Raw genomic sequence first — 55,164 nt, forward strand, 5'->3', positions numbered from 1 at the left:
GAGTGCCCCGATCGCTGTTCCTCGGCCGTCCGATGCCGGGCCCGGGTGAGCCGCTGTGGCTGGACGACGACCGGGCATGGGCCCTGGCCCTGCTGCAGGTCGAGGCCGAGACGTGCACTGGCTGCCGCCAGCCGCTGACCGAGTCCATGGATCCCGCGCTGGAGGAGGCATGGCGGGCCGAGGTCGTCCTCTGCCACGCCTGCGCCACCGCCGGCCGCACCGCCGAGCACTACCGCCAGCACGGCGGCGACGCCCACGGCGCCAACGTCCGCGTCCACCGCAGGAAGGAGGCGACACCGTGGCCGACCGTGCAGTCAACGTCCGGCTGACCCTGGACACCTCCCTCTACCGGCGCGGCGCGCAGCAGGCCGAGCAGGACACCCGCCGCATCGCCCTCGCCGCCCAGCAGACCGCTGCCACCGAGCAGACGGCGTTCAACCGGGCTTCCACCAGCATGGTCGAGGCGGCATCCCGTGCGGGACTGGCCCAGCAGCGCGCGGCCGAGCTGTCCGCGCAGGCCGCTGTCGCCGCCGGCGCGGTCATCTCCGAGACCGCGACTCGCTCGGCCGCCGCCACCCTGCGGATCAGCGAGGCCGCCGCCGACGTCCCGGCCACGTTCCGCGCGGCCGGAGTGTCGGGCTCGGCCGAGTTCGGGCAGCTTTCTGCCGCCGCCGACCTGACGAGCCGCTCGCTGGTCGAGGTCGGAGGCGCCGCGGCCCGTTCGCTGGGGCAGATCGCCACGCAGGCCGGTGCCGCGTCCCTCGCGCTCGCGCAGACCTCGACCGCGATGACCGCGGAGATGGCCGCGGCCGCCACCGGCACCGACCGGGTGTCGCTGGCCTCGCGGCTGGCGATCGCCGAGGTGGTCACGGCCCAGCAGGCTGCGGCCGGCGCCATCGCCTCCACCACGGAGGCGGCCGCGGCCGCGCAGACCGGGCTGCTGGCCCGCGCCCGTGCCGCCTCGCTCGCCTGGGCGACGTCGGTCAACACTGCGGCGGCCAGCAGTACTTCGACCATCACCACAGCCGCAACCGCGGGTGAGAAGGCCCTCGGGGTGCTGAAGACCGGCTCGCTGGCGCTGGTCGCCGCGTTCCTCGCGGCGTCCGTCACTGCCGCGAAGTTCGGGAAGTCGATGTCCGGGGTACAGGCGGTTGCCGACGCCACCTCGGCGCAGATGGGTCAACTCCGCACCGCTGCGCTGGAGGCCGGCCGGGACACCGCGTACTCCGCCAGCCAGGCGGCCGACGCCGAAGGCGAACTCGCCCGCGCGGGCGTCTCTGTCGCCAACATCACCGGCGGCGCGCTCAAGGGCGCGCTGTCCCTCGCGGCGGCCGGGCAGCTTTCCCTCTCGGAGAGCGCGGAGCTCGCCGCCCAGGCGATGAACACCTTCGGCCTGAAGGGCAAGGACGTCTCGCACATCGCCGACGTCCTCGCCGCCGGCGCCAACAAGTCCGCGGCCGACGTGCACGGCCTCGGCGAGTCCCTGCGCATGGGCGGCCTCGTGGCCCAGCAGACCGGACTGTCCCTGGAGGACACCGTAGGCGTCCTGTCCGCGTTCGCCGATCACGCCCTGATCGGCTCGGACGCCGGGACCTCGCTCAAGGTGATGCTGCAACGCCTGACCCCGCAGTCCAAAGAGGCCGAAGCGATGATGCAGAAACTCGGCTTCTCCGCCTACGACACGTCCGGGAACTTCGTCGGCCTGTCCGAACTCGCCGGCCGCCTGCAGCGCTCTTTTGGCAACCTCACCCCCGAGGCCCGCAACAGCGCGATGGGCGTGATCTTCGGCTCGGACGCGGTCCGCGCCGCCACCGTGCTCTACGGGCTCGGCTCCGTCGGCATCGACGAGTACACCCGTGCGGTGAACGACCAGGGCGCCGCCCAGCGTATGGCCTCCATCCAGTTGGACAATCTCTCCGGCGATCTGGTGGCTCTGAAAGGCTCGTTGGAGGTCGCGCTGATCGAGGGCGGTAGCGCGGCGAACAAAGTCCTGCGGGAGATGGCCCAGTTCATCACCGCTGTCGTCAACGGCTACGCGTCGCTGCCGCCGTGGCTGCAGATCACCACCACCGCCACCATGGGGATCGTTGGCGCGATCGGCCTCGCGGCGGCCGGGTTCATGCTCATCCTCCCGAGGATCGCCGCGTTCCAGACCAGCCTGACGGCCCTGGCCGCGACCATGCCCCGCCTGGCCGCGGCCGCGAGTTTCACGACCGGCATCCTCACCGGCCCATGGGGCATCGGCATCGGCCTGGCCGTCACCGCGCTCGGCGTGTTCGGCCTGGCCAACCGCAAGGCGAAGGCGGACGTGCAGGACCTGACCGAGGCAGTCAAGGCCGACAGCGGCGCCGTCTCCGACAACGTCCGGACCCTGGTGGCCCAGAAACTGCAGCAGAGCGGTGCGCTCGACACCGCACGCAAGTACGGGCTGAGCCTGGCCATGGTGACCGACGCCGCACTCGGCAACAAGACCGCCCTGGAACAGGTCAATCGCGCTTTGCAGGACACCGCGACCCACCAGGAAGTCACCACCCGGGCGCAATTCGAATCGGGCCGATCGACCACCGCCCTCAACTCCGACGCGGCCAAGCTGCAGAAGACCCTGAAGGGCACCAGCGGAGACCTGCAGGACGCCGTGCAGGCGTACAAGAACCAGCAGGAGGCAACCGGCGGCGCCGCCGACGCGAACAAGAAACTCGGCGGGACGGTCAAGACCACCACCGAGGACCTGAAAGACCAGGAAACCGCCGTCAAACAGCTCACCGACGCCCTCGACATGCTCAACGGCGCCAACATCGACTCGGCCCAGTCCGCGATCCGCTATCAGGCCAGCCTCGCTGATCTGACCAGCGCGGTGAAGGACAACGGCGTCCACCTCGACATCACCAGCGAGAAGGGACGCAAGGTCAAGCAGGCCGTCTTGGACGCCGCCGACGCGGCGATGAAGCACGCCGAGGCCGTCACCAAGCAGCAGAACAGCATCGACGCGGGGAACGTGGCCCTGGCCCAAGACGTGGACGCTCTCAAGAAGACGATGCAGCAGGCGGGTTTCACCCAGACTCAGATCGAGGCCCTCACCGCGGCCTACGCGCAGATCCCCGAGAGCAAGCGCACCGAGGTCACCGACCCGGGCGCGCTGCAGACCATCGCCGACCTGCGCGATATCAGGCAGAAGGTGGAGGACGTCCCGCCCGGGAAATCGATCAATGTCCGGGCGCCGACGGCCGCCGCGATCCAGGACCTGGAGGCGATCGGCTACAAGGTCGAGAGTTTGCCGGACGGCCGGGTACGGGTCACGGTCCCCACGAACGACGCGTTCGACGGGGCCAACCGGATCCAGCAGGCAATCAACGGGATCGAGGGCCGGACGGTCACCGTGCGCATTCACTACTCGACGTCCGCGCCCGGGCACATGGGCGAGGCTTTCGCCAACGGCGGGATCACCGGGTACGCCGCCGGCGGGATCACGGCGGCAGCGGACGGCCTGGACACCCGCGAAGCCGGGATCTCTACCCGGGCGATCCTGTGGGCCGAGGCCGGCCCCGAGGCGTACATCCCGCTCTCACCGTCCAAGCGGGCCCGGTCGACCCGGCTCCTCAGCACCGTGGCCGAGCAATTCGGCTACCAGCTCATGCCGGTAGCCAGCCGTGACCTGATCCAGATCCGATCACTCGCTGGCCCCGCCCCCGCCCCAGCCCCGGCCGAAGCCGCCCCAACACCGGCCCGCGGCCTAACCATTGAGCACTACTACGAGGCGCCCAGCGGCTCGGCCCGGTCGACGGCCGAAGAGCTCTGGTGGCTGTCCCGGACGAGGGGGTGATCGTGTGCCTCGACCCCCCGTGTCCTGGCAGGGGAGCCAGCCCGGCGACCTGCAGTACGGCACCCTGCTGACGGGCACCGGGCGCCCCTGGTATCTCGCCGGGGACGCGCAGGTAACCGGCTGGGAGTCCATGCCCGGGCTGGACTCCGGCACAACGCACCGGGCCCACCAGCACGGCGCCTACCCGGGGCGCCTGCTGAGCCAGTCCCGGATCATCAGCGCCGACCTAGTGGTGCGAGCGGCGCCGGGCGGCATGGATCCGGTCGCCCGCCAACTGGCCGCCGCCATGCCGATCAGCGACACCGAACAGCCGCTGATCCTCCAAGTCGACGACGTCCCACGGCTGGTGTGGGCGCGGGTGCTGCGTCGGGAGATGCCAATCACCGGCACGTGGCGGCTCGGCGTCGGCCGGTGCAGCGTCCAGTTCGAGGCGACGGACCCGCGCCGCTACCAGATCACCGAGCAGACCGCGGCCACCGGGCTGCCGGCGCCGGAGTCCGGCCTGCAGCAGTGGCCGGCCGACACCGGGATCCGGAACCTGGTCTACAACCCCTCGTTGGAGGTGGACCTCTCCAACACGCAGGCGTACGGGTCGAGTTTGAACAGGGCCCGGATCACGACGGACGCCCAGTCCGGTACCGCGTGCCTGCAGCAGACGGCCACGGCGGACACGACGGCCGGGACGACGTGGAGTATGGAGCCGGTCACCGCGGCCGGGACCACGGTCCAGGTCGCGGGATGGGTCAAGACGACGACGGCGACTGCGATGCGGATCGTGTTGCGAAACGCCGTCGGCACCGTGAGCACGGCCGCCGCCGGGACCACCGCGGCCGGGGCCTGGTCCCGGGTGAGTGCGAGCTACACCCTCCAGCCGGGCGACAGCATCGACCGGGTCGGGGTGTACGCCACCGTCACCAACGGGACGTCGTGGCTGACCGATAGCGTCCAGGCCGAGACCGGCCCGACCCTGCACCCGTACGCGGACGGCACGTCGCTGGGGTGGTGGTGGGATGGCGTTCCGCATGCCTCCACCTCCCGCACGATCGTGCCCGGGGCCGGCCTGTCCTGGGGAAGTCCAGAGGGGCTGATCTGGGGCACCCCGGGCAGCACCGGGGACGCTCTCGCCGTCAACGCCGGGGATGCCGCGACACCGATCGTCATCGACATCACGGGCCCGGCGACCACGCCGTCTGTCACCGTCGGCGGCCGGGTCCTGGAGTACGGCCTCGTGCTCGCCGCCGGCGAGACGCTGACCGTCGACACCTGGGACGGCACGGTCACCCTCGCGAGCGGCCAGTCCCGGGCGAGCACCGCTACCCCGCGATCCGTGCCCGAGCAGTCCGTCCGGCTGTCGCCGGGCACCACCACGACCATCTCCTACCGCTCGCTGGACGGCGCGCCGACCACGAGCACCGCCACCATCCGCTACCGCTCCGCCTACTGGTAACCCTGGAGGGCCCGTTGACCGTACGATCCGCATGGCACCTGCCTACCGGCCAGACCCGTCAGGACACCCGCGTCGCCCCCCTGGACACCCCGACGCCCGTCACGGAAATGACGAGCCGCTCCGGGCTGATTCCCGGCGGCAACCCCTGCGCGCTGACCGGCGCGGGGATGACCGGCACCATCGGCGTTGGCCGCGCGGTGATCCAGGGCACCGCCAGCCAGGGCGCGTACCCGGTCGCCATCACGGCCCCCGAGACGATCACCGTCGCCAACGGGCACAATTCACTGCCGCGCATCGACTCGGTGTTCCTCGTGGCCTACGACAGCCTCTACGACACCAGCGGCCAGACAGCAGCGGCCGTCGTCTACGTCCAGGGAACCGCCGCGGCCACGCCAGTGGCGCCGACCGTCCCGCCCACGGGCACGGCCTACATGAAGCTGTGGGACGTCCTCGTCCCCGCCGGATCGAGCGTGTCCGCGCCGATCAACTGGTCCACGGCGCTCACCGATCAGCGGCAGTACACCGTCGCGGTCGGCGGGATCACGCCGTCCGGGAACGCGGTCGGCGCGTACGTCGGCCAGTACCGCGACAACCCGACGATCGGCACGCTGGAGCGCTGGTCCGGTACGGCGTGGGCGCCGCCGGTTGGGGTCTGGCAGTCGTACACGCCGGTCTGGGCCGGAGCCAACGCGAACCCGGCGATCGGCAACGGCAGCATGATCGGTCGGTACTGCGTGATCGGGAAGCGCGTCGACGTCGCTATCAAGATCGTCGGCGGATCCTCTACCAACTGGGGAAGCGGCACGTGGAGTTGGACCACCCCGCCGAACCTGCCGTTCGCGGCGCACTACTACTCCGGCCTCGGTGCCGCAGTCGGCACGGCCTATGCGGACCGGTCGCCGTCCGCCGGCGCCGGTCCGTCGCTGGTCTGGGTTCAGGACTCGACCAGGGTCCGCGCGTTCACCACCGTGGCGTCCACCTCGTGGTCCGACAGCGTGCCGTGGACGCCAGTCAGCACCAGCATCAACAGCTACAGTCTCGCATTCACCTACGAGACGCCGTGAGTCTGGACTACACGCTGACCTGCTGTGACCTGGTGACGGACCGACTGATCGATCGGCTGGAAATCCGCGACGTCTCCTACGACGACTACATCGGCCGTACCGGCACGCTGACCGGCACCGTCCCGCTGCCGGACGCGGCAACCGCCCAGCGGGCCCGCGCCGCGCTGAAATCGGGCCGGACCATGGTCTACCTCGTGGACTCAGCCGGGACGACAGCGTGGGGCGGCCCCCTGTGGACTGCGACACCGACCCGAAACGAGCGCGGCTACCTCTCGTGCCCGATTCAGGCCGGGACGCTGGAGGGCATCCTCCGCAGCCACCGGAAAGCCTACGACTCGCTGACCTGGGCCGCTACGGATCAGCTGGACATCGCGCGGGGGCTGGTCGACTACGCGCAGGCCCAGGACGGTGGGAACCTCGGGATCGAGATCGACCGGACGCAGCTTTCTGGAGTCGTGCGGGATCGCACGTACTCGAGGTACGACCTGTCCAACCTCGGCGATCTGCTCGACCAACTCGCCGCAGTGGACAGCGGTTTCGAATGGCGGATCCAGCTGTACACCGATACCGGCGGGGTGCGGCACCGGGCCCTTCGGCTCGGGTATCCGATCCTCACGGCGGGCTCGGCCGACGTCCTCCTGTCCAGTCCCGGCGAGATCACCGCGTACTCACTGCCGGAGGACGCGGGCGGTATGGCCACCACGTGGCAGTGCCGCGGCGCGTCCAGCCAGGACGCCACCGGCGCGAGTACGCCGCTCATGTCCGCCCTGCTGACGAGCCCGGACCTGATCGCCGCAGGCTGGCCCCGGTTGGACGGGTCGTCCGACTACAGCACGGTTGAGTTGCAGAGCACCATCGACGGCCACGCTGCGGCCGATCTCGCGCGGGCCCGGCAGCCGGTCACCATCCCGTCCGTCAGCTACCTGCGGCCGGACGCGGCTGGCCTTCCCGCACTCGGCGCCTACGTCCGGCTGCGGATCGTCGACGACTGGTACGTCGAAGGCCTGTCCGCCCGGTACCGCCTCGTCGGCCTGCGCGTCACCCCGGTGCAGCGCGGTCGTGGTGAGACCGTCGAACTCTTCCTGGAGGCAGCCTGATGGCACCACACGTCCCCGAAGACCTGATCACCCGTATCCAGGCCCTGGAGCGTGATCTCCGCGCCCTGCAAGGCAGGGTGAGCACCCGCGCCGCGATCAGCACGATCCTCGACGCGCTCGGCTCGATCGTCCTCGCCCCGGACCCGGCCGGCGGCCTTGCCCGGCCATGGACCACGTACACGGCCCCGGCCGCGGACTCGATGTCGCTCTGGCCATCCACCACCTCCGGCACCTGGGCGACGATTGCCCGCAGCCGCGGCATCGTTCAGCACCCGGCCCTGATGATCCGGGCCAGCCTCGGCACGGACCCGGGCACCACCGGACAGCTGCGGCTCAGTGTGAACGGCACGCCCGTGGCCGTCGGACTGGTCGGCGCCGACCTGATCGCCACCGTGCCGATCGGCGCCCCCGTCGGCAGCGAGGTCGAGTTCACGTTGGAGGCTCAGCGCGGCACCGGCGGCGGCTCCGTCTACGGCGTCGTCCGCTATCTGTATGGCGTTGCCCTGCCCCCACCCCCACCCAAGTAAGGAGACCGCTCGTGTACACCATCGGCACCGTCAGCGCCCCGACCACCGACGACCTCGGGCCCATGCTGGACCAGATGGCCGGCGCCGAGTACCGCGCCGGCCGCGCCGGGATGCCCGCGCCGCCCGTCGCCGGGAAGGCACCGGTCTACGGCGAGCTGTGGCTGATCGCCACCCAGCGACCGCAGACCACCAGCACGGCCGAGTGGATCGTCTGGGCCTGGACCTCGACGGACATCCCGGGCTGGCCCTGGTCGACCGACTCCTACACCGGCGGCATCCGCTCGGCCGCCGACGTCGCCCGCGCCCTCCAGACCGCCGGCGCCACCGTCGTCCTGCGGCACTACGCCGCGTTCAGCGTCTCCACCACCACGGCCGAGACCGTCCCGCTCACCTGAGGGCTTGCCGATGATTAACACGCTGCTTTGATATGCGCTTTGGGATAATTGGCCTGTGCGAAGACACGAGTACTAAGGGAGACCAGAGGAGCGAGCGGGATATTGCAGGCAGGATAGTCGCTCCATGTTATGTAATATACGTCTGGTTCCAAATTACCCAACCAAAGTGATTGCGCGGACCGGTCGCATCGGACTGGGTAAAACTTCCCGCAATAATAACGTGATCTGGGTGATTGTTGCCGATATAGCCGACATAGTTTTGAGTGATTCCATTCGACAGCGACCGCTTAAGTGTGAGCTGGCCGGCGACATCATCCCATGAGCCCTCCCATGCCCCCGATGGACTATCGTCGAATTTGACGAAAACTTCACGGATGGTGGCGCCATCTTGAAAGATTGAGATAATTCCAGGAGAGCCGTTTGCATTAAGATTCCAGTCGCCATGGATGTCGGTAGTCACTGATCAAATCTCCTAGTCGAACCACCAGTCAGTTCCGCTTTGATGCGAAATCATGTCGGACTCTGGAGTGTATTTATCGCGCTACTTAATTTACCGCTAGGACTCATGCGTCACGTGTAACGTCCGCAATTCCCAGCTTGCCGTCGTCCTTCTCCAGGACAGCATGGCTTCGCCGATGGCGCATGTCTATAACCCACCCGCTTCCCTCGCCCCCGCGCCGCCCGGCCCGGGGGCTTCGCCATGCCCGGAGGCCCCATGACCTGGCTCGCGAACGCCTGGGGCCAGATCTGGCCCAACCTCGCCGCCACCGCCCTGTGGGTGCCCGCCACCGCAGTGCATCACGTACTGATCCGGCGCCACCTACACCGGATCCACCACACCCTCACATGCCCTGGAGGCACAGCATGCAGTTCGTCACCCGCGCCCAGTGGGGCGCCGTCCCGCCCAGCTCCGACTGGACGTACATAGCCAGCACCGACGGCGTGAAGATCCACTACGAAGGCACCGAGGTACCTGCCGACCTCACCGGAGCCGACCAGCACGGCCGATGCGCCGGCCGCGTCCGGGACATCCAGGCCAGCCACATGGCGAACACGTCCGAAGGCTGGATCGACATCGCTTACAACGCCGTCGTATGCCCGCACGGCAGCGTCTTCGAGGGCCGCGGCCTCCACCACAAGACCGGGGCGAACGGCAACAGCGCGCTCAACGCCGCGCACTACGCGGTGTGCGCCATGGTCGGCGACTCCGGGCTGACCGAACCGACCGACGACATGCTCGGCGGCCTCCGGGACGCGATCGAGTGGTTCCAGCAGCAGGGCGGCGCCGGAGACCAGATCGAGGGCCACCGGGACGGCTACGCCACCGACTGCCCAGGGGATCCGCTGTACGGCTGGGTGGAGCAGGGAGCCCCGCGCCCCGGCGGCTCCTCCGCTCCGCGACCGACCCCCGCGCCGCAGCCCCCGGCCAACTCCGGCTCGGGCCCGGACTGGCCCGGCGAGTACCTGAGGATGCAGACCCCGATGCTCCACGACTCCAACGTGAGCACGTGGCAGCAGCGGATGTCCGACCGCGGCTGGCGCATCGCCGTGGATGGCTGGTACGGCCCGCAGAGCGCAGCAACCGCTCGCGCCTTCCAGGATGACTCAACTGCCCATGGCTGGCCGCTCGTTGCGGACGGAATCGTCGGCCCGGCGACCTGGCGCGCGAGCTGGGACCGGCCTGTCAGCTGACCGTCGCCGACATCTGCTGAACCACTGACACCCACAGATCGGAGATCACCATGTCCCTCGTCGACCAGCTCAAGGCCGACCTCACGTCCGCCCATGCCGGCGCCCAGCTCGGCCGCTTCCTTCGCCTCGGCGTCGTCGCGTTCGGCGCCCAGCTCGCCACCCTCGGCGCCGACCACCTCGGCCGGGATGCGCTGATCGGCGCCGCGGTCGGCGCGGTCGAGGCCGCGTACCGGCAGTGGGCACCCGTGGTGCCGTGGGCCGAGATGGCCCAGCGCCTGCATGTCCTGGACGCCATCCGTTCGGTGCCCGCCCCGGTCGCGCCGCCGGTTCCGCCGGCCGCACCGACCGCGCCGGGCGGTGGCGGTGCCGGTGCCTGATGACGAGGTCGGCGTCCGCGCCGAGCTCGCCGAGGTCCGGCGGATCGCCGAAGTGGGCTTCGCCGAGAACCGCGGCCAGCTTGGCCTCCTGCTCCAGCGCGCCGACCAGTCCGACGGGCGCGTGCGCGACCTCGATCAGCGCGTTGACCGGCTGGAGCGCGGCCGGTGGCCCCTGCCGGCGGTCGCCGCGCTGACCGGCCTCGGCGCCCTGATACTCTCCGCGGTCGCCCTCGTGCGCCCCTGATGTGCTCGCCCCCTGTCCGGCTGCGGCCGGGCGGGGGGCGCTGCGTCGTTCGCAAGTAGAGCTCAGCGGCCGGTGCGCGCACCGGGTTCAGCGCAGGCTCGGATCATCGCGATGAGCGGGGGCGCGTCCGGGGACGGTTGGACCCGGTTGACGGCCTCGTACCCCCACGCCTCGTACAGTGCGAGTACCTTGCCGTCCCCGGCTGCTGGGTTGACCATCAGCGTGACGCGCTCCTCCGGGCGATCGGCAACGAGTTCGTCGTGGATGCGTCGGGCCACCCCGGTGCCGCGCCACGGGATCCGCACACCCAGTTCCTTGAGTGCGAGCGCCGGCGTCGCCGTGGCCTCCGGTGGCATCGGCTCAGCCATGCGAGTCCACCAGCGGTCGCCGGAGGTGATGGTGTTGCCGTAGGCGTAGCCGACCGGCTCACCCTGGTCGTAACCGATGACCACCTCGAACCCGGGCTCTGTGCCGTGCCGCTCCAGTCGTTCGGCGAACGCGCCGATCGCGTAGTTCGGCAGATGGAGCAGCGGTGCACGCACGTCCGCGTACAGGTCGATCAGGGTCTGCCGGACGGCCTGTATGTCGCGGTAGTGGCGGAGTTCAAGGGCGATGGTCACGCGGTGGTCCTCCGGGTCTCGTGGGCGTACTGGACCCATAGTCGGGTGTGCTCGCTGCCCGGCGCTACGGTGGTGAGCGTGGCGCCGAATTGGTCGAGCATCCCGGTAACGCGAGGATGGACGGCCAGGTCCCCAGGGATGCCCATCGCTGTTGCGACGGCGGGTTCAAGGTCACCCTGCCCGAGTTGGGCACGCGCCAGTCGAGCACTGGTGATGGCACGGCTGCGCTGCATGTGCGGGCGGAGCAGGGCAAGACTGCGGTGGGCGTGCGCCTCGGCGTCCTCGTGCTGGCCGAGGGAGAGATTCGCGGCGAGCGCAAGGGAATCGAGCTCGGCCTGATCGTAGTGGGCGGTCAGCCACACGGGCCGTGTGGCATTCAGGTCGGCGCGGTCGAGCGCGTCTTGGGCGCGGCCGACGGAGCGCCGGACGGCGTTGGTGTCCCCGGTCAGTCCGTGGATAGCGGCATGGCGGGCGTGGCCGAGGGAAGCGAACAGCGGGTCCCGCCGCGCAATCGGCAGCCCGCGCGCGACATCGTTGGCGTTGAGCGCGTCACCGGGGCGACCCATGTGCCGGTAGAGGCTGCCTGCGTGGGACCAGATCCGGAACTGGATCGCCGAATCGCCGGACATCGCAGCGAGGTTTGCGGCGCGTTCGAGATGGCGCAGTGCGGTGTCGAATCGGCGGCCGTCGATCGCCGCCCACAACGCACTGGACATGAACGATGCCGCGCATCCGTACAAGGCGGAGCGGACGCGCTGGCTCGCCGCTCCCTGCTGCTGGAGGGCGAGCGCCTCGTCCGCGAGCATGGTGGCGTGGGTCTCGATGCTGAGTCGGCCGCCGTGTCGGTGGTCGCTGGCGATCAGGTCTGTGAACCGGGCGTTCAGGCGGTCAATGTCGCCGGTTCCGATGCGTCTGGGCGTGGCAGTGGCCGATGCGGTGCCGGCCAGGGCGGTTCCTCCTATGACAGCGATGAACTGACGACGCTTCACGTCTGCTCCAGGTGCGGTTCGGGCCTTGCCGGGGTGGATGAATCCGAGGTCTGGACCAGTACACCCGAATACCGCCTTGAGCGCCGCCTGGATCTTCGCCGGGGGCCAACGGCTAGCTCCCGAAAGCCAGTTGTAGACGGTTCGTTCTGATACGGTGCCCGGCTTTCCCGTCAGCCTGCCGATTTCGATGTTGACCTGGTGTGCCAACTCGGCCTGCGTCAAACCCAGATCATCCATGTGGCGCCGAAGTGCGACGTTCTCGCCCATGTGCCCAACGTAGCGCTGTGATCACATATCGTGCACAGTTTTGGGTAATGGGAGAGTCAAGTTTTCCGGTCGGCCATGACTACGGGGCCCCGAACTTTTCCTGACGTCCTAGCGGCCCACGGTCGTTCACTGGGTAGTGCCGCACCGGCCGAGGCCTCATATCAGTGGGGTCGCCCCGGGCGGGTCTCGTTCTCAGCGGGGTGCCGCTGCCCGCATGAGCGCGGCATCCCGCTGTACCAGCTCTCATCGAAGGAGTGACCCGAAGATGAGCAACACCACCACCCTCCCGGCTTCCGAGGTCGTCGCCGGCCGGGCCGTCGAGATCCTCGCCGCCATCGAGGCCGACCCCGAGTTCCCGGCGTTCGAGGCCGCGACCCTGCAGTACAGCGAGGACTGGCAGTGCTTCACCGGGTTCCCCACCATCGAGCGGTGGAACCTGGACGCGGACAAGGGCCCGCTCCTGCGCGAGGGCCTGCGGGCCCTGGCGCTGAAGGCAGCGGTCTACGAGCTCACCGGAGGGGACGAGAAGGCCGCCGAGGTTTCGCTGGCGGTGCCGGTTGACGAGATGACGCACGCGATGATCGCTCAGCCGCAGCTGCTCGCCCGGATCGCTGCTCGGGTCGGTGTCCAGATCATCCACCAGACCGACCAGGAGCACACGGACTACACCACCGGGGACTACACCCACGCCGCATACACGGCCGCGTGGGGCGAACCCCCGACCCGGTACTGGCTGACCCGCACCGAGGTCGACCGCCGACTGGGCATCCTCGCCATCAAGTACACGAGCATCGGCATGGGCCGCTCCGGGCGCGAGCACAGCATCACCTTCGCCGCCGCCTAGTAGTTCGACAGCGGCCTACCGCCGGAATCTCCACCACCGGCGCCGCGTAGCCGAAGGTTCAGGACGGGGCTCCGGGTCCGGAACCGGTGGGGCCACGAGCTCCACCGGGAGCCCGACACGCTCGGGGTGCACGCACACCGGAGTCCCGTCCGCCGCGTACCGAAAGCCGTCAACTGGGTTGAACGGCCAAGCCCGTGAGGGGCGGTCGGCCACCGCGAAGCCCTCGCGCGGCAGCCGCAGCGAGGGGCACACCCAGCAAGCCCTGTGATCGCTGTCCTCGGCAATGAACGGCTCATCTGCCATCTCCGCACCATACCGCTCAGCGCCTCCGCGCCCGTTCCACACCGCCTTCCTGGAGAACTCCGTGCTTGGGACTACCGGACAGCCGTCCGACAGCCACCCGGCCTCCGTGGCCGCCGCAGACGACAGCGCGGACGAGTCGCCCGTCGAAGCGCCGCCGGACGTCCAGGCGTGCCGCACCTGCGGAGCCACCGACGTGCCGCTGCACTTCGACTCCGTGGCGCCTCCCGAGCGCGTCAGCGACCTGGTGGTGCGCGACCGGGGCCGCTGCATCTCCTGTGTGGTGCACGGCCGATGAGAGTCGCGAAGACGTACGAGGAGTACAAGGCCGAGGGCCGCCGGCAGGTGGTACCGCCGAAGGGCTGGCGGCCGCTGGACGACTACGACCCGGCGGAAGCGGGCCGCCTGCTGGCCAAACGCGGCGTCCCGAGCGGCTTCCCGTTCTGCGAGTGCGGAGCCCCTAACTGCCCCAACGGGGGCGCCTACCAGCTGAACATCTTCCACTGCCCCTGAGAGAGAACTGTGCCCCGCCGACTCTTCCGATTCCTCGACTGGACCCTGACGCCGGACCGCGAGCCGGACGCGCCTCCGATCCAGCACATGTACCGGTGCCTCGGGGAAGACGAGGAAGGCAAGCCGTGCGGGGGCGAAGGCCCGGTCTGCGAGGACTTCGCTGAGGCGCAGAAGTGGCCGTTCGAGCACATCAAGTCCCAGCAGGAGCACCGGTCGTACGCTCACGTCGCGGTCACGCCCTGGCTGATGGTGCCGAAGGAAGAGCCGTCGTGACGATGGCCGACGACCCGCAGGCCGAGTACCGCGAGGTTGCCGAGCGCCGGCGTCGTGGGCTCCCTGAACCGGTCGCCTCGATGGTGGCCTACGTGCTGTCGAGCAGCTGCATCGTTGGCCTGGCCGCCGTCCTGCTCGTCTCCGCCTGGCACCCCTAGACCGGTGCGCGCGCATCTTCCAGCCGATCGGGCGCGCGCACCTTCCCGCCCTGGTACCTGAGTGGCCAGGGCGGGACCCCCATACTCCCGCTGCAGTTCCGTAGGCATACCGGCACAGCGGGACCCCAGCCCCGGCCGGCCGCACATCCCTTGAGGGGCTGGCCGGGGCCTCCCTCCATCAAGCAAGGAGAACTGCATGGCTCACGCCGACATCCCCGACGACGGCCACCCCCCGCGCCGGCTCGGCGCCGTGAACCTGGTGCGCAACGGAGCCGGTGACGTGCTGCTGGTCAAGCCGACTTACAAGAGCGGCTGGACGCTGCCTGGCGGTGCCGCGCACGAGGGTGAGGCCATCTCGGTGGCCGCCGCGCGGGAACTGGCGGAGGAGACCGGCCTGACGCGCGAGATCACCCACTTCTTCGCCCTGGACCAGGTGCCCCGCAACGCCGAGGCGAACTCGGACGAGGGCCTGAACGTCGTGTGCGACGGCGGGACCGTGACGGACGAGGAGGCGGCCGCGGTCGCTGTACCCGCCGGCGCCGCAGGCGAGTTGGCTGACCTCCGCTGGGTCCCGCTCGACCAGCTCGACGAGGTCACTCTTCCCTACCAGGAACGACGGATCCGGGCCGCCGTGGCCGCCGCCGACGCTGGCCAGCGCCTGCCGCTCTTGCAGCTCGGTGTGCCCGTCGCGTAGGCCCCATGAACTCCCACGCCGGCCAGGCGCGGGCACCCACCCCAACTAGGAACGGAGCAGAAGCACATGGCAGACGAGACAGGGCCCGGGCAGATCCCGGAGGTGCCGCCGCTGCCACCGAATCCGCAGGAGGCCAGTCCCTGCCCGTGTGGATGCGGAGCGTCGAGCGCATCCAGGTGCACCCGGTGGATGCGCTGACCACCACCTGACCCGGCCGTGCGCTCCCCACAGCGCACGGCCGATCGGCTACTCGGACTCCCGCTTCGCCCACCAGTACCCGAGTTGAGCAAGCGAGTTGGCGCCGCTGACCCGCTTGATCTCGGCGATCTGAGCGTGCACCGTCCTGCTGCTTACCTCCAGGGTGGTTGCGATGCTGGCCTGGCCCCGCCCCGACACCAGCAGACGCAGCACCGACGTCTGCAACTCAGTCAGCTCCGCCTCGGCCGGGGTCTCGTGGCCGCGCCACGCTGAAGCGCGGGCCCAGTCCCGCTCGAACATCGCCGCGGCGTAGTGGACGACTCCAGGGTCATGCAGGATCAGCGCCCGGACCGGTTCTGTGCCCGGCGTGTGCTCTGTCAGGTCGGTGACCACCGCGATGCGTCGGTCCACGATGATCGCCCGCATGAACTCCTCGTCCAGCGTCCGGATCTCCCCGCCCTCGCTGGTGATCTGCGCTGCCCACTGAGCTGTGGGCCCGTCGGACCGGACGGACGTCCGGTACAGCGTGCGCATCGTTACACCGCGCTGAAGCGCCGCGCGGTCGCGGGGGAGCGAGAGCGCGAGCATGTCGGCCGGGCGCGGACCACCCGGTTGAGCGGTCAGCAGTTCCTCGGCGGCCCCCGCGATGATCTCCGAGAGTCTGGCGTTGATGGTCTCGATCCCGCTGACGTACTCCACCGCGCCCCTCACCAGGTTCGCCGCAGCGCCCTGGTAGACCGCGGCCAGGGGCCGCAGATGCTCGGGCAGGGCCGTCACCTCCGCCATCGCCGCCCCTATCTGGCGATAGATCCGGTCGCGCTTCTCCGCGAGCACCTCTAACGGATCTCTCGTGACGAAGCGATCGGCGGGGTTGTGCGGATGGGGGAGGACCAGGCCGAAGTCGAGCAGCTCGGCGAGCGCCGGCCTGGCGCTGTCCGGCGCTGGTTCCTGGCGGGCCAGTGCCCCGTACAGCTCCTGCGCCTCAGCGCTCAGCACCAGTGGCTCAACAGACGCTCTCTGGATGGGCGTTGACGGCAATTTGGCTCCCGGGGAAAAACCGCAATGCGAACTTTCGCAGCCTAGAGCTCTTGATCGCGCCATGTCGATAGCAAATGATGAACCGCAGTACAGCAATGGGCCGTAGTCAACGGCCCCACCCCAGGAGGAAACATGGCACGACGGATCTACGCCCTCGCGGTATCGGTGGGCCTGGCGGTCGCGGCCGTGGCGGTGTCCCTCGGCTCGATGTCCACGGTGACTCGGCAGGCCGATTCTGCATGGAACCTCGTTCCGCCGACTGCAGTGCTCGCCGATTCGGCGTGGAACGTGGCGGCTCCGGACCCGGCCGATCCGCCGGTCAGCCCCATGGACTCTGCCTGGAACTGACCGTCAACGACTCCCGCTCCGCAGTGCCCGTCCTATCCGGGCGCTGCGGAGCGGGATTGTGGGGCCGGTATGTGACGTCGGCGCGCTCCGCTCGACAGCCTACTGACCCCTCAGGCCACCCTGTACCCGCCGAAGGGCGGGGCAGGGTGGTGGTGCCGGGTACCGTACTGGTGCCCCCTCTCCGGAGCCCGGCACTGGGAGGGGCCCGCGTCATCCGCCTGGCGCGGGCCTCCCTGACCTGCGGATCTTCCATGATCCAATGGGAGAATTTTGGGAGATGATCTTGGTCGGTGAGTGCCGGTGAACCCAACCGAACCTGACCGAGAGCAGCCGCCACATGGCGCCCCATCAGGGGATGAGCCGTCAGCATGGCTCTGCCCTGCGCGAAGCTGGCAGCCGAGGCCGTTCTTACAAAGCAGATGTCGGCGGTTCGAAACCGTCTGCGCCCACAGCGGACGATCTTGGATCGTCAGTACAAAGGGCCAGCTCAGAGGCATGATCCTCGTGAACTGGCCCTTCGTCGTACCCGGCGCCGCAGATCTTGTCAGTCCGGCCGTGCCACATCCGTGCCAGAAGCGTCCGGCGGATCCTGTCGGCCGAGCTGCTCGCGGGCGATCTCACCCATGCGGTCGGCGATGGCCCGGTCGCGGTCGCTGCTCATGTGCTGGTAGATCAGTGCAGCCCTGGTGGAGCTGTGGCCCATGCGCGTCATCAGCTCGCGGGTGCTGGCGCCGGTCCTGGCGGCGAGGTCGTTCCCGGTGTGCCGGAGATCGTGGAAGTGGGCTTCCTTCGACACCCCGGCCTTCGTACGAGCGGCAATCCAGTCGTCACGGAAATTGCTCCGACGGAGTCGACCGCCTCGGGGACCGATGAAGAAATGGCCTTCCGGCCCCTCCCCGGCGTACAGCTCCAGGTGTTCCATCAACGCGGGCACGATATCGGCGGGAAAAGCCACCGGCCGGAATCCCGCGCTGCTCTTGGGTGCCTTGTCGAGGAGCTTGCCGTTGTGCAGTTCCGCCTGATTCTTGCGAACCCAGAGCTGACAGGCCTCCACGTCGATGTCCCGACGGCGGAGCGCCGCCAGTTCACCGAACCGCAGCGCGGTGAAGGCGGTGAGCAGGACGAGTGCCCGCCACCGCGGTTTGATCGCCTTGGCAACGGCGTGGACTTCGGCCACGGTCAAGATCGGACGTTCGGGGACGTTGTAGGTGTCGGCACCCTTGATCCGGCAGGGGTTCTTCTGGATCAGTTCGTCGTCCACGGCGGTGTTCATGATGGCCCGCAGCACCTGGTACGCCTTCACCACGGACGGTTCGCCGACGCCGTCCTCAAGGAGAGCGGACCGCCAGGACCGGACGCGAGCCGGAGTGATCTCGGCGAGTGAGAGGTTGCCGAGCTTCGGCTTGATCTGGAGACGCAGCACGATCGCGTAGCGCTCTCGGGAGGTCTCCTCCAACTTCCGATCCCTGAGCCACTGGTCGGCGAAGTCACAGAGCTTGACCTTGCCGGCGTCGGGATCGATCCACTGGTTCCGCGAGATGTCGGCCTCGATCTGAGACAGCGCCAACTCCGCGTCCGTCTTGGTCTCATACGTCTCCTTGGTGGGCCGGAGCTGGCCGGTCTGCGGGTCCGGGTAGCGGGCCTGCCAGCGACCGGACGGCAGCCGCCGGACGGATCCAAAACGGCGGCGGCGACCCTTGCTGTTGGCCATCAGGCGGCCCTCCTTAGGGAGTTACGGCGAATGGAAATCGGTTGGACGGTGCGTGCGGTGATGAACTCGGTGAGGGCGGAGGTCGGGATGCGGACGTGGCGGCCGACCTTGACGAAGGTGATGCGGCGTTCGGCGATCAGCCGACGGGGGAAGCGCTCGGTGGTGCCCAGCAGTTCGGCCACCTGCGTGATGGTCAGGAGGGGGTCGACGGGTTTCAAGTTGCCTTCCTTTCCGAGGAGTTCGCGGTGATCGGGTGGCTGGGGCCGTCGGCGAGGGTGAGGGCCTGGTCGAGGGCTTGGCGCCAGCGGACGCGTTCGGCGACGGCTCGGAGGAGTCGGGTGGCGAGGGGTGTGGCGTCGGGGTCGCCGGGGCGGACGAGGGCCCAGAGGTAGCGGGTGGGGTCGGGGCGGGTGGCGGTGTCGCCGAGGACGTCCAGGACCCAGGCGCGGCGTTCGGCGCGGTGGTCGGTGAGGGTCTTGCCGGACCATTTGCGGGAGACGAGGACGCGGCGGCCGCCATAGCCGAGGTGTTCGCGTTTGTGGGCGCGGGCGCGGCAGTTGCCGGGGTTGAGGCCGGGGTGGGCGTTCTTGGGCTGGATGCCGTAGAGGAGCCAGTTGGCGCAGGTGGGGGAGCAGGGTTCCCAGCGGAGGGCGGCGGCGAGGCGGTCGATGTGGTCCTGTTCGGTGGCGCTGCCTGCGGTGTGGCATTCGGCCACGGACTTGGTGAGGTACTTGGTCAGGTAGCGGATGCAGCGGCCGGCCTGCGGGGAGCCGACGAGGACGCCTTGGGCGTCGAGTTGGGTGCCGAAGCGGGAGACGTGGAGGGGTTCGGCGTCGGGATCCTGGTCGAGGTGGTCGAGGGCTTCGTCCCAGGTGGTGAGCGCTTCGCCGGTGGCCGGGTCGAGGTAGGCGGTGTGCTCGGGGGACCAGCGGGGAGCGGTCTCGGGCGTGAAGTGGAGGTGGTCGGTGGGCGGCCACCAGACCTGGTGGTAGGTGGCCGCGACGACCTGGCGCAGTTCGGTGCGGGAGACGGTCCCGCGCAGGGCGAGGTGCAGGTGTGGGGCGAGGCGGCGCTGTGGTTCCACGACGGCGAAGTACTGGACGTCGTAGCCGACGAAGCGGCGGAGGTTCTGGATGAACCGGTCGATGAGCTTGGGGAAGTGGAGGGCGTCCCGGGCGGCTTGGCGGTAGTCGTAGGTGGCCGGGTCGGCGGGGGTGCCGTCGGTGCGGACGCGGCCGTAGGAGGGCAGGGTGAGGGTCAGGAAGAGGGAGGGGCGGAAGGTCTTGCCGTCGGGAGTCGTGTAGGCCTTGCCGAGGGTGCGGGCCTCGATCGGCCGGCGGGGGAGGTCCGGGGTGTCCTGGCGGCGCCTGGTGGAGCGGACCCGGCGGGCGGTGGCAGCGGGGGTGAGGGAGCCGCGTACGCCGCTGTCGGCGAGCTGTTCGTCGACCTCGGTAAGGAGGGAGGCCAGTTCCTCGGCCTCCGGGCCGTCGGCGGTGGCGTGAGCCTTGGTCAGGTCGGCCCGGAGTTCGGTGAGGAAGTGCTGTTCGTCGGTGGCCGGGTCGGGGTCGAGGACGGGCTCCTCGGTGAGGTGCCAGCCTTCGCGGCACTGTGCGGCCCGCAGGCGGCGCTTGCGTTCGGCGCAGGTGGGGCAGAGGCTGGCGCGGGTTGCGCCGCACGGGATGTCGACGATCTCGGTCTGACCCGTGAGGACGTCGGTGCGGCGGACGGCCACCGGGCGGACGCAGACGCCGTGTTGTTCGGCGACCGAGCGGAGCACGCCTTGGGCCAGTGGCATCCTGGCCCGTTCGACGCGGGTGGTTGCGGTCATCGGCGGTCTTCCGTGTAGCAGAAGGTGTACAGGGCTTCCATGAGCCGGATCAGGTCGCGGCCGGTGGTGATGGGCGGGTATCCGGCGTCCTCGATGCGGCGGGCGATGTCGAAGAGCAGGCCGCGGGTGAAGCGCGGGTCCTTGCCCGATTCCGGCTGGGGCACGGGGTAGTTGGCGGCGCTGGGCAGGCGGTTGTCGGTCATGGCAGGACCTCCGGTCAGGGGTGGACGGCGGCGAAGGAATGGGCGAGCCAGGCGAGCAGGTGGCGGATCGGTGTGGCGGCGACGGAGTCGGCGAGGAGGAAGCCGAAGGTGCCGCACAGGAGCAGGTGGGTGACTTTGAGCGCCTTGTGGCGCAGGAGCACGGCGATCAGGAGGCCGAGGAACACGACGAGGGAGCCGGTGAGGATCACGGCCGGGCACCACCTTCCGGATGGCTGTCGAGGGGGCTAGACACCGTGTAGACGGACTGGTCGGGGCAGTACTGGGCGACGAGCGCTTCGATCTCGGAGTCGGGCACGTAGGCGGCGCGGACCCGGATCGGCTGGGGGTTGCCTTCGTTGCGGACGTAGCCGACGCCCGCGCCGGTCTGCGGGTCGGGCGAGATCAGGTCCGCGTACGCTCCCCGCTCGCGGGCGCCTGAGCCGAGGACCATGTCGACCTGGGCGGCTTCGTCCATGCGCAGGGCGACCCGGTCGGGGAAGAGGTTGCGCAGGTTGATGACCTCCTTGCGCGGGTCCTGGAGGGCGCCGACGAGGCAGAAGCCGACCGAGCGCCCTTGGCTGGTGAGGGTGGCGATGGCGGACTCGGCCCGGCGGCGGAGGTCCCGGTCAGGTTGGTAGGCGGTGAGGAAGGCGAGTTCGTCGGCGAGCACGACGACGAACGGTGAGTCGGGAGTCGGGGTGTGCGAGCGGACGCGACCGGCGAAGGACTTGGCCCGCTCCTGCATCCGGTCGACTGCTTCCTCAAGCAGCTCGACCATGCGCTCGGGATCGCAGGCGTACTTGGCGAACAGCCCTGCCCCGAAGGACAGTTCCATGCGCTTGGGGTCCAGTGCCCAGAGCTGCACCAGGCCGGCGGCCACGGCGGGCAGGAGCTTTCGGACCACTCCCCACAGCACCGAGCCCTTCCCGGAGCCCGTGACCCCGGCGACCAGGACGTGCGTGCCGTGCAGCCGCAGCCGCCAGGGAGAGCCGTCCTCGCGGGTGCCGATCTCTACCGACGCCCACTGCTCTGCCGGGCCCACCGGTTCGGCCGCAGTGCCGCCTCCTCCCGGAGTTCGGCGAGTAGTGCCCAGGCTCGGCGCGAGAGTCGCAGCACCGCGACCAATGCCCGGAAGGCCCAGCGCTGAAGCTGACCAGGCCGAGGCCGCAGTCCGGTGAGCTTCAATCGCCAGCTTCCGTAGGCGAAACCGACCTTGGGTGAATCGCTGGGCGAGCTTGTCGAGCCACTTACGGAGTCGTTCGCCGAGTGACGGGGGCGCGGGCCGAGGAGGCTTGCCGGTGGTGGTGAACGGGTCGGCGAGCGGATCCGTGGTCCAGGCCCGCAGGACGACGACGCCCCGCCGAGGACTTCCCACTTCGACCCGTTCCACACGCCAGGTGTGCGCGATCCCCTGGGCATGTTGAGCCAGGTGATCGGGGACCTGTCCGGGCAGCAAGCCGATCCAGACATCGAGCCCGTCGGGGTGCCTGCTGATCCGGGCGATGCGCGGCCAGACGTACTCGTACGGCGCGTCGAAGCGCGGCAACGGCGCCTGCTGCCAGAGCCCCAGGGCATAGCTCAGGTCGGGCCAGCTGCGGCGGATGCGTGAACGCAGCGACCACGTGCGGTAGATCAGCCAGCCGACTGGACCGGCGACATACAAGGCGATGACTGTGATGCCGCCGACGGGTCCGAGGTAGGCGGCAGCCCAAGAGTGCACGAGCCAGGCGACTGCCAGCATGAGGACCGTGGTCTTGATGCCGCGGCTGCTCAGCTTGAACATGACGGTTGTTCACCCCTCTCGTTCGTGAAGTTGGCTGTGGCAGACCCGGCGTGCGAAGTGCGGACGATCGATGACCGTGCTCCGCACGCCGGGAAAGCGTGCCGGTCAGGCCGCCGACTTCGCGGCCGGGCGGTTCGGGGCGGGGGCGCGCAGGCCCTCGGCGCGCAACGAGTAGGCGACCCGGCCGCCGTTGTTGACGTACGCGGTCACGGTCAGGCCCTCGAACTCGACCGGCCGGAAGGGCAGACCCGGCGCGGCGTCCGGCAGCACCGGCACCACGGGCGCGGCGACCTTGACCCTGGCCGAGGTGTCCCGCGCCTCCGGGTCCGGGTCGACCACGGAGACGACCCAGAGCGGGTGCCCGGTCGCCCTGTCGCGGGCCTGCACCTTGGCGCCGCTGCTCTTGCTCGCGTCGAAGTCGGCGACCGGCTCGACCGAGACGGCGAAGGCGCCGGCGGGGAACGCATCCTCGAAGCGGACGGGGATCGCACCACGGATGGCCATGAAGATCTCTCCTTGTCCACCCCCCTAGACAGTCGAAAGCCGACCGCTTCCGAGATGGCCGTCTAGGGGGGTGGACACTCAAGGTAGGGCATCCGCTTCGGAGATGTCTAGGGGGATAGACAAAGATCTTGACGTGTCGTCAGGCGGGCGATTCACCCTTTAATTTGATCGCCCTGCTGTGCGGGCAGTTTGTACGATCCAGGCATGATCACCGCCTCCCGGGCAACATCTCGCGCCCTGCTGATCACTGGCACCGTGGGGGTCGGCAAGACCTCGGTGGCTGACGCCGCTGGTGCGCTGCTAGCCGACGCGGGGATCCCTAACGCGGTGCTGGACCTGGATCGGCTGTGCCAGTCCTGGCCTTCACCTGAAGGTGATCCCTTCAATAACGGCGTGCTGCTTCGGAACCTGCGGAGCGTCGCGAGCAACTACTTGGATGCCGGGGTGGAGCGGCTTGTCCTGGCAGGGGTGGCCGAGAGCCAGGCCGACTGCGAGCGATACCAGGACGCGGTCGGAGTCGACCTGTCGGTGTGCCGGCTGAAGGTCAGCCTGCCCGTAGTGCGGCACCGCCTCGCTCGGCGCCACGACAACGATCCCGACGGGCTCCGCTGGCACCTGGGCAGGTCGGGAAAACTGGACCAGATTCTGGACCATGCCCAAGTCGAAGACTTCAGCATCGATGCCACAGATGACTCCATCCCTGCCATCGCCGAAGCCGTGCTCCGTGCGGCCGGTTGGCGGTAGTGCCGTCGGTAGGCACCAACCGAACGGGGCTCGGTGCTCCACAAGACTCAAACTTCGATGAGATCCGTCAAGCTTCGGCAGGAAAGGGGCAGCTGGTGAGCCAGGTAGCCGCGGTCTCTCCGCTGGACGCCGAGCAGGACGATCGCTGGATCGAGGTCGACCCGTTCATCCTGGAGGGGCGCAAGATCCAGGCGATGCTGAGGATCCGCGCCGAGTTCGGAGTCGGCATCCGCGACGGAATCGACCTGCTCGGGTGGCGCTACGAGAAGCTCAGGCGCGAACGCCCGGACGACTTCTCGATGAGCCCCGAGCAGTACTGGGACGGGTTCTACTCCTGAGCTTCTGGCGTGTCGTGTCGGTCCTGATCGCCTGCGCTGCCGTGGTCGATGACGGGAATCTCGATCTCGTACGAGAGTCGGAAGTGGTCGGCGGAAAGCACGATGTCGGCTGTCTCGACCGCGAGTTCGCCCGCCCAGTGGGTGCGTTCGATGGCCAGCACGGTTGACCCCAGCGGGATGCCGAGCTGGCCGGCCTCCGCTTCGAGTACCGGCCGGGCCGTCACGTCCTCGGTCACCCTGGTGACCGTGATGCCGATTCCGGCCATCCGCACGACGACTCCGTGACCCGCGAGCGGGCCGAGTTCGGGCAACGTGATGTCGGTGCGTTCGGTTATGGCCAGAGCCTCCCAGCTGGTCGAGAGCTGGACCGGTTCGCCGTCCGCGCGGAAGACGTACTGCGTCTGCATGATCGGATCACCCGCGGCGATCCCGAGTCGAGTGGCCAACGAGGCTGTCGCGTAGGTCTTCTGCGACGAGCTGGACCAGGAGGGCTCGACACCGCGAGAGGCGCTCTCGGCGGCGAACGGGCTTCCGGGTGCCTGGTAGCGGCCACGCGCCATTCGCGTCCTGTTCGGCCGGACTCGCACATAGGTGCCCGATCCCGGACGGCCCTCGATCAGGCCCTCGGTGGTCAGCACCCGCAGGGCCTGCCGCACCGGCTGCTCGGAAAGGCCGTGCTCACGGCACAGGTCAGCGATGCTCGGCATCTTCGAACCCGGCTCCCGCGCCCCGGAAAGGATCTCGGCGCGGAGCACGTCTGCCAGGCGCAGGTAGGCCGGTCGTCCCAACTCCCCCACGAGCACCCCAATCTCACGGTTTCTCAGATCAGCTTGACAAGCTTGCACCCGAGCTTTCAAGCTCGAATACAAGCTTTACGCAATGTAGTTGACCTGAAGCGCTATGACGCCGAAAGGATCTTCGCCATGTATCGGATTGCCCGCTTCCCGGGAGTGCCCGAGTCGCCCGGAGCGGCCAGGAGGATGGTCCGCGACGCGCTCGGCCGCGAGCACCCCAAGGTCTCGGATGCCGAACTGATCGTCTCGGAACTCGCGACCAACGCCGTCCTGCACAGCCTGGCAGGTGAGGACGGCTTCTTCTGGGTCGAGATCGCCCAGCGAGGTGACCGGCTCTGGATCGAGGTGTTCGACGGCGGCATGCCGGACGAGGACCGACCCTGTCGGAGCCGGGAGAGGAGGGCGACTACGGGCGCGGGCTCGATATCGTGAGGGCGCTGGCGGACGGGTGGGGGCACAAGCTCCAGCTCGATCGCAGTCAGTCACTCTGGGTCGAGCTAGCATCCCCGGCAGAGGACCTTCCTCGATCTCGTCCTGAAAAGCCCACCCCACGGGGTGTATAGCCCCCTATACAAGACGGTTGCCGAATAGCCGTCAGGAGATCCGCGATGACCGACAACCCGCAGCAGACCGGCCGACACCTTCGTTTGCTGATCATGTCTATCCCCCTAGACTCTGCACTGGCAGGAGCCGACACAGGAGGAGACATGGCGGGAGAGACACAGCGGATCGCCGCCATCAAGGACCCGTTCGCGCTGCTGCGAGCGGCGACCGTGCGGCTGGCCGAGGCCCAGCAGGAGGTCACCGAGCTGTCGAGGCTTCGCCAGCGGGTGATCTCCGAGCTGCACGAACAGGGCATGTCCTACGCCCAGATCGCGGCCGAGGCCGGCCTCACCCGGGGGCGGATCCACCAGCTCAAGCAGTCCGCCCCCGCACCCGAAGGCGCCTTCCTGGGCAACGCCCGGCTGATCATCGCCACACCACTCAAGCAGGAAGCGGGCAACGCCCGGCCGGTACTCGCTGCCGAGGACTTTGCCGCCGCCCAGCGCCTGGGCGATCTCGCCCGCTCCTACAAGCTGGACCCCAGCTTCGAGCACGTGCCGATCGGCGGCGAGATCGACCTCAACCGCGACGACATGATCGTGATCTGCGGCCCGAGGCTCTCCAGCCACGTCGCCGGCGTGCTGGCCCAGGATCCCTCGATCGTGTTCGAGCGCGCCGAGGACGGACCGTGGACCCTGCGCGACCGCGAGACCGGCGTCGCCTACCGCTCCGGCATCGACTCGGCTCCGAAGGCCAACTCCGACGTCGCCTACTTCGGACGCCTGCCCCGGCCCGACGGCAAGGGCCTGATCATGGTGCTGACCGGTATTCACCCGCAGGGCACCCTCGGAGTCGTCCACCTGATCGTCAACGACCTGGCCGACCTGTACCGGCAGGCCGGTACCGACCGCTTCTCGGTCCTGGTCAACGTCGACTACAACCCGGCCGACAACGAGCCCGTCAGGGTCCGGCTACTGTCGCCCTTCTACCGCCACGGGGCAGACTGACCGGGTGCGCATCGAGATCGCTACAGAGCCCGCCCGAGCCGACCGCCCCAACGAGGACTTCATTGCCGCCAGCCCGAGCGCCGTCGTACTGCTCGACGGCGCCGGCACGCCTGCCGGATCCGAATCGGGCTGCGAACACGGCGTCGCCTGGTACGTCTCCCGCCTCGGCGTCAACCTGCTGGCCAGCGTCACCAACCAGCCCGACCGGGCACTCACCGACTGCCTGGCCGACGCCATCGCCGAGACTGCCGAACTCCACGCGGACACCTGCGACTTGCATCACCCCGGCACACCGTCGGCCACCGTCATCGCGGTCCGGGTCACCGACGAGGTCCTCGAATACCTCGTACTGGCCGACTCCACCCTCGTCCTTGAACACACCGACGAGACCGGACCGACCGCCATCACCGACGACCGCGAGGCCCAGATCGGCGCCACCCTGCGCGGACCCATGGACGCCACACTCGCCGGTACGCCGGAGCACGCCGAGGCCCTGCGCGCGTACGTCGAGGCCATGCGGGCCCACCGCAACCAGCCGGACGGCTTCTGGGTCGCAGCAGCCGACCCCGCGGCGGCGTACGCGTCTCTCACCGGCAGCGTGCCCCGCAGTGACCTCACCGGCTTCACCATGCTCAGCGACGGCGCTTCACGCCTGGTCGACCGCTTCCATCTCGCCAACTGGCCCCAGGCGTTGAAGCTCATTCGCGATCACGGGCCCATCGCCCTGATCCGGGAAGTCCGAGCCGCCGAGCTCAGCGACGTCGAAGGCCGGCGGTGGCCCCGAGGCAAGACCCACGACGACACCGCAGTAGCCACCGTCACGCTGTAAGCCGCGAACCCCGGACACCATTCCGAGTCACTGCCGAATTCCGCTCTACCAGGTCAAGGGCGCGCGCCCTGCGCGCGCCGCTGCCCCGCCCGTGGCGGCCGACGCCGGGCGTGCGGGCTGGCGCCCGGTCCCGGCGCGACCGCCCGGACAGGGGCAGCAGGGTGGCTGGGGTGGGCGGCTCCGCGGCTTTACCCACCTCTCCGGACCGGGGACCCGCGCCGAGCAAGACCGGGGGGCCACTCGGCCAAACTGCGGTCAGGCCCAAAAGCCCTGACCGAGTCGCAGCAGCTTACGGCCCCCCGATCATGCCCGGCCCCAGACCAGACAGGACACCGGCCAAAACCGCTCCGCCGCCCCCAAGTGCCGAGGCCGCCCGCATCAGTGGGATTAGGCCTTAACAAGTTGACACTTATCCAGGAGATTGCACAAAAGACTCATTGCAGTTAGACGCTCAAGAGCCTCCGCCTCCGCAAGGGGCGTAACATCATGAGTTGCGCGGTTTCGAATGCACTGAAAGATCCCCTGGGACATTCCACGCAAGCCACCCATCATGCTCTTAAACTCATCCGTCATCGGATCCGCCAACCAGCGAAGCCTTGGCTTTCCTGGCTCCGGAGCCTTCTCCGAGAGAAGCTGATTTAGAAGGTCGAGATCCGAAACATCCATACGGCCCGACCGCCGCTGCAGATGGTAATTGATGCTAGTTGCCGCTGTTTGCACCGCTTCCCGATAGTGCTTTGTCTCCCATAGGCTCTTGGCCGAGTCCCATACCCACGGATGCAGGCTGGATGCCGGGAGCTTCGGACCCGATGGTCCGAGATGTCGCGCCACCTCATCTGCATCTTGGATTATCCCGATCGAATTAATAGTAAGTTCAATTGCAGTCGGCAGCAACGTAGGGGCGAATCCAAGATCATAATGCTTAATATTGAAATCCCAGAACTCTGGATTAACTCGACGCATAATGAGCTTTGCCGTTGGCTCTTGACTCGCGACCACGGAATAAGCGTGGGCAATGCTAATTTTTGAGGATTCCGAATCGAATGAAGATTTGTAATCCAGAATGGCCTGATGGAAGTTTCGCAGGCGGTCAACTGCCCACTGAGGGTCGCGAATCTGCTCCATGGCGGACTATCTTAGCTTGGAAGTGAATCGGATCTGAGGGGTTTTGAGTAAGTTGTCACGTCCGGCTCGAGGGTGGTGCAGCTCAGCTCCCGAGTCTTGGTAGCCAGGGAGAACCCGGGCACGGTGAAGCCGCTCGATTGAGGAGAGCCACCCCGCCGCTCGTGGTCTGCCGGCGGCCAGCACAAGTCCGGGTCGCTTGGGGCCCCTGCCGTCAGCCCTCCCCCTGCAAGATCAAGCCAATCCCGCCAACTACGGAAAGTAATATCGACTTGCCTGCCTGGGCAAGTCGACTTCCGAGAAAACGTCTTGACGACCGAGAAACCGACACTCAGAGCGCCAGCGTTGCCTGCTGTGACGAAGGCTGACGCTTGATACGAGCCGAGAGGTGTCTGGGGCCTGCTCTCATCTCACCTGACGGAGCTTGGTCACTGCTACGGTCCGAGGACCAAATGGCGGAGCCCGCCAAAGCGCGAAGGCGGGAATCAGATGCGACATTGGCGGGCCGTGAGCACCCCTCTTGTGGAGGTATTGCTATGAGCCTTTCGTGCGCTCAGGGCCCCCTGTCAACCCGCACTCCCCAGATCTGGCCAGCGGCCGTGATCGTCATCGTGGTCGTGCTGCGAGCACCGACCGACATCCTCCCGGCGGCCCTCTCGGCGGTCGCCGGCATCGTGGCGATCATGCTCGGCGGGCGCCAGCCGGCGGCAACGGTGGACACGCAGGCTGCGGGCAGCTGAGTGACTAACTGCGCTACAACACCCCCGCACAGCACCGTACGCCCACGGACACTGACGGACCGTTTGCGCAGGCCACCGGGACGCTGACCCACCATCCTCCAATGCTCCGAGTTGCTTCGGGATGAAGAGGCCATGGGGCCAGCCACCGCTGGCACCTGCGCGGTGCAGGCCATGGCATTCGCGAGAACCGCCCATGCTGTCCGGAGCGCGATAGGTTCTTGACGCTCGGAGCGGTGGCGTTGAGTCGCCGTGACGAGGACGGGCGGTGCGTGTGTCGAGGCGTGTGGGGCTGCGACCAGGGGCACGTTTGGTGGAAGTGGTCGGACCGGCCGACCGATCCGCTGGAGGTCTGCCCGTACCCGGACCTCTTCGCGGGCTAACCGCCGCGTGCCACAGTCGTGCCAGATCGTGCGGTACGTGACGGTCAGTCGGAGGTAGCAGGAGACGAGCGACCGCCCTGGGCCCGAGGCGGAAGATGGGCAGCTCGCGCCGGGTGCCCCACCCCAATCCTTACAAAGCAGATGTCGGCGGTTCGAAACCGTCTGCGCCCACCAGGGAAAACGGGCTCTTCTGCTGGACCTGTGGGTGTGATCAGGCGACTTGGCGGCGGGGCAGTTCGGGGCGGTTGCCGCCGAGGCAGAGCATGACGAGCGCGATGACGGCCTCGGCACTGCGGAAGCCGAACCCTCGTCGGATGATCAGGCGCGTTCTCAGCGACGGGCCAATTGTGACCGCTGAACGGCGGATGAATCGGGACCCACCGGAGCAAATCCGACCCTTCTTGTAATCGTCTGATCATCCTGATCCCCATCGAGGGTCAGGAGGAGAGGGTGATTCCCGTGGAGGACTGGGCTGAGATCCGCCGACTGCACCGGGCCGAGGAGATGCCGATCCGGGCAATCGCCCGCCACATGGGCATCTCGAAGAACACGGTGAAGCGAGCCCTGGCCACCGACCGGCCGCCGGTCTACCAACGCCCGCTGAAAGGATCGGCCGTGGACGCGGTCGAGCCGGCCATCCGCGAGTTGCTCAAGCAGACCCCGACGATGCCCGCCACGGTGATCGCCGAGCGGATCGGCTGGCAGCGCGGGCTGACGATCCTCAAGGAACGCGTGCGCGAGCTGCGACCGGCCTACCTGCCCGTCGATCCGGTCTCCCGCACGGTCTACCAGCCGGGCGAACTCGCCCAGTGCGACCTGTGGTTCCCGCCGGTGGACATCCCGCTCGGCTACGGCCAGTGCGGCCGGCCCCCGGTCCTGGTGATCGTGTCCGGATACTCGCGGGTGATCACCGCGCGGATGCTGCCCTCCAGGCACACCGGCGACCTGATCGACGGCCACTGGCGCCTGCTCGCCGGCGGCTGGGGAGCTGTCCCGAAAATGCTGGTCTGGGACAACGAGCCGGGTGTTGTCGGCGTACACGTGAACGTCCCCAGCCACGTACGGATGAACGTGGCCGCTTCTTGATGCGTCGTGGGCTGTTGCCCGACACTCTGCTGCTTGGTCGGTGAGGAGAGTGCGGAGGGCGGCTGACGGTGGTTCTGGATCCGCATCGCTGGTTGGAACTGAGGCGTTTCCGTGGCCTGTTCGATTCCGGGTCGATGAGTCTGTCGGAGATCGCCAGGGAGACGGGGCTGGACCGGAAGACGGTCCGTAAGTACCTCTCGGCCCCGGGCCCGGCCACCCCACCACGCCGGTCGTCGAACGGACGCTCGCGGGCAAGGGTCATCGACGAGTTCGCGCCGCTGGTCGACTCGATGCTCCGGGCGGAGGTCCTGATGAAGGCCGCCGTGATCCACGAGCGCCTGGCCACCGAGTACGGGTTCACCGGGAACTACCAGCGCGTCAAGCTCTACCTCCAGGAGGCCCGCCCGCGGATCGCCGAAGAACTCGGCATCACACCGAAGGAGCTGGCGGGGATGCACCGCCGGTTCGAGGTGATCCCGGGCGCCCAGGCCCAAGTGGACTGGGGGGACGAGGGCAAGATCCTCGCCCACATGGGCATCGACAAGGTCTACTCCTTCCACATGACGCTGTCGTACTCGCGCGACCCGTTCTGCTGCTTCACCACCAGCCAGGACCTGCAGACGTTCTTCGACTGCCACCGCAGGGCGTTCGCGCACTTCGGCGGGGCACCGATGACGATCGTCTACGACCGCACCAAGACCGTCGTCCGCCGCCACGTCGCCCCGGGCGAGGCGGTCCCGCTGCACCCGGAGGCGGTCGGCTTCGCCGGCCACTACGACTTCGACCCCGACGTCCTGGCCGCCTACCGCCCCACCGGCAAAGGCCGGGTCGAACGCCAGGTCCTGATCGTCCGCGACCACGTCCTGTCCGGCCGGGCCTTCTCCTCCATCGAGGAGATGGACTCCGCGTTCGCCGCCTGGGTGCCCATCCGGCGCGCTCAGATCCACAAGACACACCGCGAAGTCATCGGCGAGCGGGCGGCCCGCGACCACGCGGCCCTCAAACCGCTGCCACCCACCCCGTATCTGGTGGCCGAGCGGCACCTGCGGCCCGTCGGCAAGGACTGCCTGGTCGCCTTCGGCGGCAACCTCTACTCGGTGCCGGCCCGCAAGGTGCGACCGCGCCAGCTGGTCGAGATCCGGGCCACGAAGTCGCAAATCATGCTGCACTCCACCGTCCCCGGCACCGACGGCGAGACACTGCTGGCCATGCACGCCAGGGCGGTCGGCCGGGGTGCCCGCGTCGTCCAGGAGACGCACTGGGACGGCCTGCCCACCGGCAAGGGACGCCGGACCACCACGGGTGATGTCCCCTCCCAGCCCCGCCACGAGCGGCCTCTCGGCCGGGAAGCCGGACCCCTGCAATCCCTGCTGAACCGGGCCGCGATCACCCGCATCGAAGTCGGCCGCCGTCCGCTGTCGGTCTACGACGAGCTGACCGGTACCCGCCCCTTCACCACCAACCGACCGACGAAGGAACCCTCTTGAGCCAGCTGACCGGCAACCGCATCCGGACCACGGCCGCCAAGCTCGGCCTGCCCCACCTGGCGGAGACCATCAACGAGTTCACCCGGCGGGCGGACGAGGCGAAGATGGGCTACCTCGACTTCCTCGACCTGGTCCTGTCCGAGGAACTCGCCGTCCGCGACGACCGGCGCTTCCGCCAGGGCCTGCGGCTGTCGAAGCTGCCCCACCACAAGACAATCGACGAGTACGACTTCTCCTTCCAGCCCGACCTCGACCCGCGCAAGGTCAAGGACCTCGCCACCCTCTCTTTCGTCGAGGCCAAGGCCAACGCCGCCCTCCTCGGGCCGCCCGGGGTGGGAAAGACACACATCGCCGTCGGGCTCGCGGTCGCGGCCTGCCGAGCTGGTTACTCCATCTACTTCACCAGCCTCGACGACATGGTCCGCAACCTCAAGGCCGCCGAGACAGCCGGTCGCCTGGCCAACAAACTCGGCACCTACCTGCGGCCCGGCGTCCTGGTGGTCGATGAGGTCGGCTACCAGCCCCTGGAGCGAGCCGAGGCGAACCTGGTCTTCCAGGTGATCTCCAAGCGCTACGAGAAGGGCTCGATCATCCTGACCTCGAACAAGACCTTCAGCGAGTGGGGACAAGTCTTCGGCGACGAGGTCCTCGCCACCGCCATCCTCGACCGGCTCCTCCACCACTGCGACGTGATCTCCATCAACGGCCCCAGTTACCGCCTGAAGAACCGCCTCAAGGCCATCGAGCGAGACGCGGAAGTGGCCTGACATCCAGCCTCGTTGGACGTCGACTGTCCGCCGAGCTTGACCGGTGTCAGTGTGCGTCAGGAGTAGAAGCCTCGGCCGTACTCTTCGCGGTTCAGCTGGAAGTCGTCCGGTCGATCACGGCGGAGCTCCTCGTAGCGCGCGACGAAGGCGTCCAACGCCTCGTGCAACGTGCAGTCCGACACCTCCCGGATTGCCTTGATCGCGAAGACGATCCGGTGATCCAGGATGTCGCGGTCTACGCTCTCCGGCAGCTGTCCCATGGGGTCGACAGCGTAGCGGAGGCCCCGCGTGCACTGGGCCTGAGCGGTTGGGACCTCCTGGCAAGCAGCCAAGATCTGGCGCCAGAGACCGCCTGATAGCTGGGGACGTTTAGGCGTACGCAGTTGGGGAGTCAAGGCCGTACGCCGACAGGTGTCGGCAAAGGAAAACTGACCAGCGAGTTCGCCGCGTTCGCCGGCCTGCTCGCGGTCAGGATCCATCTGTGCCGGCCACGCGACCCGGAGGCGAAGGGCCTGGTCGAGCGCGCCAACGGCTACCTGGAGACCAGCTTCCTGCCCGGCCGCACCTTCACCGGCCCGGACGACTTCAACCGCCAGCTGACCGCCTGGCTGCAGATCGCCAACCGGCGCCAGCACCGTTCGATCGACGCCCGGCCGGTGGACCGCTGGGAGGCGGACCGGGCCGCGATGCTCACCATCCCGCCCGTCTCCCCACCGCATTGGTGGCGCTTCCACACCCGCATCGGCCGCGACCACTACATCCGCGTGGACACCAACGACTACTCCGTCCACCCCCGCGCTATCGGCAAGACGGTGATGGTCCGTGCCGACAACGAGCAGGTCACCGTCATCGCCGGCAACGACATCGTGGCCCGCCACACCCGCTGCTGGGCCAAACACCAGTCGATCACCGACCCCGAGCACGCCGCGGCGGCCCAGACCCTGCGCGGTGAGGTCATCTACCAGCAGGCAGCCCGAGCGCAAGCCGCCCGCGCCGCCACCCTTCTGGACCCCGACGGCCTCGGCATCGACGTCGAGCAACGCGAACTGGCCACCTACGACCGCATGTTCACCCTCATCGAGGGCGGAGCCGGAAAGGAGGACACCTGATGCCCCGCACCACCACCGCCGCCACGACCGACGCGACAGCCCCCGGGCCCGACGGCCAGGCGGCCCGAACCGGTCGGCAGACCTCCGCCGACCTGGCCTTCTATGCCCGTGTGATGAAGGCGCCCGCGCTGCTGGACGCCGCCGAGCGCCTGGCCGAACGCGCTCAGGCCGAGTCCTGGACCCACCTGGAGTTCCTGGTCGCCTGCCTGCAGCGCGAGGTGGCCGCCCGAGACTCCCACGGCGGCGAGGGCCGCATCCGCGCCGCCCGCTTCCCCGCGATCAAGACCATCGAGGAACTCGACCGCACCCATCTGCGCGGCCTGACGCGCCAACAACTCGCCCACCTGGCAACATTGGACTTCATAGCGGCCAAGGAGAACGCCGTCTTCCTCGGCCCGCCGGGCACCGGCAAGACCCACCTGGCCACCGGGCTCGCCATCCGGGCCTGCCAGGCAGGCCACCGGGTCGCGTTCGCCACCGCCGCCCAGTGGGTCGACCGCCTGGCCGCCGCCCACCAGGCCGGACGACTCCAGGACGAACTCGTCAAACTCGGCCGCTACCCGCTGATCGTGATCGATGAGGTCGGCTACATCCCGTTCGAGGCCGAGGCCGCGAACCTGTTCTTCCAGCTGATCTCGAACCGCTACGAGAGGGCCAGCGTGATCGTCACCTCGAACAAGCCGTTCGGACGTTGGGGAGAGGTCTTCGGCGACGAGACCGTCGCCGCCGCCATGATCGACCGGCTCGTCCACCACGCCGAGGTCCACTCCCTCAAAGGCGAGTCCTACCGCATGCGGGGCCGCGAACTCGGCCGCGTTCGCACCACCGACAACGACTGAACAAGAAGACCACCGACGACGCAAAAGGGCATAAAAGGGTCAGAACTCAAACGCCCAAAGTGGGTCACGGTTCAGCCGCCGCCGACACGCGTCTTGGTGTTGGTGGATTCGATCAGCCCGTTGCTCAGCTCCTCGACGATCGCGTGCAGGATGGCGTCGTAGTGGCGTTGGACCTTGCGGGCGAGGTCGACGAAGGCGGGGATGCGGCAGCGCCTGGCCCAGGACAGCCAGCGGTCCAGCGCGGCGACGGCAGCGTGGACGCCTTCGGCGCGGGCGATCCGGTAGATGGTGCGTAGTCCTTCCTTGAGCAGATAGGCGCGGTGCAGGCGCGGGTCGTTGGCGGCGATCCAGGCGAGTTTCGCGCTCTGCCGCTCGGTGAGGTCCTCGGGGTTCTTCCACAGCGCGTGGCGGGAGTGCTTCAGCCTGCGGGCCAGGTCCGGGTCCGCGGCCTGGCGGCGGGCCCGGTTCCAGCTCGCGCGGCGCTCCTCGTCCAGGGCCTCGGTGGCCCAGGCCACTACATGGAAGGGGTCTATGGCGCGCACGGCGTTCGGGGCCCGCTCGGCGACCACGTCGGCGATCCACTCGGCGCCGTCGGCGCTGAGGTGCGTGAGCCGGTGGGCGCGCTCGGCGCCCAGGGCGTCGAAGAACGAGCGCAGGACGTCCTTGCCGTGGCCGTCGGCCATCCACACCACGTGCCGGGTGTCGTGGTCGACGACCACGGCCATGTACTTCTGGCCCTTGCGGTAGGAGATCTCGTCGACGCCGATCCGCCGCAGCCCGGCGAGGCGGTCGATCCCGGCGTCCGCGTCACGCTGGTAGCGGGTGAGGATCGCGCCGACGGTGCGCCAGGCGACCCGCATCAACTGCGCGGTGGCCGACTTGGAGCACTCGGTGGCCAGCCAGGCGACCTGCTGGTCGAAGTCGCGCGTGTGCCCGGCGTCGTGCCGGGCCCAGGGCACCGCCGCGACCACCACCCCGTGCCGCTCGCACGACACACGTGGGGCATCGGCCTCCAGGAACAGTTGCAGCCCTGCCGCGTCCAGGTGTCGCCACCGCCGGCGTCCTGCCCCGGCATCGAACCGCGGACAGCGACTGCGACAGATCCCGCACCGGCGACGCGCCCGGGACCGCGGACGCACCGCCACCACCATGACCTGCGCTTCCTCATCGAACCAGGCGTCCTCCGGCACCGCCTGCTCGCATCCGACCAGCGACTTCAATACCGTGGTGAACCGCACGCCGTTCTCCCTGCGCAACCGATCTCGGGCCTCAACACCTCAAGATCTGCACAGGGGACGGCGTGTGCTGTGTCAGGCGCTCCGCACCGACCCACAGATGGAGCAGAAGAGCCCCAAATCGCGAGGACGGAGATCACGCCCCGCAGAGCGGTGATGCCGGCGGCGACGGACGGCCAGACCGTTGGGGTCGCGATGCCCTCGATGGAAACCTGGACCGGGCCGGTGAAGGTCGTCGTGCTCATTGCCCGGTCACCACGCAGGAGATGCAACGGCCCTGGTCGCGCACCACCAGGTCACTGACGCGCTCGGGCGCCGACACGGAGTCGAAGTGCAGTGGCATGTTCTCGGCCCCACAGGTACGGCACGCCAGGACATCCGGTTGGAAATCCGGTGACCCGATATCAACTCCCATCTGTGGTCCCGTTGATGCAGGCATGCGCCACCTCCGTGCTCCTGGCCGAGTGCAACAGCTGGCTGTGGGGATCAGCCTCACAACCAGCTTCGACCAGCACGTTAGAGGTCTGCTTCTCGTCGATGTTTCGATGTTTCTCGGTGTTTCTCGAAGCACGGCTCAGGTTTCGCTGAACTTCTCAGCTCGGTCCGAGCGGCCGCCGGGCAGCAGCAATGAGTCGGTGCGCCTGACTCCCGCGGACTGCAACTTGGTCGTACATGGTCCACGCGCGGGTGTAGAGGGCGACATCGGCGGCACTGTCCAGCCACAGCGCCGCGTTGATGGTCTCGACCGTCACGTGTTCCTCATCATGGATCCAAAAGCCGTGCCGCAGGGTGAGCGGCAGATCAGCTGCGAACGGGATGATTCCAAGATCCACAGTGTCCAAGCCGATCAGACCCGTGAGCCGATCAAGCTGTGCTGCGAGCATGTCGCGCGGGCAGACGAGAGCACGAAGCGCTCCTTCCCAGAGCAGGAGTCGAAAGCGTCGACCCGGCTCGTACAGCAACTCTTGGCGCCGCATCCGCTCCCTCACAGCGTCCTCTGTGTCTCTCGGGGACTGATGCAGAAGAGCACCTGATGCAAGGACATGCCGTGCATAGTCGGGAGTCTGCAGGACACCGGGAATCGTAGTCAGCTCGTATGCCCGGATCAGGCCAGCGGATCGTTCCTCTTGTCCAGCCTCCACCTGCGCTCTCCGGTGACCGGCGGCAAGGCGACGCTTCCACGACTGATACTGCGTCTCCATGCCGCGCAAATCGGCGTGCAGTGATGACACAAGAGCTGGTTGCCCGGTGGCTTCTGCCCAGGCGTTGAGGTCAGCCTCTGTGGCCGTCTGGCGGCCATTCTCCAGTTTGGAGATCTTCGACGGCGGCCAAGCGAGACGCTCGGCCAGCTGGCGGCCCGTGAGTCCGGAGCCGACGCGCAACTGGTGCAGTCGCACTCCGAGTGCCTCACGGGCTCGCTGGAAGTCGGTGCTCACACAGTCGACGGTACCTTCTTCACGAATTCGCTGCGGTCCACGGCAAAGTGCCAAGCAGCGTCGCGGATTTGGCACGCCTCCAGGACAACGTTCGGGTCCTCGATCAGCTCAGTTCCGAGGTAGACGTCAGCGTCATCGAAGTGCAACTGAAGGACGGTACGGGAGTCGAAGAGCCAGAAGTCCCTTTCAGGAAGGTGGAGTTCTTTCGCGGTAGACCGAGGGAGGTGTCGGATGTCCTCACCGGCTTCGACATTCGCCCATCCGACGTGAAGAAGGTACGCCTGCCCCTGCGTGATCGGTTCGTCAGCGATGCGGACGCGCTCCACTCGCTTGCCCTTCGCTACCTGTTCCCGAATGTTCGCGCACCAGGGGCGGTGCGGATCTGCCTGCGGGTCTTCTCCCTGCAAGAACCGCAGGTAGCCGACGCTGCGCTGGTCGGACTCGTACGCGCGTCGCGTCTCAAGGCGCCAAGCCGTGTGTTGGAAACCGTCGGCGAAGAAGTGGTCGAACGTCTCGTCGCTGATGAACTCGGGCACTGCTACTCCTTGGGTGCGAAGCGCGTCAGCAGCTCACGGGGTACGACCACGAAGGTCTCACCCGGCAACACGTCCCGAAGCTGGCTCAGCGCCTCGGTATCGGTCAAGCGGTATCCCTGGACCACGATGTCGCCGGTCGGGGTCTCGTACAGCGTGGGGCACTTGCCATCGTCGCTGGTGGTGCCGAGGAACTTGAGCTTCATAGTGCTCTCCCTCTCTGCTGGTTGAGGTACCAGGATGGACCGTCAGCAGGCAGCGCGAGGGCGGTTCGCCAGAACACGATGTTGCCCCCTGCCCGGCCGCAGCCGGACAGGGGGCGAGCGCATCAGGGGCATATGAGCGCGAGTTGGCCGCGCATCTCAGCAGACCGGATTTCCAACAGACTTCGCGGGCCCTCAGCTACGACCGCACGCACCAGCAGCAATTCCGCGCCGCCGTCCTCGCCCGCGATCCGCTCTGCGTCCTGTGCCGCACCGCGCCAGGCAAGCACGCCGACCGCTACCCGCCGAGTCGCCGTGAGCTGGTCACGGCCGACCGAGACCCCAACGACCCGCAGCACGGCGGCGGGTTGTGCGGACGCTGCCACAGCAGCGAGACCGCACGGCATCAGCCTGGCGGCTGGAACAACCGCTAGTTCCGGCGGGAGCCAGTCAGAACGCGGGCAAATCGGTGCGGTCGGAGGCGGCAGCGACGTCCTGCCGGTACCACTCGTACTGAGCCGCAGTGATCCGCCGGATCACCAGGATGACCAGGATGGCGGCAGCAAGATTGGCTACCTGATCGAACAGTCCGTAGAGGTCGGCATCGCCCGTGAGGAGCATGACGAGCGAGCTTCCGAAGGTATTCACCAGCCAGGCGAGCCACCAAGCTTCCACCAGTCGGGTGTTACCGGCCAGTCCGCTCGCGCGCCAGATGTCCAAGGTGACCTGGCGAGGGATCCACCACCACGCCACGGGGATGAGCCAGCCGTAGATGGCGAAGCGGGGCGAATGCCGGTGCATACCTGGGGCGAAGGCCTCGGCGTTCTTCCTGACCAGGCTGAACCAGACAAGGAAGAGAACGCCTGGGGCTATCACGACCACGTCCGTGACCAGGCTGGTCTGGGCGTAGAACACGGACTTCTCGCCGCCAGCCACCCACAGCACCGCCATCCAAACGGTTTCGAGCGCGACAAGCATCTGCACGGCCAGGGCCTGCCGACGTGGATCGGCTATCAGACCGCGGTGCGCCAAGGCGCGCAGATTCGGGCGGCCGTCGGCCGATCGTGCGTTCACTGCATCCCCCATTGAAAAGACCTGCGGCGCCCAGCATGCGCAGTTGGACCGCCGCACTATATCCAGTCACTCGCCCCTGATCACGGCGAGCAGAAGCCCTCGACGCAGTCCGGGCGTCGAGGGCTTCGTCATTCCCGGAAGCCGACATGGCGAACACCTGCCCCAGCTCGGCTGCACCGAGACGCGGCACGCACGCGGACTCTGCTCCACCCACTACAACCAGCGACGCCAGCCCAACAGGCACCAGGTGAAGCGGGTCGCATGCCGTATATGCGGCGAGCCGTGTGTACGCCGACAGCACGAAGAACCGGCGGACGCGCGTCGTCCCGTTGCCATCGATGTGCGTCGCCGCTGCGCTGGCGACGACTCCAGCAGGCCAAGCAGCGCGAGACGGCGGGGAAGACCTGGGAGGACACCGGCTACGTGTTCACCACTCGGACCGGCCGGCCGATCGAGCTCCGGAACCCCGGCCGCTCCTTCGAGCGAATCGGCTCCGACACGGGCCTGCCACGCATCCGCCTCCACGACACGCGGCACGGCTGCGCGACCATCCTGTTCGCCGCCGGTGTCGCCCCGCGCGTGCCGGTGGAGATCCGGGCACTCGCAGATCGCCGTGACCATGAACGTCTACGCGCACGTCTCGGAGGGCACCCAACGAGAGGCCCTTGGGCACATGGATCGCCCGCTGAAGAGGCACCGCAAGAAGGGCTGACATCAGCCGTTGCCGTCAGTTGGTGCAGTCAAAACGCCCCGCAGCGTGATCGCTGCGGGGCGTTTTCCGGCTCTTCTGCTCCATCTGTGGGTCGGTGCGGAGCGCCTGACACAGCACACGCCGTCCCCTGTGCAGATCTTGAGGTGTTGAGGCCCGAGATCGGTTGCGCAGGGAGAACGGCGTGCGGTTCACCACGGTATTGAAGTCGCTGGTCGGATGCGAGCAGGCGGTGCCGGAGGACGCCTGGTTCGATGAGGAAGCGCAGGTCATGGTGGTGGCGGTGCGTCCGCGGTCCCGGGCGCGTCGCCGGTGCGGGATCTGTCGCAGTCGCTGTCCGCGGTTCGATGCCGGGGCAGGACGCCGGCGGTGGCGACACCTGGACGCGGCAGGGCTGCAACTGTTCCTGGAGGCCGATGCCCCACGTGTGTCGTGCGAGCGGCACGGGGTGGTGGTCGCGGCGGTGCCCTGGGCCCGGCACGACGCCGGGCACACGCGCGACTTCGACCAGCAGGTCGCCTGGCTGGCCACCGAGTGCTCCAAGTCGGCCACCGCGCAGTTGATGCGGGTCGCCTGGCGCACCGTCGGCGCGATCCTCACCCGCTACCAGCGTGACGCGGACGCCGGGATCGACCGCCTCGCCGGGCTGCGGCGGATCGGCGTCGACGAGATCTCCTACCGCAAGGGCCAGAAGTACATGGCCGTGGTCGTCGACCACGACACCCGGCACGTGGTGTGGATGGCCGACGGCCACGGCAAGGACGTCCTGCGCTCGTTCTTCGACGCCCTGGGCGCCGAGCGCGCCCACCGGCTCACGCACCTCAGCGCCGACGGCGCCGAGTGGATCGCCGACGTGGTCGCCGAGCGGGCCCCGAACGCCGTGCGCGCCATAGACCCCTTCCATGTAGTGGCCTGGGCCACCGAGGCCCTGGACGAGGAGCGCCGCGCGAGCTGGAACCGGGCCCGCCGCCAGGCCGCGGACCCGGACCTGGCCCGCAGGCTGAAGCACTCCCGCCACGCGCTGTGGAAGAACCCCGAGGACCTCACCGAGCGGCAGAGCGCGAAACTCGCCTGGATCGCCGCCAACGACCCGCGCCTGCACCGCGCCTATCTGCTCAAGGAAGGACTACGCACCATCTACCGGATCGCCCGCGCCGAAGGCGTCCACGCTGCCGTCGCCGCGCTGGACCGCTGGCTGTCCTGGGCCAGGCGCTGCCGCATCCCCGCCTTCGTCGACCTCGCCCGCAAGGTCCGACGCCACTACGACGCCATCCTGCACGCGATCGTCGAGGAGCTGAGCAACGGGCTGATCGAATCCACCAACACCAAGACGCGCCTGATCATCCGACGAGGGTTCGGCTTCCGCAGTGCCGAGGCCGTCATCGCGCTCGTCATGCTCTGCCTCGGCGGCAACCGCCCCGAACTGCCCCGCCGCCAAGTCGCCTGATCACACCCACAGGTCCAGCAGAAGAGCCCGAAAAGAAGGTCTTCCCTAGCTCAAAGGGTGTCCATGATGCACATCAAGAGAACTTCGAACCTTCGCACACTCCCCGCTACTGCGGCGATCATGACCATGGCGTCGATAGGTATGTTGGCCGCTGGGCCTGCGTCCGCCACGGAGATTCCGGCTGCTCCCAAGGCCTCCGCGAATGCTGAGGGCACGATTATACGCGACAGTGGCATTTACTTCAGGCCGTCCCTCGATAGCCAGAGGATGGGCATGGCCTACAAGGGCCAGAAGTTCACTTTCGCCTGTTGGACAAATCCTTCGAAGCAGTACGCATTCTTCAAGATGGCCACCTCCGACGGGTATTACATTCCCCGTGACGTCGTGAGTCTCGGCTCAGGCACACTTCCGGAGTGCTAGGTAGCGGCGTGGTGAACACGCACCGCAGCCGCAGATCTTCGTTGCTGTGATCGGACGGGAACGGCCCGATCGGCCGCGCAAGATCTGCGGCTGTAGTACTGGCCGGGCCGAGGTCGTCCGGATCGCCGATGCCGCGGAACTGCCCTGGGGGTCGGGAGGATCAGGGCTTGCCGCTGTCCGGCGGCTCCTTGAGGGACCTCGACAACGGCGAACAGGACAACGGCGGTTCGGCGCACAGGCCCCCCGGGGTGCGTGCGGGTGCAGTGTCAGTGTCGCAGTCCGAGGGGCGGTGGTCTCTCAGGCGTGATCGGTCGGCTGGTTGCCCACGTTTGGTAAATATCGCCCCGTAGCACCTCAAAGTGATGGGTTTTTCGCCTGCTTGAGCCTATATAGGACCTCACTGTCCATCGATTTCGGAACAAGTCGGTTGCATACCGGGAAATTCGGTCGACTGTACGATCCTTCGGCTGCATACTGACCTCGCCGCCGCACACCCCCGGTGTCGGTGCGCCCGACTACTTCAGCAAGAGGGAAGTTCCATGCTCTCCAAGCGCCTTGTCCACTCCGCCGTCGTCTGTGCGGTCCTGGCTGTCGGGGCCACTGCCTGCGGCGGCAGTAAGGACAAGTCCGCCACCCCTGCCACCCCCGCTTCGGCCCCCGCCTCTGCCGCGTCGTCGGCCGGCGCCGTGTCCGGGCTCGCGGTCGACACCCTCAGCGGAGAGCAGATCATGGACAAGGTGAAGGCCGCGATGTCGGGGCTCGCCGCGGTGAAGATCGACGGCACCGTGGTGACCGATGACGGCGAGATGACGGTGCACCTCGCGCTGGACAAGAAGAAGAACTGCGCCGGCAGTGTCGCGAACGGCGGTGTGGGGAAGGTCGAGATCCTGCACAACGAGGCCGGGACCTGGATCAAGCCGGATGACGCTTACTGGAAGAACATCGCGGTGAAGGAAGGCAGCCCGCAGGCCGGTCCGATGTTGGCCGAGCTCTTCAAGGGCCGCTACCTGACGGGTGCGCAGAACGACGAGAACCTCAAGGGGATGTCCGACCAGATCTGCGGCATGCTCGAGGGCCTGGCCCAGGACGACGGTATCCCGAGCAAGGCCACCAAGGGCGCCGCCGGTACCACCAACGGGATCAAGACTTTCAGCCTCACTGTGGTCGACGACCAGAGCGGGGCCTCCACGCTCCACATCGCCACCGAGGGCCAGCCGTACATCGTCCGCATGGAGTCCGCCTCCGCGAGCGAGCCCGGGCATCTCGACTTCAGCGACTTCAACAAGCCGATCACTGTGACGGCGCCCCCGGCGGAGAACGTCATCGACTACTCGGTGTTCCAGCAGAAGCTCAAGAGCGCCTGATCGCCGTCCCGGTCGGGCGCTCGGCGTGAGCCCCGGTGCCGCTCCCGGTCCGGGAGGGTGGCGGGGCTCACGTGCCGGTGGTTCCGGCCGGCTTGAACGTGCTCGGCAACCAGGCCGGCGGCCCGAAGGTGCGGGATCTCAGCTCGACTGGGGTGCCTCCGGCTGGGTCTCGCCCTGCTCCGGCTCCTTCGACCGGGCGAGCGAGACCGTGAATTCGCCGTCCGCCACGTCGGCGCGCAGGGTGTCGCCCTCCTGGACGCTGCCGTCCAGCAGCAGGTTGGAGATCCGGTTGTCGAGCTCGGACTGGATGGTCCGGCGCAGCGGCCGGGCGCCGAACTCGGGCCGGTAGCCCTTGTCGACCAGCCACTGCTTGGCCTGTGCGGTCACCTCCAGGCCGATGTGCTGGGCCTTGAGCAGGCGTTCGCTGCGGGCCAGCAGCAGGTCGACCACCTTCAGCAGCTCCTCCTTGGTCAGCGCGTGGAAGACGATGATCTCGTCGATCCGGTTGAGGAACTCGGGCTTGAACTGGAGGCGCAGGTCGCGCATGAGGTCCTCGCGGATCTCGTCCACGTCGCCCTTGTGCTCCAGGATCCGGTGCGAGCCGATGTTGCTGGTCATGATGACCACCGTGTTGCGGAAGTCGACCGTGCGGCCCTGGGCGTCGGTGAGCCGGCCGTCGTCCAGCACCTGGAGCAGGATGTTGAAGACGTCGGGGTGCGCCTTCTCCACCTCGTCGAACAGCAGCACGCTGTACGGCCTGCGGCGGACGGCCTCGGTGAGCTGCCCGGCCTCCTCGTAGCCGACGTAGCCGGGCGGGGAGCCGACCAGGCGGGAGACGGTGTGCTTCTCCTGGAACTCGCTCATGTCGAAGCGGACCATCCGGTCGGCGTCGCCGAACAGCAACTCGGCCAGGGCCTTGGCGAGTTCGGTCTTTCCGACGCCGGTCGGGCCGAGGAAGAGGAAGCTGCCGGTGGGGCGCTGCGGGTCGCCCATGCCGGCCCGGCTGCGGCGGACGGCCTGGGAGACCGCGCTGACCGCCTGGTCCTGGCCGATGACCCGCTGGTGCAGGTGCTCCTCCAGTTTCAGCAGCCGGTCCCGTTCGGTCTCGTTCAGCTGGGCGACCGGGATGCCGGTACGCGCGGAGAGCACCTGGGCGATGTCGTCCACGGTCACCTCGACCACGCCTTCGCGCCGCTCGGCGACCGCCGCCAACTCGTCGTCCACCTGCGCCAGTTCCTTCTTCAGGTTGGCGGCCCGCACATAGTCCTCGTCGGTGACCGCCTCGTCCAGTTCGCGGCGCAGTTTGGTGCGCCGGTCCTGTGCCTCGACCGCCTCGCCGCTGCCGGAGAGGCTGCGCAGCCGCACTCGGGCGCCGGCCTGGTCGAGCAGGTCGATGGCCTTGTCGGGCAGGAAGCGGTCGCTGATGTAGCGGTCGGAGAGGGCGGCGGCGGCGTCCAGCGCCTCGTCGGTGAACCGGACCTGGTGGTGCGCCTCGTACGCGTCCCGTAGGCCGTGCAGGATCTGGACGGTCTCCTCGACCGAGGGTTCGGGCACCAGGACCGGCTGGAAGCGGCGTTCCAGCGCGGCGTCCTTCTCGACGTGCTTGCGGTACTCGTCCAGTGTGGTCGCCCCGACCACGCTCAACTCGCCCCGGGCGAGGGCGGGTTTGAGGATGTTGCCGGCATCCATCGAGCCTTCGCCGCCGGCTCCGGCGCCGACCACGGTGTGCAGTTCGTCCAGGAAGAGGATGACGCTCTGCTCGGCGGCGACCACCTCGTCGATGACGTTCTTCAGCCGTTCCTCGAAGTCGCCGCGGTACTTGGAGCCGGCCACCAGGCCGGTCAGGTCGAGGGTGACGACCCGTCTGTCCTTGAGGCTGCTGGGGACGTCGCCGGAGACGATCCGCTGGGCCAGGCCCTCCACGATGGCGGTCTTGCCGACGCCGGGTTCGCCGATCAGCACGGGGTTGTTCTTGGTCCGCCGGGAGAGGATCTCGACGGTCTGCTCGATCTCCTGGGCCCGTCCCACCACCGGGTCGAGCCGGCCCGCACGTGCCTCCTCGGTGAGGTCGCGGCCGTACTCGTCCAGGGTCGGGGTGTCACCGGCGCCCGCACCGGGCACCCGCTCGCCGCCCGGGCCCCGGCCCTCCATCGCGGTACGCAGCGTGTCCTCGGACGGGGCGGCGTTGCGCAGCGCCTGGCCGGCACCCGAGCGGTCCTCTCCGAACAGGGCGCCGAGGATGTGTTCCGGTCCGATGTAGGAGGCACCGGCGCGCTGTGAGCGGGCGTGGGCGGCGAGCAGGGCGCGCTTGGCGGCGGGGGTGAGCGAGGGTTCGCCGCCGGGTTCACCGCCCGCGCCGGGGCCGGTGGGGAGTGCGCCCTGGAGGTCCTCGGCGAGCTGCGCGGGGTCGATCCCGGCGCGTTCGAGCAGGTGACGGGACTGCTCCACCTGAGTGGCGGCCCAGAGCAGATGGGCGGTGTCGAGATCGCTGCTGCCGTCGGCGGTGGCCCGGTCGGAGGCGGTAGCCAGCAGGGTCCTGGCGGAGTCGCTCAGCAGCCGGCCGATCGGCACGCGCTGGACGGCGGGTGGCGAGGAGAGCGGGCTCATGCCGAAGAACCGGCTGAGCAGATCGGAGAACGGGTCGTCGGAGCCGAACGGAGGCAGTGTCACGGAGGATCACCTCTCCCGGTGGGGAGTATGTGGGACGGCCAGGGCCAGCGCTGTCCACACAAACACACCGGTCGGGCCAGCGCCCGCCGAGCGTTCGGCCGCGCGGACGCCCGGCCGAGGGGCGCCTGAGGATGCGGGCGCCCCGGGCGTGGGGGCTCCGCGCGGCCGACCGCGCGCGAGGGGTTCACCACGGCGGCCGGTGCTTCCTCGCGCCCCCGGGGCAGCGTAGAAGGGGGCGGCCGGAGAGCGGCGCGGGCGGCTGACCGGGCCGGGCCCCGTGCGCCGCTAACCGGCCACGGTGTCCCGGGGCCGACGGCCTGCCAGGTACTCGGTCACGTTCTGGACGGCGGCCAGGGCGATCCGGACCACGGTCTCCCTGGTGACCCCGCCGACGTGCGGGGAGAGTACGACGCCGGGGGCGCGCAGCAGCCGCAGGCCGGCGGTCGGCGGCTCGGGCTCGAAGACGTCCAGTCCGGCTCCGGCGAGCGCACCGGCCGCGAGGGCGTCGGCCAGTGCCTCCTGGTCGATCAGCGCGCCGCGCGCGGTGTTGACCACGAAGGCGGTGGGCTTGAGCAGGGCGAGCCGTTCGGCGTCGAGCAGGTGGTGGGTCTCGTCGGTGAGCGGTGCGTGCAGGGAGACGTAGTCGCTGGTCCGCAGCAGTTCCTCCAGGTCCACCCGCTTGGCGCCGAGCCGGAGTTCGACCTCGGCCGGGGCGGGGCGGGGGCCGGCGTACTGGACGGCCATGTCGAACGCGGCGGCGCGCCGGGCGACTTCGCGGCCGATCGCGCCGAGGCCGATGATGCCCAGGGTCTTACCGGACAGCTCGGTGATGGACGGCTGGAGGCGGGGCAGCGCCCAGTCGGCCCGGGTGAGCGCGGTGTGGGCGGGGATCAACTGCTTGGCCAGGGCCAGCATCAGGGCGAAGGTCTGCTCGGCGACGTTCTTCCGTTCGGCGTCGCTGGAACCGATGGTGCAGACCGTCACCCGCCGCTGCCGGGCCGCGGCCAGGTCGATGTAGTCGTAGCCGTGGCTGGCGCACTGGACCAGTTCCAGCCCGGGCGCGGCGGCGAGGTGCTCGGCGGTGACGGGGGACAGCGCGGTGACGATCACCCGGGCCTGCCGTAGCGCCTGCGGGTCCTCCTCCACCGCCTCCACCGCGGTGACCCGGGCGTGGTCGGCGAGCAGGGCGGCGAGCGCGGTGGCGGCCGCGCGGCCGCCGACGTGCGGCGGGACGACGGCGAGCACGTTCGGGACGGTCATGTGGGGATCTCTCTTCTCGGGGGCGGGGTACGAGCGGCGGGCCTGGGACAGGAGCCGTGTCGGGGATCCGGGCGGGCGTCCGCGGAGCCCCGTGCCCTCGGGGCCGCCGCTCCCGTACGCCTGCCGGATCAGTTCTCGCGTGTCAGCGCGTCGGGGGTGAGCCCGGCGGCGGAGGTGTGCCCGGAGAGGGCGAGGGTGAGGTCGAACTCGTTGAGCAGCGCGCGGATCACGTGCTCCACCCCGGCCTGCCCGTCGAGCCCGAGGCCGTACGCGTACGGGCGGCCGAGCAGGACGGTACGGGCCCCCAGGGCGAGCGCCTTGAAGACGTCGTCGCCGCCGCGGATCCCGCTGTCGAACAGGACGTCCAGCCGGTCGCCGACCGCCGCGGCCACGCCGGGGAGCGCGTCGAGGGCCCCGATCGCCCCGTTGACCTGCCGCCCGCCGTGGTTGGAGACCACCACTCCGTCCATGCCCGCGTCGGCGGCTTCCCGGGCGTCGTCCGGGTGCAGGATGCCCTTGAGCACGATCGGCCCGTCCCAGTGCTCGCGCAGGAAGGCCAGGTCGGCCCAGGTCTTCCCGGGGTCGGAGAACATCGCGGTGAAGTGCATGATCGCGGCGTTCAGGTCCTCGTGCACGGGCCTGGCCAGCCGGGCCTGGAACGCCGGGTCGGTGAAGTAGTTGGCGGTGCCGACGCCCCGCAGGAACGGCAGGTAGGCCTGGTCGAGGTCGTACGGCCGCCAGGAGAGCATCGGGGTGTCCAGGGTGACCAGCAGTGCGCTGAAACCGGATGCCTTCGCCCGCTGCAGAAAGCTCCGGGTGACCTCGCGGTCCTTGCCCCAGTACAGCTGGAACCAGCGCTCGGCGTTCCCCATCGCCGCCGCCACCTGCTCCATCGGCGTACTGGAGACGGAGGACAGGGTGTAGGGGACGCCCTGCGCGGCCGCCGCCCGGGCCGCCGCCAGTTCGGCCTGCGGGTGCACGATCGACAGCACGCCGATCGGCCCCAGCGCGAGCGGGGCGGGCAGGCTCCGCCCGAGGACCTCGACCGAGAGGTCGCGCTTGCCGACGTCGCGCAGCATCCGGGGCACGATCCGCCAGCGGTCCAGTGCGGCCCGATTGGCCCGCGTGGTACGGCCGTTGCCCGCGTTGCCCGCGACGTACCCGACCGGCCCCGGCGCCAGCCTGGCGGCGGCCACCTCCTCCAGCCGGGTGAGGTCGGTCGGCATCCGCGGCACGATCCCGGCGACGCCGTTCAGGTAGATCTCGAACTGGTACGCCGACCAGTCACGCGCAGCCCCGGTGCCCTCATCGCTCTGCGAAGCCATCTTCGACCCCTTCTCCCGCTCCGTCGCCGACCGGTCAGAGTCCATCACCTCGGTGGTGCCGAACTCCAGACCCGGCGGGGGATTTATCAGGGTTGGGGTTCCAGCGCGGTGACATGAACCAACGCGCTGGAGTGGTCGATCGGCGGTCGGCCGTCCCGGCGGACAGGCCCGCCGCGACCCGGGCCGCCGCACGCTCACCGGGCGGTGTTCAGGAGACCGATGTCTGCCAACTGCTCTTCCACGCACAGGTCCTGACGAACCAGCTGAGGCAGTGCGGCGACTGCGGCGCGGGCGCCGCATGCCGGCGCGGGCCCTTCCGGTCGAGGACGCGGGAGAATTCGTGCGGGCGCTGCGGGGTGCCGCTGCAGTTGTCGGCGTGTACGCCGTCGACGGAGCAGGCCTGGTCGCGGCCGAGCGACCAGTAGGCGAGCATCTGGATGCCCTTGTCGCGGGCGAAGTCCGCCAGGGTGGTGGCGTCCCCCAGCGAGAAGACCTCGTTGGTGTGGTCGTTGACCCCGATCATCGGGGTGTTGCCCTGCATGGCCCAGAGCTCCTTGGCGGTCTTCCGCGGCCAGATCCCGGCCATCTGCCGGTGGAGCCCTTCGGCGGCCGTGGTGGCGACCCGGCCCATGTCGAAGTCGGGGCCGTAGTCCATGGTCATGATGTTGACCACGCTGACCTGGACGCCCCGGTCCCTGGCGTTCTCCAGCAGTGCGATCGCGTTGGGGGACAGACCGTAGGGGTTGACCGGGAGGGTGTAGTGCACGGCCAGCCCGCGTCCGGCGGCCGCGTACTCCCGCTGGAGTTCGGCCAGTGCCCGGTTGCGGCGCTCGTTGGCCTCCGTGTTGTCCAGGGAGTCGCCCTCGATGTCGAAGTCGATCCTGGTCAGGTTGAGGGTGTCGACCACCTTGCGGTACTGCGCCTTCAGGGCGTCCACCGAGTCGCAGGCCAGGGCGAGTTCGGTGCCCGCGCCACCCCCGAACGAGGTGATCACATCGCCGCCGGCCGCCCGCAGGCCGTTCAGGGCGGACCGCCAGCCCTGGTGGTCGACCGGGATGGTGCCGTCGAAGGCTCCGCTGCAGCCGCCGTCGCTGATCACGAAGGCGAGCGTGAAGTACCGGAGTCCGGTGGTGCGGTGGAGCTCGGTCAGCTCCTGGGGGGAGCGCCAGGTCTCCAGGTAGGGAGCGGTGTAGCGGGGTGGGAAGCCGGGCCCGGGAGCGGCGGCCGCGGCGTGTGCGGGCGGGGCGGCGGCGAGCAGGGTTCCGGCCGTCAGGGCGATCGGCGCAAGGTTCGAGGCCAGGCGGAGGGGGCTGAGCATCGGCGTCCTCGGGGTCGGACCGGACGGGATTCCGGTCGCCGCCAGGTCGACCGCTCTGGGTCTACCGTGACGCAGCGGCCCGATTCTGCTGTCCCGTCGAATGACTGATCATGTGCTCATAACTATGAGATCCGTACCGGAACAGATTATTGACGCCTCGTCATACCGGGCTTCTGAATCGCGGCGAGGGGTGACCGCTTCGCCCGTTCGGTCCACCGTGGCCGGGCGGTCAGGATCCGAGCTGCCAGATGGTGCCGTGGCCGGCCAGCACGGTGGCCGCGAGTACGGCCAGATCGGCGAGGCCGAGGACCAGTCCGAGCAGGGCGCGGCCCCGGCGGCGGGTCTGCCGGACCAGGGCGAGGGTGCCGAGGGTCACGGCGAGCGGACCGAGCACCAGGTTGAAGATCAGCAGTCCGAGCAGTCCGAGGACGAAGGAGGCGACGGCCATCTGGTCGGCGTTCTCGGCCCGTTCGGTGCCGGGTGCGGCCGGGGGCTGGGTGCTGAGCTGCTTCATGGCGGGGACTCCTGCGGGAGGGGCGGATCCGGTGCGCGCGGGCCGCCTGTCCGGGCGTTCGTCAGTGCCGGTGCGCGCGGACGAGCCGGGCGCGGGCGAGGCGCTCACGGGCGGCGAAGGCGAGCAGCCAGGCGGCGATCGCGGCGGAGGCGGTCAGGAAGACCGGAAGCGAGGTGTGGATGGCGGCCCCGGCCAGGAGGCCCATGGCGACGATGACGGCGAGGAGCATGGCCAGCCCTTCACGGATGGTCGGCATATCCGGAGTCAGCTAACAACTGTTCGCTGACTTCTCCACTCTACGCTGGTACAAGTCGGCAAACAGTTGTTTACTGAATGATGTGAGTCACACCGTTGGGGTCAGACAGGCCCAGAAGCAGCAGAGTCGCCGCGCCCTCCTCGACGCCGGACTGCACCTGTTGGAGCATCAGAACCTCAGCGGCCTCGGTGTCCGCGAGGTCACCCGCCAGGCGGGCATGTCGCCGGCCGGGTTCTACCGGCACTTCCGGGACCTGGCCGAGCTGGGCGTGGTCCTGGTGGAGGAGTCGCTGGCCAGCCTGCACGGGCTGGTCCGGGAGGCGCTCGCCGAGCAGGGCGAGGCCGGCGAGCTGATCGACCGTACGGTCGAACTGATCGCCGGACATGTCGAGGAGCGCCGGGCGTACGTCCGCTTCCTGGCCCGTGAGCGGCACGGCGGGGTGCAGCCCGTGCGGACGGCGATCGCCGCGGAGCTGGCCCGGTTCGCCGACGAGGTGGCCGAGGCGCTCGGCGCGCAGCCGGAGTCCGAGGGGTGGAGCGCGGCGGACGTGCGGATGCTCGCGGGGCTGTACGTCGACCACATGGTGTCGACCGCCGTCGCCTTCCTCGATGCCGAGGGCCCGGCGGACCGTAGGCGGATCGCGGACACGGCGAGGACCCAGTTGCGGCTGATCAGCGTGGGTCGCCGTCACTGGCGCGACGCCTGACGGGGGTTCGGGCGGTCGGTGGCGGGCCGGTGCGCCAGCGGGATTGGCTGACATCCGGACAGTAGTCAGCTGTTTGCATCGTATTGACATTCCAACATGCCCACGCCAACTTTGGAGGACCCCCACACCGAGAGGCACTCTGATGAAGAAGCCGCTCAGCGGAGCGTTCTCCGCATTCCTGCTGGCCGGGGCGGTCGCCCTGGCCGGCGCCTTACCCGCCTCGGCCGCGAGCGCGGCACCGTCAAAGGGCGCCACGGCCCCGGCCAAGACCCCCGCCGTCACCGTGGACTTCGCCGGGACCGTGGCGCTCAGCGACTGCTCCGGCTCGCTGGTGCGGATGCCGAACTCCGCGGCCGGTGACCCGGCGCTGGTGCTGACCAACGGCCACTGTCTGGAGACCGGGATGCCGAACCCCGGCGAGGTGATCACCGACCAGCCGTCCAGCCGCACCTTCACCCTGCTGAACTCCTCCGGCGGGCGGCTGGGCACCCTGCGGGCCACCAAGGTCGTCTACAGCACCATGACCGACACCGACGTGACCTTCTACCAGCTGAACACCAGCTATGCCGCGATCAAGTCCCGTTACGGCATAAGCCCGTTGACGATGTCGACCACCCATCCGGTGGCCGGTGCCGCGATCGACGTGGTCTCCGGCTTCTGGAAGAAGATCTACTCCTGCAACGTCGACGGCTTCGTCTACCGTCTCAAGGAGGGTGACTGGACCTGGAAGGACTCCCTCAGGTACACCCCCGCCTGCAACACCATCGGCGGCACCTCGGGCTCGCCGGTGGTGGACACCGCCACCGGTCAGCTGGTCGCGATCAACAACACCGGTAACGAGAACGGCGAGTCCTGCACCGTCGACAACCCGTGCGAGGTCGACGAGAACGGCAATGTGACCGTCCGCCAGGGCATCAACTACGCCGAGGAGACCTACTTCATCCCCTCCTGCTTCGCCGCAGGGAACCGGCTGGACCTCACGCTGCCGGACTGCGTCCTGCCGCAGCCGTAGCCGCCGCAGCATCCGCCGTACGCCGAACGGGCCGCCCTCGGGCGGCCCGTTCCGCTGTTCGCGCCCGGCCTCTGGTCGAAGTTCTGAATCGGTGCTTCAATTCTTGCTGTGGCATACCGACGCACTCCCGCCGTACAGGCCCGGCTGGATGCCCAGCGCGAGGCGGTGCTCCAGGCCGCCGTCGCGCTGCTCGCCGAGCACGGCTACGGCGGTTGCTCGGTGGCGGCGGTCGCGCGCCGGGCCAAGATCGCCACCGGCAGCGTGTACCAGCACTTCTCCGGGAAGGCCGAGCTGTCCGTCGCACTGTTCCGCACCGTGGTCGGCCGCGAGGTGGCGGCCGTCGGCGAGGCCGCCGCGGCGGCGGCCGCCCGGGGCGAGGGCCCGCACGGGCGGGTGGCGGCCGTGGTCGAGACCTTCGCCGCGCGCGCCCTCAGAGCGCCCAGGCTCGCCTACGCGCTGCTCGCCGAGCCCGCCGAGCCGTTGGTCGACGCCGAACGCCTGGTCTTCCGGCGGGCGTTCCGTGACCTGTTCGCCGAGCAGATCCGGTCCGCCGTCGCCACCGGCCAACTGCCCGCCCAGAACGCCGAAATGACCGCCGCCGCACTGGTCGGCGCGGTCGGCGAGGCGCTGGTCGGCCCGCTCGCCGCCGGATCGGACCCCGATGACGTGATCCCCGCCCTGGTCTCCTTCGCCCTGCGCGCCCTGGGCGGAGACCGGGAGGACCCAGCCACCCGCAGCCACTGAGGAGGACGTGATGCCGTCGACCCACGAGGTCACCAACCAGGTGCCCGACCAGTACGGCCACGACGTTGCCGCCGACCCCACCCTGCTCGCCGCGCTCCACCGCGCCGGTGCCGGCTGGGCCGAGCCCGAACTGCACCGCCTCGGCGAACTGGCCGGGACCGAACAGGCCGCCGAGTGGGGCCGGCTGGCGAACGAGTACGAACCGGTGCTGCGCACCCACGACCGCTACGGCCACCGGATCGACGAGGTCGAGTTCCACCCGGCCTGGCACGAGCTGATGAAGGTCGCCGTCTCGCACGGCCTGCACGCCGCACCCTGGCGTGACGACCGCCCCGGCGCGCACACCGCCCGGGCCGCCAAGTTCTACGTCTGGGGCCAGGTGGAGGCCGGCCACACCTGCCCGGTCTCGATGACGTACGCCTCGGTCCCCGCGCTGCGGAAGGCTCCCGAACTGGCCGCCCGGCTGGAGCCGTTGCTGGCCGCGAGCGAGTACGACTTCGGGCTGCGGGAGCCGGGCGGCAAGCGCGGACTGATCGCGGGCATGTCGATGACCGAGAAGCAGGGCGGCTCCGACGTCCGCACCAACACCACGACCGCCGTGCCGCGGACGGACGGCACCTACCGGCTGACCGGGCACAAGTGGTTCACCTCGGCGCCGATGTCCGACCTCTTCCTCACCCTCGCGCAGGCGCCGGGCGGGCTCAGCTGCTTCATGCTGCCGAGGATCCTGCCCGACGGGAGCCGGAACCGGATCCTGCTGCAGCGGCTCAAGGACAAGCTGGGCAACCGGTCCAACGCCTCCTCCGAGGTCGAGTACGACGGTGCGGTCGGCTGGCTGGTCGGCGAGGAGGGGCGCGGTGTCCCCACCATCATCGAGATGGTCAACATGACCAGGCTCGACTGCACCCTCGGCGCCGCCTCCGGAATGCGGCTCGGCGCCGTGCGGGCGCTCCACCACGCCACCCACCGGCGGGCGTTCGGCAAGGCGCTGGTCGACCAGCCGCTGATGCGCAACGTCCTGGCCGACCTGGTGGTGGAGTCCGAGGCCGCGACCATCGCCGCCCTGCGCCTGGCCGCCGCCACCGACCTCTCCCTCGCGGGTGACGAACAGGAGTCACTGGTACGGAGGCTGGGGCTGGCCGTGACCAAGTACTGGGTCTGCAAGCGCGGCCCCGGGCACGCGGCGGAGGCGCTGGAGTGCTTCGGCGGCAACGGGTACGTCGAGGAGTCCGGCATGCCCAGGCTCTACCGGGAGGCCCCGCTGGTCTCCATCTGGGAGGGCTCGGGCAATGTCGCCGCGCTCGACGTACTGCGGGCGATGGCCCGGAGGCCCGCCACCGTGGAGGCCTTCCTCGGCGAGGTCGGGTCGGCGGCCGGCGCGGACCGGCGGCTGGACGCGGCCGTCGGTGAACTGCGCAAGCAGCTGGGCGACCTGGGCGAGATCGAGTACCGCACCCGGCGCGTGGTCGAGCTGATGGCGCTGGTCTTCCAGGGCTCGCTGCTGGTCCGCCACGGTGATCCGGCCGTGGCCGAGGCGTTCTGCGCCTCACGGCTCGGCGGGGACCACGGCGGTGCGTACGGCACGCTGCCGACCGGAGTGGACACGGAGGCGATCCTCGCCCGGGCGCGGCATGAGTGACGCCTTCGGCGCGGGTGACGCCCGCGGCGTGCGCGAGGCGGAGGAAGTCCGGCGGTTCTGGCGGGAGTTGGGGCTGCCGGGCCTGATCGACGTGCACACCCGCCCTCCTAGCCCGCCATCGGGCAGGAGGGGCCCTCCATGCCCGAGCGGGTCCTCGCCAAGGTCTGGGCGTACTTCGACCAGGTCGGGCCGCTCACCGGGCGGCCCTGGCCGATCGCCTACCGCGAGGAGGAGCGGCAACGGATCGACCGGCTGCGGGAGTTCGGGGTGGTGGCGTTCACCGCCATAGCTGGGGGAGGAGTGGCTGCGGGCGGTCTGCCACGGAAACGCGGCGGCGCTGTTCGGCCTCCGGGAACAGGGCTGAGGCTATCGGGGGAGCGGGGCCGTGCGAGGAGCCCGCACGGTCGAAGCCGGGCGGCCTCGTACTCCGCGGGGGCCGAGCGTTCGGCCGTGCCGCGGTACGTACCGCTCAGCGCGCGTCCTGCGGCCGCCCGGTGCCGTACACCGGCCGGTCCCGGCCCGGGTCCTGCCCGACTCCGTCACACCTGGGGCAGGCGTACATGAGCTCCTCCGGGAGACC

At 69.2% G+C, this 55,164-nt stretch carries 58 protein-coding genes and 4 pseudogenes; 37 read left to right on the forward strand and 25 right to left on the reverse strand.

From position 1 onward, the window contains the following. The first annotated feature begins 2 nt into the window (after window positions 1-2). The 7 genes from ACSMTC_RS26390 to ACSMTC_RS26420 all read left to right on the forward strand — a co-directional run bounded on the left by ACSMTC_RS26390 (window position 3) and on the right by ACSMTC_RS26420 (window position 8,350). Window positions 3-329: a hypothetical protein gene (locus ACSMTC_RS26390; RefSeq protein WP_436562191.1), complete on the forward strand. Its 327-nt coding sequence runs from the start codon at window positions 3-5 to the stop codon at window positions 327-329. Continuing rightward, window positions 299-3,820, forward strand: coding sequence for a phage tail tape measure protein (locus ACSMTC_RS26395; protein WP_436562192.1), 3,522 nt, complete (start codon window positions 299-301; stop codon window positions 3,818-3,820). Before ACSMTC_RS26390 ends, ACSMTC_RS26395 begins: the two co-directional genes overlap by 31 nt. 4 nt (window positions 3,821-3,824) lie before the next feature. Next, window positions 3,825-5,267 carry a phage tail family protein gene (locus tag ACSMTC_RS26400; protein WP_436562193.1) on the forward strand — a complete coding sequence of 481 codons (1,443 nt, stop codon included), beginning with the start codon at window positions 3,825-3,827 and terminating at the stop codon, window positions 5,265-5,267. A 167-nt stretch (window positions 5,268-5,434) separates the two neighbouring features. Next, complete coding sequence (locus ACSMTC_RS26405) at window positions 5,435-6,331, forward strand: hypothetical protein (RefSeq protein WP_436562194.1); 897 nt, start codon at window positions 5,435-5,437, stop codon at window positions 6,329-6,331. Next, window positions 6,328-7,428, forward strand: coding sequence for a hypothetical protein (locus ACSMTC_RS26410; protein WP_436562195.1), 1,101 nt, complete (start codon window positions 6,328-6,330; stop codon window positions 7,426-7,428). Before ACSMTC_RS26405 ends, ACSMTC_RS26410 begins: the two co-directional genes overlap by 4 nt. Next, a complete protein-coding gene (locus ACSMTC_RS26415; protein WP_436562196.1) occupies window positions 7,428-7,955 on the forward strand; it encodes a hypothetical protein in 528 nt (175 codons plus the stop codon). Before ACSMTC_RS26410 ends, ACSMTC_RS26415 begins: the two co-directional genes overlap by 1 nt. Before the next feature lie 11 nt (window positions 7,956-7,966). After that, entirely contained in the window at window positions 7,967-8,350 is a 384-nt protein-coding gene (locus ACSMTC_RS26420; RefSeq protein ID WP_436562197.1) for a hypothetical protein, read from the forward strand. A gap of 127 nt (window positions 8,351-8,477) precedes the next feature. On the opposite strand, the gene ACSMTC_RS26425 is transcribed toward ACSMTC_RS26420, so the two are convergent. Next, window positions 8,478-8,810, reverse strand: coding sequence for a hypothetical protein (locus ACSMTC_RS26425; protein ID WP_436562198.1), 333 nt, complete (start codon window positions 8,808-8,810; stop codon window positions 8,478-8,480). Window positions 8,811-9,214: 404 nt separating this feature from the next. Here ACSMTC_RS26425 and ACSMTC_RS26430 point away from each other — a divergent pair, with 404 nt between their 5' ends. From ACSMTC_RS26430 to ACSMTC_RS26440, 3 genes are read left to right on the forward strand one after another with little or no spacing between them, the layout of a single operon-like run. Then, window positions 9,215-10,042 carry a peptidoglycan recognition protein family protein gene (locus ACSMTC_RS26430; RefSeq protein WP_436562199.1) on the forward strand — a complete coding sequence of 276 codons (828 nt, stop codon included), beginning with the start codon at window positions 9,215-9,217 and terminating at the stop codon, window positions 10,040-10,042. Between the two features lie 50 nt (window positions 10,043-10,092). Beyond that, entirely contained in the window at window positions 10,093-10,419 is a 327-nt protein-coding gene (locus tag ACSMTC_RS26435; RefSeq protein ID WP_436562200.1) for a hypothetical protein, read from the forward strand. Continuing rightward, the gene (locus ACSMTC_RS26440) at window positions 10,412-10,663 is read left to right on the forward strand and encodes a hypothetical protein (protein WP_436562201.1); all 252 of its coding nucleotides are present in this window, start codon (window positions 10,412-10,414) and stop codon (window positions 10,661-10,663) included. The genes ACSMTC_RS26435 and ACSMTC_RS26440 overlap by 8 nt, the downstream gene beginning before the upstream one ends. A 62-nt stretch (window positions 10,664-10,725) precedes the next feature. Here the strand turns inward: ACSMTC_RS26440 and ACSMTC_RS26445 are convergent, their stop codons facing one another. After that, a complete protein-coding gene (locus ACSMTC_RS26445; protein ID WP_436562202.1) occupies window positions 10,726-11,322 on the reverse strand; it encodes an N-acetyltransferase in 597 nt (198 codons plus the stop codon). Continuing rightward, complete coding sequence (locus ACSMTC_RS26450) at window positions 11,280-12,539, reverse strand: NsdA family TPR-like regulatory protein (protein WP_436562203.1); 1,260 nt, start codon at window positions 12,537-12,539, stop codon at window positions 11,280-11,282. Before ACSMTC_RS26450 ends, ACSMTC_RS26445 begins: the two co-directional genes overlap by 43 nt. Before the next feature lie 265 nt (window positions 12,540-12,804). Between ACSMTC_RS26450 and ACSMTC_RS26455 the strand changes: the two genes are divergently transcribed. The 6 genes from ACSMTC_RS26455 to ACSMTC_RS26480 all read left to right on the forward strand — a co-directional run bounded on the left by ACSMTC_RS26455 (window position 12,805) and on the right by ACSMTC_RS26480 (window position 15,321). Continuing rightward, a complete protein-coding gene (locus tag ACSMTC_RS26455; protein ID WP_436562204.1) occupies window positions 12,805-13,383 on the forward strand; it encodes a hypothetical protein in 579 nt (192 codons plus the stop codon). Window positions 13,384-13,747: 364 nt separating this feature from the next. After that, the gene (locus tag ACSMTC_RS26460) at window positions 13,748-13,981 is read left to right on the forward strand and encodes a hypothetical protein (RefSeq protein WP_436562205.1); all 234 of its coding nucleotides are present in this window, start codon (window positions 13,748-13,750) and stop codon (window positions 13,979-13,981) included. Continuing rightward, entirely contained in the window at window positions 13,978-14,196 is a 219-nt protein-coding gene (locus ACSMTC_RS26465; RefSeq protein WP_436562206.1) for a hypothetical protein, read from the forward strand. The genes ACSMTC_RS26460 and ACSMTC_RS26465 overlap by 4 nt, the downstream gene beginning before the upstream one ends. Before the next feature lie 9 nt (window positions 14,197-14,205). Then, on the forward strand, window positions 14,206-14,469 hold the full coding sequence (locus ACSMTC_RS26470) for a DUF7848 domain-containing protein (protein WP_436562207.1): 264 nt from the start codon (window positions 14,206-14,208) through the stop codon (window positions 14,467-14,469). Further along, window positions 14,466-14,627 (forward strand): hypothetical protein, encoded by a 162-nt coding sequence (locus tag ACSMTC_RS26475; RefSeq protein ID WP_436562208.1) that lies wholly within the window; start codon window positions 14,466-14,468, stop codon window positions 14,625-14,627. The genes ACSMTC_RS26470 and ACSMTC_RS26475 overlap by 4 nt, the downstream gene beginning before the upstream one ends. Before the next feature lie 196 nt (window positions 14,628-14,823). Then, complete coding sequence (locus ACSMTC_RS26480; RefSeq protein WP_436562209.1) at window positions 14,824-15,321, forward strand: NUDIX domain-containing protein; 498 nt, start codon at window positions 14,824-14,826, stop codon at window positions 15,319-15,321. A 246-nt stretch (window positions 15,322-15,567) separates the two neighbouring features. On the opposite strand, the gene ACSMTC_RS26485 is transcribed toward ACSMTC_RS26480, so the two are convergent. After that, a complete protein-coding gene (locus ACSMTC_RS26485) occupies window positions 15,568-16,515 on the reverse strand; it encodes a LuxR C-terminal-related transcriptional regulator (RefSeq protein ID WP_436562210.1) in 948 nt (315 codons plus the stop codon). A 174-nt stretch (window positions 16,516-16,689) separates the two neighbouring features. Here ACSMTC_RS26485 and ACSMTC_RS26490 point away from each other — a divergent pair, with 174 nt between their 5' ends. Further along, a complete protein-coding gene (locus tag ACSMTC_RS26490; protein ID WP_436562211.1) occupies window positions 16,690-16,905 on the forward strand; it encodes a hypothetical protein in 216 nt (71 codons plus the stop codon). Between the two features lie 544 nt (window positions 16,906-17,449). On the opposite strand, the gene ACSMTC_RS26495 is transcribed toward ACSMTC_RS26490, so the two are convergent. From ACSMTC_RS26495 to ACSMTC_RS26525, 7 genes are all read right to left on the reverse strand, one after another. After that, on the reverse strand, window positions 17,450-18,616 hold the full coding sequence (locus ACSMTC_RS26495; RefSeq protein ID WP_436562212.1) for a tyrosine-type recombinase/integrase: 1,167 nt from the start codon (window positions 18,614-18,616) through the stop codon (window positions 17,450-17,452). Beyond that, the gene (locus ACSMTC_RS26500) at window positions 18,616-18,834 is read right to left on the reverse strand and encodes an excisionase family DNA-binding protein (protein ID WP_436562213.1); all 219 of its coding nucleotides are present in this window, start codon (window positions 18,832-18,834) and stop codon (window positions 18,616-18,618) included. The genes ACSMTC_RS26495 and ACSMTC_RS26500 overlap by 1 nt, the downstream gene beginning before the upstream one ends. Continuing rightward, window positions 18,831-20,444 (reverse strand): replication initiator, encoded by a 1,614-nt coding sequence (locus ACSMTC_RS26505; protein WP_436562214.1) that lies wholly within the window; start codon window positions 20,442-20,444, stop codon window positions 18,831-18,833. The genes ACSMTC_RS26500 and ACSMTC_RS26505 overlap by 4 nt, the downstream gene beginning before the upstream one ends. After that, the gene (locus ACSMTC_RS26510) at window positions 20,441-20,647 is read right to left on the reverse strand and encodes a hypothetical protein (RefSeq protein WP_436562215.1); all 207 of its coding nucleotides are present in this window, start codon (window positions 20,645-20,647) and stop codon (window positions 20,441-20,443) included. Before ACSMTC_RS26510 ends, ACSMTC_RS26505 begins: the two co-directional genes overlap by 4 nt. A 14-nt stretch (window positions 20,648-20,661) precedes the next feature. Continuing rightward, window positions 20,662-20,856, reverse strand: coding sequence for a hypothetical protein (locus ACSMTC_RS26515; RefSeq protein WP_436562216.1), 195 nt, complete (start codon window positions 20,854-20,856; stop codon window positions 20,662-20,664). After that, a complete protein-coding gene (locus tag ACSMTC_RS26520; RefSeq protein WP_436562217.1) occupies window positions 20,853-22,430 on the reverse strand; it encodes an FtsK/SpoIIIE domain-containing protein in 1,578 nt (525 codons plus the stop codon). The genes ACSMTC_RS26515 and ACSMTC_RS26520 overlap by 4 nt, the downstream gene beginning before the upstream one ends. A gap of 105 nt (window positions 22,431-22,535) precedes the next feature. Beyond that, window positions 22,536-22,934 carry a plasmid replication, integration and excision activator gene (locus ACSMTC_RS26525; RefSeq protein WP_436562218.1) on the reverse strand — a complete coding sequence of 133 codons (399 nt, stop codon included), beginning with the start codon at window positions 22,932-22,934 and terminating at the stop codon, window positions 22,536-22,538. Window positions 22,935-23,138: 204 nt separating this feature from the next. Between ACSMTC_RS26525 and ACSMTC_RS26530 the strand changes: the two genes are divergently transcribed. After that, a complete protein-coding gene (locus ACSMTC_RS26530; protein ID WP_436562219.1) occupies window positions 23,139-23,678 on the forward strand; it encodes a hypothetical protein in 540 nt (179 codons plus the stop codon). Window positions 23,679-23,773: 95 nt separating this feature from the next. Continuing rightward, complete coding sequence (locus ACSMTC_RS26535) at window positions 23,774-24,016, forward strand: hypothetical protein (RefSeq protein ID WP_436562220.1); 243 nt, start codon at window positions 23,774-23,776, stop codon at window positions 24,014-24,016. Here ACSMTC_RS26535 and ACSMTC_RS26540 read toward each other — a convergent pair. Beyond that, window positions 24,007-24,885, reverse strand: a complete 879-nt coding sequence (locus ACSMTC_RS26540; RefSeq protein ID WP_436562221.1) for a GntR family transcriptional regulator — start codon at window positions 24,883-24,885, stop codon at window positions 24,007-24,009. The genes ACSMTC_RS26535 and ACSMTC_RS26540 overlap by 10 nt on opposite strands. A 54-nt stretch (window positions 24,886-24,939) precedes the next feature. On the opposite strand from ACSMTC_RS26540, the gene ACSMTC_RS26545 reads away from it, so the two are divergent. The 3 genes from ACSMTC_RS26545 to ACSMTC_RS26555 all read left to right on the forward strand — a co-directional run bounded on the left by ACSMTC_RS26545 (window position 24,940) and on the right by ACSMTC_RS26555 (window position 27,189). Continuing rightward, window positions 24,940-25,242, forward strand: coding sequence for an ATP-binding protein (locus tag ACSMTC_RS26545; RefSeq protein WP_436562222.1), 303 nt, complete (start codon window positions 24,940-24,942; stop codon window positions 25,240-25,242). Window positions 25,243-25,517: 275 nt separating this feature from the next. Next, window positions 25,518-26,360 (forward strand): sigma factor-like helix-turn-helix DNA-binding protein, encoded by an 843-nt coding sequence (locus ACSMTC_RS26550; RefSeq protein ID WP_436562223.1) that lies wholly within the window; start codon window positions 25,518-25,520, stop codon window positions 26,358-26,360. Window positions 26,361-26,364: 4 nt separating this feature from the next. Further along, window positions 26,365-27,189, forward strand: a complete 825-nt coding sequence (locus ACSMTC_RS26555; RefSeq protein WP_436562224.1) for a protein phosphatase 2C domain-containing protein — start codon at window positions 26,365-26,367, stop codon at window positions 27,187-27,189. Between the two features lie 387 nt (window positions 27,190-27,576). Here ACSMTC_RS26555 and ACSMTC_RS26560 read toward each other — a convergent pair whose 3' ends face one another. Then, the gene (locus tag ACSMTC_RS26560) at window positions 27,577-28,314 is read right to left on the reverse strand and encodes a TIGR02391 family protein (protein ID WP_436562225.1); all 738 of its coding nucleotides are present in this window, start codon (window positions 28,312-28,314) and stop codon (window positions 27,577-27,579) included. Window positions 28,315-28,910: 596 nt separating this feature from the next. Between ACSMTC_RS26560 and ACSMTC_RS26565 the strand changes: the two genes are divergently transcribed. From ACSMTC_RS26565 to istB (ACSMTC_RS26580), 4 genes and pseudogenes are all read left to right on the forward strand, one after another. After that, window positions 28,911-29,051: a hypothetical protein gene (locus tag ACSMTC_RS26565; protein ID WP_436562226.1), complete on the forward strand. Its 141-nt coding sequence runs from the start codon at window positions 28,911-28,913 to the stop codon at window positions 29,049-29,051. An 830-nt stretch (window positions 29,052-29,881) separates the two neighbouring features. Beyond that, a pseudogene (locus tag ACSMTC_RS26570) lies at window positions 29,882-30,466 on the forward strand (helix-turn-helix domain-containing protein); the annotation flags it as partial. 185 nt (window positions 30,467-30,651) lie between these two features. Beyond that, window positions 30,652-32,004 carry an IS21 family transposase gene (istA, locus tag ACSMTC_RS26575; protein WP_436557614.1) on the forward strand — a complete coding sequence of 451 codons (1,353 nt, stop codon included), beginning with the start codon at window positions 30,652-30,654 and terminating at the stop codon, window positions 32,002-32,004. Further along, window positions 32,001-32,771, forward strand: coding sequence for an IS21-like element helper ATPase IstB (gene istB / locus ACSMTC_RS26580; RefSeq protein ID WP_436557615.1), 771 nt, complete (start codon window positions 32,001-32,003; stop codon window positions 32,769-32,771). The genes istA and istB (ACSMTC_RS26580) overlap by 4 nt, the downstream gene beginning before the upstream one ends. A 56-nt stretch (window positions 32,772-32,827) precedes the next feature. On the opposite strand, the gene ACSMTC_RS26585 is transcribed toward istB (ACSMTC_RS26580), so the two are convergent. Then, window positions 32,828-33,031 carry a hypothetical protein gene (locus ACSMTC_RS26585; RefSeq protein WP_436557616.1) on the reverse strand — a complete coding sequence of 68 codons (204 nt, stop codon included), beginning with the start codon at window positions 33,029-33,031 and terminating at the stop codon, window positions 32,828-32,830. A 123-nt stretch (window positions 33,032-33,154) separates the two neighbouring features. Here ACSMTC_RS26585 and ACSMTC_RS26590 point away from each other — a divergent pair, with 123 nt between their 5' ends. After that, window positions 33,155-33,880: a Mu transposase domain-containing protein gene (locus ACSMTC_RS26590; protein WP_436562227.1), complete on the forward strand. Its 726-nt coding sequence runs from the start codon at window positions 33,155-33,157 to the stop codon at window positions 33,878-33,880. Continuing rightward, on the forward strand, window positions 33,880-34,719 hold the full coding sequence (gene istB, locus ACSMTC_RS26595; RefSeq protein WP_436558408.1) for an IS21-like element helper ATPase IstB: 840 nt from the start codon (window positions 33,880-33,882) through the stop codon (window positions 34,717-34,719). Before ACSMTC_RS26590 ends, istB (ACSMTC_RS26595) begins: the two co-directional genes overlap by 1 nt. Window positions 34,720-34,802: 83 nt before the next feature. Here the strand turns inward: istB (ACSMTC_RS26595) and ACSMTC_RS26600 are convergent. From ACSMTC_RS26600 to ACSMTC_RS26615, 4 genes and pseudogenes are all read right to left on the reverse strand, one after another. Then, window positions 34,803-35,957: pseudogene (locus ACSMTC_RS26600) on the reverse strand (ISL3 family transposase); the annotation flags it as partial. Between the two features lie 590 nt (window positions 35,958-36,547). Further along, complete coding sequence (locus tag ACSMTC_RS26605) at window positions 36,548-37,390, reverse strand: helix-turn-helix domain-containing protein (protein WP_436562228.1); 843 nt, start codon at window positions 37,388-37,390, stop codon at window positions 36,548-36,550. Then, window positions 37,387-37,926 (reverse strand): DUF6879 family protein, encoded by a 540-nt coding sequence (locus ACSMTC_RS26610; RefSeq protein ID WP_436562229.1) that lies wholly within the window; start codon window positions 37,924-37,926, stop codon window positions 37,387-37,389. The genes ACSMTC_RS26605 and ACSMTC_RS26610 overlap by 4 nt, the downstream gene beginning before the upstream one ends. Window positions 37,927-37,928: 2 nt before the next feature. After that, window positions 37,929-38,129, reverse strand: a complete 201-nt coding sequence (locus tag ACSMTC_RS26615) for a hypothetical protein (RefSeq protein WP_436562230.1) — start codon at window positions 38,127-38,129, stop codon at window positions 37,929-37,931. A gap of 143 nt (window positions 38,130-38,272) precedes the next feature. Between ACSMTC_RS26615 and ACSMTC_RS26620 the strand changes: the two genes are divergently transcribed. Beyond that, window positions 38,273-38,560 carry a hypothetical protein gene (locus ACSMTC_RS26620; protein WP_436562231.1) on the forward strand — a complete coding sequence of 96 codons (288 nt, stop codon included), beginning with the start codon at window positions 38,273-38,275 and terminating at the stop codon, window positions 38,558-38,560. A 16-nt stretch (window positions 38,561-38,576) separates the two neighbouring features. On the opposite strand, the gene ACSMTC_RS26625 is transcribed toward ACSMTC_RS26620, so the two are convergent. Next, window positions 38,577-39,200: a DUF4328 domain-containing protein gene (locus ACSMTC_RS26625; RefSeq protein WP_436562232.1), complete on the reverse strand. Its 624-nt coding sequence runs from the start codon at window positions 39,198-39,200 to the stop codon at window positions 38,577-38,579. Between the two features lie 284 nt (window positions 39,201-39,484). Between ACSMTC_RS26625 and ACSMTC_RS26630 the strand changes: the two are divergent. The 3 genes and pseudogenes from ACSMTC_RS26630 to ACSMTC_RS26640 form a co-directional block, all read left to right on the forward strand. Beyond that, window positions 39,485-39,912, forward strand: a pseudogene (locus tag ACSMTC_RS26630) (tyrosine-type recombinase/integrase); the annotation flags it as partial. A 181-nt stretch (window positions 39,913-40,093) separates the two neighbouring features. Beyond that, window positions 40,094-41,356: an ISL3 family transposase gene (locus ACSMTC_RS26635; protein ID WP_436557592.1), complete on the forward strand. Its 1,263-nt coding sequence runs from the start codon at window positions 40,094-40,096 to the stop codon at window positions 41,354-41,356. Between the two features lie 959 nt (window positions 41,357-42,315). After that, window positions 42,316-43,140, forward strand: a complete 825-nt coding sequence (locus tag ACSMTC_RS26640) for a hypothetical protein (RefSeq protein WP_436562234.1) — start codon at window positions 42,316-42,318, stop codon at window positions 43,138-43,140. 138 nt (window positions 43,141-43,278) lie between these two features. On the opposite strand, the gene ACSMTC_RS26645 is transcribed toward ACSMTC_RS26640, so the two are convergent. The 6 genes from ACSMTC_RS26645 to ACSMTC_RS26670 form a co-directional block, all read right to left on the reverse strand. Next, the gene (locus tag ACSMTC_RS26645) at window positions 43,279-45,810 is read right to left on the reverse strand and encodes an ATP-dependent Clp protease ATP-binding subunit (protein ID WP_436562235.1); all 2,532 of its coding nucleotides are present in this window, start codon (window positions 45,808-45,810) and stop codon (window positions 43,279-43,281) included. A gap of 285 nt (window positions 45,811-46,095) precedes the next feature. Beyond that, on the reverse strand, window positions 46,096-47,070 hold the full coding sequence (locus ACSMTC_RS26650) for a 2-hydroxyacid dehydrogenase (RefSeq protein ID WP_436562236.1): 975 nt from the start codon (window positions 47,068-47,070) through the stop codon (window positions 46,096-46,098). Between the two features lie 128 nt (window positions 47,071-47,198). Beyond that, window positions 47,199-48,395: a lactate 2-monooxygenase gene (locus tag ACSMTC_RS26655; RefSeq protein WP_436562237.1), complete on the reverse strand. Its 1,197-nt coding sequence runs from the start codon at window positions 48,393-48,395 to the stop codon at window positions 47,199-47,201. A 208-nt stretch (window positions 48,396-48,603) separates the two neighbouring features. Next, window positions 48,604-49,713 (reverse strand): chitinase, encoded by a 1,110-nt coding sequence (locus tag ACSMTC_RS26660; protein ID WP_436562238.1) that lies wholly within the window; start codon window positions 49,711-49,713, stop codon window positions 48,604-48,606. A gap of 229 nt (window positions 49,714-49,942) precedes the next feature. Further along, window positions 49,943-50,227 carry a DUF4190 domain-containing protein gene (locus ACSMTC_RS26665; RefSeq protein ID WP_436562239.1) on the reverse strand — a complete coding sequence of 95 codons (285 nt, stop codon included), beginning with the start codon at window positions 50,225-50,227 and terminating at the stop codon, window positions 49,943-49,945. A 61-nt stretch (window positions 50,228-50,288) separates the two neighbouring features. Next, a complete protein-coding gene (locus ACSMTC_RS26670; RefSeq protein ID WP_436562240.1) occupies window positions 50,289-50,483 on the reverse strand; it encodes a hypothetical protein in 195 nt (64 codons plus the stop codon). Between the two features lie 82 nt (window positions 50,484-50,565). Between ACSMTC_RS26670 and ACSMTC_RS26675 the strand changes: the two genes are divergently transcribed. The 5 genes and pseudogenes from ACSMTC_RS26675 to ACSMTC_RS26695 all read left to right on the forward strand — a co-directional run. Continuing rightward, entirely contained in the window at window positions 50,566-51,189 is a 624-nt protein-coding gene (locus ACSMTC_RS26675) for a TetR family transcriptional regulator (RefSeq protein WP_436562241.1), read from the forward strand. A 142-nt stretch (window positions 51,190-51,331) separates the two neighbouring features. Then, window positions 51,332-52,201, forward strand: a complete 870-nt coding sequence (locus ACSMTC_RS26680; protein WP_436562242.1) for a trypsin-like serine peptidase — start codon at window positions 51,332-51,334, stop codon at window positions 52,199-52,201. A gap of 108 nt (window positions 52,202-52,309) precedes the next feature. Further along, a complete protein-coding gene (locus ACSMTC_RS26685; RefSeq protein ID WP_436562243.1) occupies window positions 52,310-52,945 on the forward strand; it encodes a TetR/AcrR family transcriptional regulator in 636 nt (211 codons plus the stop codon). A 10-nt stretch (window positions 52,946-52,955) separates the two neighbouring features. Beyond that, window positions 52,956-54,584 (forward strand): acyl-CoA dehydrogenase family protein, encoded by a 1,629-nt coding sequence (locus ACSMTC_RS26690; protein WP_436562244.1) that lies wholly within the window; start codon window positions 52,956-52,958, stop codon window positions 54,582-54,584. Further along, window positions 54,577-54,872 (forward strand): annotated as a pseudogene (locus tag ACSMTC_RS26695) (hypothetical protein); the annotation flags it as partial. The gene ACSMTC_RS26690 and the pseudogene ACSMTC_RS26695, both read left to right, overlap by 8 nt. Window positions 54,873-55,164 lie beyond the last annotated feature (292 nt).

This window comes from Kitasatospora sp. HPM-01-4 (assembly GCF_051374625.1).
GTDB lineage: Bacteria > Actinomycetota > Actinomycetes > Streptomycetales > Streptomycetaceae > Kitasatospora.

What these genes read in the sequence shown, in the direction of transcription:
- ACSMTC_RS26405 (WP_436562194.1), top strand. Translation starts at nt 5,435, where the DNA reads ATGACCGGCACCATCGGCGTTGGCCGCGCGGTGATCCAGGGCACCGCC.
- ACSMTC_RS26415 (WP_436562196.1), top strand. Translation starts at nt 7,428, where the DNA reads ATGGCACCACACGTCCCCGAAGACCTGATCACCCGTATCCAGGCCCTG.
- ACSMTC_RS26430 (WP_436562199.1), top strand. Translation starts at nt 9,215, where the DNA reads ATGCAGTTCGTCACCCGCGCCCAGTGGGGCGCCGTCCCGCCCAGCTCC.
- ACSMTC_RS26435 (WP_436562200.1), top strand. Translation starts at nt 10,093, where the DNA reads ATGTCCCTCGTCGACCAGCTCAAGGCCGACCTCACGTCCGCCCATGCC.
- ACSMTC_RS26445 (WP_436562202.1), bottom strand. Translation starts at nt 11,322, where the DNA reads ATGGGTCCAGTACGCCCACGAGACCCGGAGGACCACCGCGTGACCATC.
- ACSMTC_RS26450 (WP_436562203.1), bottom strand. Translation starts at nt 12,539, where the DNA reads ATGGGCGAGAACGTCGCACTTCGGCGCCACATGGATGATCTGGGTTTG.
- ACSMTC_RS26455 (WP_436562204.1), top strand. Translation starts at nt 12,805, where the DNA reads ATGAGCAACACCACCACCCTCCCGGCTTCCGAGGTCGTCGCCGGCCGG.
- ACSMTC_RS26465 (WP_436562206.1), top strand. Translation starts at nt 13,978, where the DNA reads ATGAGAGTCGCGAAGACGTACGAGGAGTACAAGGCCGAGGGCCGCCGG.
- ACSMTC_RS26480 (WP_436562209.1), top strand. Translation starts at nt 14,824, where the DNA reads ATGGCTCACGCCGACATCCCCGACGACGGCCACCCCCCGCGCCGGCTC.
- ACSMTC_RS26490 (WP_436562211.1), top strand. Translation starts at nt 16,690, where the DNA reads ATGGCACGACGGATCTACGCCCTCGCGGTATCGGTGGGCCTGGCGGTC.
- ACSMTC_RS26495 (WP_436562212.1), bottom strand. Translation starts at nt 18,616, where the DNA reads ATGGCCAACAGCAAGGGTCGCCGCCGCCGTTTTGGATCCGTCCGGCGG.
- ACSMTC_RS26505 (WP_436562214.1), bottom strand. Translation starts at nt 20,444, where the DNA reads ATGACCGCAACCACCCGCGTCGAACGGGCCAGGATGCCACTGGCCCAA.
- ACSMTC_RS26510 (WP_436562215.1), bottom strand. Translation starts at nt 20,647, where the DNA reads ATGACCGACAACCGCCTGCCCAGCGCCGCCAACTACCCCGTGCCCCAG.
- ACSMTC_RS26520 (WP_436562217.1), bottom strand. Translation starts at nt 22,430, where the DNA reads ATGTTCAAGCTGAGCAGCCGCGGCATCAAGACCACGGTCCTCATGCTG.
- ACSMTC_RS26525 (WP_436562218.1), bottom strand. Translation starts at nt 22,934, where the DNA reads ATGGCCATCCGTGGTGCGATCCCCGTCCGCTTCGAGGATGCGTTCCCC.
- ACSMTC_RS26530 (WP_436562219.1), top strand. Translation starts at nt 23,139, where the DNA reads ATGATCACCGCCTCCCGGGCAACATCTCGCGCCCTGCTGATCACTGGC.
- ACSMTC_RS26545 (WP_436562222.1), top strand. Translation starts at nt 24,940, where the DNA reads ATGTATCGGATTGCCCGCTTCCCGGGAGTGCCCGAGTCGCCCGGAGCG.
- ACSMTC_RS26550 (WP_436562223.1), top strand. Translation starts at nt 25,518, where the DNA reads ATGGCGGGAGAGACACAGCGGATCGCCGCCATCAAGGACCCGTTCGCG.
- ACSMTC_RS26560 (WP_436562225.1), bottom strand. Translation starts at nt 28,314, where the DNA reads ATGGAGCAGATTCGCGACCCTCAGTGGGCAGTTGACCGCCTGCGAAAC.
- istA (WP_436557614.1), top strand. Translation starts at nt 30,652, where the DNA reads ATGAGTCTGTCGGAGATCGCCAGGGAGACGGGGCTGGACCGGAAGACG.
- ACSMTC_RS26585 (WP_436557616.1), bottom strand. Translation starts at nt 33,031, where the DNA reads ATGGGACAGCTGCCGGAGAGCGTAGACCGCGACATCCTGGATCACCGG.
- istB (WP_436558408.1), top strand. Translation starts at nt 33,880, where the DNA reads ATGCCCCGCACCACCACCGCCGCCACGACCGACGCGACAGCCCCCGGG.
- ACSMTC_RS26615 (WP_436562230.1), bottom strand. Translation starts at nt 38,129, where the DNA reads ATGAAGCTCAAGTTCCTCGGCACCACCAGCGACGATGGCAAGTGCCCC.
- ACSMTC_RS26640 (WP_436562234.1), top strand. Translation starts at nt 42,316, where the DNA reads ATGCTCTCCAAGCGCCTTGTCCACTCCGCCGTCGTCTGTGCGGTCCTG.
- ACSMTC_RS26650 (WP_436562236.1), bottom strand. Translation starts at nt 47,070, where the DNA reads ATGACCGTCCCGAACGTGCTCGCCGTCGTCCCGCCGCACGTCGGCGGC.
- ACSMTC_RS26655 (WP_436562237.1), bottom strand. Translation starts at nt 48,395, where the DNA reads ATGGCTTCGCAGAGCGATGAGGGCACCGGGGCTGCGCGTGACTGGTCG.
- ACSMTC_RS26660 (WP_436562238.1), bottom strand. Translation starts at nt 49,713, where the DNA reads ATGCTCAGCCCCCTCCGCCTGGCCTCGAACCTTGCGCCGATCGCCCTG.
- ACSMTC_RS26665 (WP_436562239.1), bottom strand. Translation starts at nt 50,227, where the DNA reads ATGAAGCAGCTCAGCACCCAGCCCCCGGCCGCACCCGGCACCGAACGG.
- ACSMTC_RS26670 (WP_436562240.1), bottom strand. Translation starts at nt 50,483, where the DNA reads ATGCCGACCATCCGTGAAGGGCTGGCCATGCTCCTCGCCGTCATCGTC.
- ACSMTC_RS26680 (WP_436562242.1), top strand. Translation starts at nt 51,332, where the DNA reads ATGAAGAAGCCGCTCAGCGGAGCGTTCTCCGCATTCCTGCTGGCCGGG.
- ACSMTC_RS26690 (WP_436562244.1), top strand. Translation starts at nt 52,956, where the DNA reads ATGCCGTCGACCCACGAGGTCACCAACCAGGTGCCCGACCAGTACGGC.